Origin of the sequence: Sphingobium sp. CR2-8 (genome assembly GCF_035818615.1) — a bacterium.
Taxonomy (GTDB): domain Bacteria; phylum Pseudomonadota; class Alphaproteobacteria; order Sphingomonadales; family Sphingomonadaceae; genus Sphingobium.
In genome coordinates this window covers 2,676,322-2,731,979 of sequence record NZ_JAYKZY010000002.1, presented here as the reverse complement: position 1 = coordinate 2,731,979, position 55,658 = coordinate 2,676,322, and the positions used below count along the sequence as shown (strand labels likewise).

At 64.7% G+C, this 55,658-nt stretch carries 59 protein-coding genes, 1 tRNA gene and 1 pseudogene (1 of these 61 running past the window's edge); 43 read left to right on the top strand and 18 right to left on the bottom strand.

The window, feature by feature from the left end; translation table 11 throughout:
* The 4 genes in view from U5A82_RS17220 to flgB are tightly spaced (at most 48 nt apart) and all read right to left on the bottom strand, a layout consistent with a single transcriptional unit that may run on beyond the window.
* Nucleotides 1-827, bottom strand: the 5' portion of a protein-coding gene (locus U5A82_RS17220) for a flagellar hook-basal body complex protein (protein WP_326292074.1). It extends 16 nt beyond the left edge of the window; the window shows 827 of its 843 coding nt (coding positions 1-827); its start codon is at nt 825-827; its stop codon lies off the left edge, out of view.
* Nucleotides 828-875: 48 nt separating this feature from the next.
* Nucleotides 876-1,535: a flagellar hook assembly protein FlgD gene (locus U5A82_RS17215; protein ID WP_326292073.1), complete on the bottom strand. Its 660-nt coding sequence runs from the start codon at nt 1,533-1,535 to the stop codon at nt 876-878.
* Nucleotides 1,532-1,924: a flagellar basal body rod protein FlgC gene (gene flgC / locus U5A82_RS17210; protein ID WP_326292978.1), complete on the bottom strand. Its 393-nt coding sequence runs from the start codon at nt 1,922-1,924 to the stop codon at nt 1,532-1,534. Before flgC ends, U5A82_RS17215 begins: the two co-directional genes overlap by 4 nt.
* Before the next feature lie 32 nt (nt 1,925-1,956).
* Complete coding sequence (flgB, locus tag U5A82_RS17205; protein WP_326292071.1) at nt 1,957-2,325, bottom strand: flagellar basal body rod protein FlgB; 369 nt, start codon at nt 2,323-2,325, stop codon at nt 1,957-1,959.
* Between the two features lie 243 nt (nt 2,326-2,568).
* Here flgB and U5A82_RS17200 point away from each other — a divergent pair, with 243 nt between their 5' ends.
* From U5A82_RS17200 to U5A82_RS17165, 8 genes are all read left to right on the top strand, one after another.
* Nucleotides 2,569-3,237 (top strand): MotA/TolQ/ExbB proton channel family protein, encoded by a 669-nt coding sequence (locus tag U5A82_RS17200; protein ID WP_326292070.1) that lies wholly within the window; start codon nt 2,569-2,571, stop codon nt 3,235-3,237.
* Complete coding sequence (locus tag U5A82_RS17195; RefSeq protein WP_326292069.1) at nt 3,234-3,743, top strand: flagellar motor protein MotB; 510 nt, start codon at nt 3,234-3,236, stop codon at nt 3,741-3,743. The genes U5A82_RS17200 and U5A82_RS17195 overlap by 4 nt, the downstream gene beginning before the upstream one ends.
* A 63-nt stretch (nt 3,744-3,806) precedes the next feature.
* Nucleotides 3,807-4,391, top strand: a complete 585-nt coding sequence (locus U5A82_RS17190; RefSeq protein ID WP_326292068.1) for a flagella basal body P-ring formation protein FlgA — start codon at nt 3,807-3,809, stop codon at nt 4,389-4,391.
* A gap of 44 nt (nt 4,392-4,435) precedes the next feature.
* On the top strand, nt 4,436-4,711 hold the full coding sequence (gene flgM, locus U5A82_RS17185; protein ID WP_326292067.1) for a flagellar biosynthesis anti-sigma factor FlgM: 276 nt from the start codon (nt 4,436-4,438) through the stop codon (nt 4,709-4,711).
* Between the two features lie 15 nt (nt 4,712-4,726).
* Nucleotides 4,727-5,035, top strand: a complete 309-nt coding sequence (locus U5A82_RS17180) for a hypothetical protein (RefSeq protein WP_326292066.1) — start codon at nt 4,727-4,729, stop codon at nt 5,033-5,035.
* Nucleotides 5,036-5,191: 156 nt separating this feature from the next.
* A complete protein-coding gene (locus tag U5A82_RS17175; protein ID WP_326292064.1) occupies nt 5,192-6,007 on the top strand; it encodes a lysozyme family protein in 816 nt (271 codons plus the stop codon).
* Between the two features lie 9 nt (nt 6,008-6,016).
* Nucleotides 6,017-8,155 (top strand): flagellar biosynthesis protein FlhA, encoded by a 2,139-nt coding sequence (gene flhA / locus U5A82_RS17170; RefSeq protein ID WP_326292063.1) that lies wholly within the window; start codon nt 6,017-6,019, stop codon nt 8,153-8,155.
* Nucleotides 8,156-8,169: 14 nt separating this feature from the next.
* Nucleotides 8,170-8,901, top strand: coding sequence for a sigma-70 family RNA polymerase sigma factor (locus tag U5A82_RS17165; RefSeq protein WP_326292062.1), 732 nt, complete (start codon nt 8,170-8,172; stop codon nt 8,899-8,901).
* Between the two features lie 221 nt (nt 8,902-9,122).
* Here the strand turns inward: U5A82_RS17165 and mdoH are convergent, their stop codons facing one another.
* From mdoH to U5A82_RS17150, 3 genes are all read right to left on the bottom strand, one after another.
* Nucleotides 9,123-11,012: a glucans biosynthesis glucosyltransferase MdoH gene (mdoH, locus tag U5A82_RS17160; RefSeq protein WP_326292060.1), complete on the bottom strand. Its 1,890-nt coding sequence runs from the start codon at nt 11,010-11,012 to the stop codon at nt 9,123-9,125.
* Nucleotides 11,013-11,074: 62 nt separating this feature from the next.
* Entirely contained in the window at nt 11,075-12,562 is a 1,488-nt protein-coding gene (locus U5A82_RS17155; protein WP_326292058.1) for an OpgD/OpgG family glucan biosynthesis protein, read from the bottom strand.
* A 210-nt stretch (nt 12,563-12,772) separates the two neighbouring features.
* Nucleotides 12,773-13,573: a flagellin N-terminal helical domain-containing protein gene (locus tag U5A82_RS17150; RefSeq protein WP_326292057.1), complete on the bottom strand. Its 801-nt coding sequence runs from the start codon at nt 13,571-13,573 to the stop codon at nt 12,773-12,775.
* Nucleotides 13,574-13,917: 344 nt separating this feature from the next.
* On the opposite strand from U5A82_RS17150, the gene U5A82_RS17145 reads away from it, so the two are divergent.
* The 26 genes from U5A82_RS17145 (at nt 13,918) to queE (ending at nt 38,204) form a co-directional block, all read left to right on the top strand.
* Nucleotides 13,918-15,207: a sigma-54 interaction domain-containing protein gene (locus tag U5A82_RS17145; RefSeq protein WP_326292055.1), complete on the top strand. Its 1,290-nt coding sequence runs from the start codon at nt 13,918-13,920 to the stop codon at nt 15,205-15,207.
* Between the two features lie 20 nt (nt 15,208-15,227).
* Nucleotides 15,228-15,587, top strand: a complete 360-nt coding sequence (fliE, locus tag U5A82_RS17140) for a flagellar hook-basal body complex protein FliE (protein ID WP_326292977.1) — start codon at nt 15,228-15,230, stop codon at nt 15,585-15,587.
* Nucleotides 15,588-15,590: 3 nt separating this feature from the next.
* Nucleotides 15,591-17,348 carry a flagellar basal-body MS-ring/collar protein FliF gene (gene fliF, locus U5A82_RS17135; RefSeq protein ID WP_326292054.1) on the top strand — a complete coding sequence of 586 codons (1,758 nt, stop codon included), beginning with the start codon at nt 15,591-15,593 and terminating at the stop codon, nt 17,346-17,348.
* Complete coding sequence (fliG, locus tag U5A82_RS17130) at nt 17,341-18,357, top strand: flagellar motor switch protein FliG (protein WP_326292053.1); 1,017 nt, start codon at nt 17,341-17,343, stop codon at nt 18,355-18,357. Before fliF ends, fliG begins: the two co-directional genes overlap by 8 nt.
* Nucleotides 18,350-18,991: a FliH/SctL family protein gene (locus tag U5A82_RS17125; protein ID WP_442802184.1), complete on the top strand. Its 642-nt coding sequence runs from the start codon at nt 18,350-18,352 to the stop codon at nt 18,989-18,991. The genes fliG and U5A82_RS17125 overlap by 8 nt, the downstream gene beginning before the upstream one ends.
* Complete coding sequence (locus tag U5A82_RS17120; RefSeq protein ID WP_326292052.1) at nt 18,988-20,316, top strand: FliI/YscN family ATPase; 1,329 nt, start codon at nt 18,988-18,990, stop codon at nt 20,314-20,316. The genes U5A82_RS17125 and U5A82_RS17120 overlap by 4 nt, the downstream gene beginning before the upstream one ends.
* Nucleotides 20,313-20,738 carry a hypothetical protein gene (locus U5A82_RS17115; RefSeq protein ID WP_326292051.1) on the top strand — a complete coding sequence of 142 codons (426 nt, stop codon included), beginning with the start codon at nt 20,313-20,315 and terminating at the stop codon, nt 20,736-20,738. Before U5A82_RS17120 ends, U5A82_RS17115 begins: the two co-directional genes overlap by 4 nt.
* Before the next feature lie 2 nt (nt 20,739-20,740).
* Complete coding sequence (locus U5A82_RS17110) at nt 20,741-23,584, top strand: hypothetical protein (protein ID WP_326292049.1); 2,844 nt, start codon at nt 20,741-20,743, stop codon at nt 23,582-23,584.
* Between the two features lie 28 nt (nt 23,585-23,612).
* On the top strand, nt 23,613-24,281 hold the full coding sequence (locus U5A82_RS17105; RefSeq protein ID WP_326292048.1) for a flagellar basal body-associated FliL family protein: 669 nt from the start codon (nt 23,613-23,615) through the stop codon (nt 24,279-24,281).
* 156 nt (nt 24,282-24,437) lie between these two features.
* A complete protein-coding gene (locus tag U5A82_RS17100) occupies nt 24,438-25,322 on the top strand; it encodes a flagellar motor switch protein FliM (RefSeq protein WP_326292047.1) in 885 nt (294 codons plus the stop codon).
* Entirely contained in the window at nt 25,319-25,654 is a 336-nt protein-coding gene (gene fliN, locus U5A82_RS17095; RefSeq protein WP_326292046.1) for a flagellar motor switch protein FliN, read from the top strand. Before U5A82_RS17100 ends, fliN begins: the two co-directional genes overlap by 4 nt.
* A gap of 86 nt (nt 25,655-25,740) precedes the next feature.
* Nucleotides 25,741-26,004 (top strand): FliO/MopB family protein, encoded by a 264-nt coding sequence (locus tag U5A82_RS17090; RefSeq protein WP_326292044.1) that lies wholly within the window; start codon nt 25,741-25,743, stop codon nt 26,002-26,004.
* Nucleotides 26,005-26,101: 97 nt separating this feature from the next.
* Nucleotides 26,102-26,869, top strand: coding sequence for a flagellar type III secretion system pore protein FliP (gene fliP, locus U5A82_RS17085; RefSeq protein ID WP_326292043.1), 768 nt, complete (start codon nt 26,102-26,104; stop codon nt 26,867-26,869).
* 105 nt (nt 26,870-26,974) lie between these two features.
* Complete coding sequence (gene fliQ / locus U5A82_RS17080; RefSeq protein WP_326292042.1) at nt 26,975-27,247, top strand: flagellar biosynthesis protein FliQ; 273 nt, start codon at nt 26,975-26,977, stop codon at nt 27,245-27,247.
* Between the two features lie 13 nt (nt 27,248-27,260).
* Nucleotides 27,261-28,043, top strand: coding sequence for a flagellar biosynthetic protein FliR (gene fliR / locus U5A82_RS17075; protein WP_326292040.1), 783 nt, complete (start codon nt 27,261-27,263; stop codon nt 28,041-28,043).
* A 3-nt stretch (nt 28,044-28,046) separates the two neighbouring features.
* On the top strand, nt 28,047-29,183 hold the full coding sequence (locus U5A82_RS17070) for an EscU/YscU/HrcU family type III secretion system export apparatus switch protein (RefSeq protein WP_326292039.1): 1,137 nt from the start codon (nt 28,047-28,049) through the stop codon (nt 29,181-29,183).
* Between the two features lie 5 nt (nt 29,184-29,188).
* Nucleotides 29,189-30,376, top strand: a complete 1,188-nt coding sequence (locus U5A82_RS17065) for a glycosyltransferase family 87 protein (protein WP_326292038.1) — start codon at nt 29,189-29,191, stop codon at nt 30,374-30,376.
* 35 nt (nt 30,377-30,411) lie between these two features.
* Nucleotides 30,412-30,900 (top strand): hypothetical protein, encoded by a 489-nt coding sequence (locus tag U5A82_RS17060; RefSeq protein ID WP_326292037.1) that lies wholly within the window; start codon nt 30,412-30,414, stop codon nt 30,898-30,900.
* Nucleotides 30,901-30,984: 84 nt separating this feature from the next.
* Nucleotides 30,985-32,373: a flagellar filament capping protein FliD gene (gene fliD / locus U5A82_RS17055; RefSeq protein ID WP_326292036.1), complete on the top strand. Its 1,389-nt coding sequence runs from the start codon at nt 30,985-30,987 to the stop codon at nt 32,371-32,373.
* A gap of 15 nt (nt 32,374-32,388) precedes the next feature.
* On the top strand, nt 32,389-32,787 hold the full coding sequence (locus U5A82_RS17050) for a flagellar export chaperone FliS (RefSeq protein WP_326292035.1): 399 nt from the start codon (nt 32,389-32,391) through the stop codon (nt 32,785-32,787).
* A 212-nt stretch (nt 32,788-32,999) separates the two neighbouring features.
* Nucleotides 33,000-34,196 (top strand): aspartate aminotransferase family protein, encoded by a 1,197-nt coding sequence (locus tag U5A82_RS17045; protein WP_326292034.1) that lies wholly within the window; start codon nt 33,000-33,002, stop codon nt 34,194-34,196.
* Nucleotides 34,197-34,314: 118 nt separating this feature from the next.
* Entirely contained in the window at nt 34,315-35,241 is a 927-nt protein-coding gene (gene argF, locus U5A82_RS17040) for an ornithine carbamoyltransferase (protein ID WP_326292032.1), read from the top strand.
* A 124-nt stretch (nt 35,242-35,365) separates the two neighbouring features.
* Nucleotides 35,366-36,274 (top strand): Hsp33 family molecular chaperone HslO, encoded by a 909-nt coding sequence (gene hslO, locus U5A82_RS17035; RefSeq protein ID WP_326292031.1) that lies wholly within the window; start codon nt 35,366-35,368, stop codon nt 36,272-36,274.
* 119 nt (nt 36,275-36,393) lie between these two features.
* Nucleotides 36,394-36,804, top strand: coding sequence for a DUF3617 domain-containing protein (locus U5A82_RS17030; RefSeq protein ID WP_326292030.1), 411 nt, complete (start codon nt 36,394-36,396; stop codon nt 36,802-36,804).
* Between the two features lie 46 nt (nt 36,805-36,850).
* The gene (gene queC / locus U5A82_RS17025) at nt 36,851-37,543 is read left to right on the top strand and encodes a 7-cyano-7-deazaguanine synthase QueC (protein ID WP_326292028.1); all 693 of its coding nucleotides are present in this window, start codon (nt 36,851-36,853) and stop codon (nt 37,541-37,543) included.
* 13 nt (nt 37,544-37,556) lie between these two features.
* Nucleotides 37,557-38,204: a 7-carboxy-7-deazaguanine synthase gene (queE, locus tag U5A82_RS17020; RefSeq protein WP_326292026.1), complete on the top strand. Its 648-nt coding sequence runs from the start codon at nt 37,557-37,559 to the stop codon at nt 38,202-38,204.
* A gap of 12 nt (nt 38,205-38,216) precedes the next feature.
* Here queE and U5A82_RS17015 read toward each other — a convergent pair whose 3' ends face one another.
* The 3 genes from U5A82_RS17015 to lipB all read right to left on the bottom strand — a co-directional run bounded on the left by U5A82_RS17015 (nt 38,217) and on the right by lipB (nt 40,041).
* The gene (locus U5A82_RS17015) at nt 38,217-38,909 is read right to left on the bottom strand and encodes a hypothetical protein (protein ID WP_326292025.1); all 693 of its coding nucleotides are present in this window, start codon (nt 38,907-38,909) and stop codon (nt 38,217-38,219) included.
* An 86-nt stretch (nt 38,910-38,995) separates the two neighbouring features.
* Nucleotides 38,996-39,271, bottom strand: a complete 276-nt coding sequence (locus U5A82_RS17010; protein ID WP_326292024.1) for a hypothetical protein — start codon at nt 39,269-39,271, stop codon at nt 38,996-38,998.
* Between the two features lie 62 nt (nt 39,272-39,333).
* On the bottom strand, nt 39,334-40,041 hold the full coding sequence (gene lipB, locus U5A82_RS17005; RefSeq protein ID WP_326292975.1) for a lipoyl(octanoyl) transferase LipB: 708 nt from the start codon (nt 40,039-40,041) through the stop codon (nt 39,334-39,336).
* Between the two features lie 95 nt (nt 40,042-40,136).
* On the opposite strand from lipB, the gene U5A82_RS17000 reads away from it, so the two are divergent.
* Nucleotides 40,137-40,952 carry a DUF7847 domain-containing protein gene (locus tag U5A82_RS17000; RefSeq protein WP_326292023.1) on the top strand — a complete coding sequence of 272 codons (816 nt, stop codon included), beginning with the start codon at nt 40,137-40,139 and terminating at the stop codon, nt 40,950-40,952.
* Here U5A82_RS17000 and U5A82_RS16995 read toward each other — a convergent pair.
* The 3 genes and pseudogenes from U5A82_RS16995 to U5A82_RS16985 all read right to left on the bottom strand — a co-directional run bounded on the left by U5A82_RS16995 (nt 40,949) and on the right by U5A82_RS16985 (nt 42,888).
* Complete coding sequence (locus U5A82_RS16995) at nt 40,949-41,539, bottom strand: GNAT family N-acetyltransferase (RefSeq protein WP_326292022.1); 591 nt, start codon at nt 41,537-41,539, stop codon at nt 40,949-40,951. The two genes, U5A82_RS17000 and U5A82_RS16995, sit on opposite strands and share 4 nt — an antisense overlap.
* 4 nt (nt 41,540-41,543) lie before the next feature.
* Nucleotides 41,544-42,319: pseudogene (hemF, locus tag U5A82_RS16990) on the bottom strand (oxygen-dependent coproporphyrinogen oxidase).
* A gap of 110 nt (nt 42,320-42,429) precedes the next feature.
* Nucleotides 42,430-42,888, bottom strand: a complete 459-nt coding sequence (locus tag U5A82_RS16985; RefSeq protein ID WP_326292021.1) for a tRNA (cytidine(34)-2'-O)-methyltransferase — start codon at nt 42,886-42,888, stop codon at nt 42,430-42,432.
* Nucleotides 42,889-43,097: 209 nt separating this feature from the next.
* Between U5A82_RS16985 and petA the strand changes: the two genes are divergently transcribed.
* The 5 genes from petA to U5A82_RS16960 all read left to right on the top strand — a co-directional run bounded on the left by petA (nt 43,098) and on the right by U5A82_RS16960 (nt 47,535).
* Complete coding sequence (petA, locus tag U5A82_RS16980) at nt 43,098-43,664, top strand: ubiquinol-cytochrome c reductase iron-sulfur subunit (protein ID WP_326292020.1); 567 nt, start codon at nt 43,098-43,100, stop codon at nt 43,662-43,664.
* Nucleotides 43,665-43,675: 11 nt separating this feature from the next.
* Nucleotides 43,676-44,968 carry a cytochrome b gene (locus U5A82_RS16975; RefSeq protein WP_326292019.1) on the top strand — a complete coding sequence of 431 codons (1,293 nt, stop codon included), beginning with the start codon at nt 43,676-43,678 and terminating at the stop codon, nt 44,966-44,968.
* 15 nt (nt 44,969-44,983) lie between these two features.
* Nucleotides 44,984-45,832, top strand: a complete 849-nt coding sequence (locus U5A82_RS16970) for a cytochrome c1 (protein WP_326292018.1) — start codon at nt 44,984-44,986, stop codon at nt 45,830-45,832.
* Between the two features lie 78 nt (nt 45,833-45,910).
* Nucleotides 45,911-46,447 (top strand): adenine phosphoribosyltransferase, encoded by a 537-nt coding sequence (locus tag U5A82_RS16965; protein ID WP_326292017.1) that lies wholly within the window; start codon nt 45,911-45,913, stop codon nt 46,445-46,447.
* 17 nt (nt 46,448-46,464) lie between these two features.
* Nucleotides 46,465-47,535: an endonuclease/exonuclease/phosphatase family protein gene (locus tag U5A82_RS16960; RefSeq protein ID WP_326292016.1), complete on the top strand. Its 1,071-nt coding sequence runs from the start codon at nt 46,465-46,467 to the stop codon at nt 47,533-47,535.
* Here U5A82_RS16960 and U5A82_RS16955 read toward each other — a convergent pair.
* Nucleotides 47,487-48,164 (bottom strand): 5'-methylthioadenosine/S-adenosylhomocysteine nucleosidase, encoded by a 678-nt coding sequence (locus U5A82_RS16955; protein ID WP_326292014.1) that lies wholly within the window; start codon nt 48,162-48,164, stop codon nt 47,487-47,489. The two genes, U5A82_RS16960 and U5A82_RS16955, sit on opposite strands and share 49 nt — an antisense overlap.
* A gap of 99 nt (nt 48,165-48,263) precedes the next feature.
* Nucleotides 48,264-48,338 (bottom strand) — tRNA-Val (locus U5A82_RS16950).
* Between the two features lie 144 nt (nt 48,339-48,482).
* On the opposite strand from U5A82_RS16950, the gene U5A82_RS16945 reads away from it, so the two are divergent.
* Nucleotides 48,483-49,814 carry a dicarboxylate/amino acid:cation symporter gene (locus tag U5A82_RS16945; RefSeq protein WP_326292012.1) on the top strand — a complete coding sequence of 444 codons (1,332 nt, stop codon included), beginning with the start codon at nt 48,483-48,485 and terminating at the stop codon, nt 49,812-49,814.
* Between the two features lie 35 nt (nt 49,815-49,849).
* Here U5A82_RS16945 and cpdR read toward each other — a convergent pair whose 3' ends face one another.
* A complete protein-coding gene (gene cpdR / locus U5A82_RS16940) occupies nt 49,850-50,236 on the bottom strand; it encodes a cell cycle two-component system response regulator CpdR (RefSeq protein ID WP_326292011.1) in 387 nt (128 codons plus the stop codon).
* A gap of 143 nt (nt 50,237-50,379) precedes the next feature.
* On the opposite strand from cpdR, the gene U5A82_RS16935 reads away from it, so the two are divergent.
* Nucleotides 50,380-51,270: an N-formylglutamate amidohydrolase gene (locus U5A82_RS16935; RefSeq protein WP_326292010.1), complete on the top strand. Its 891-nt coding sequence runs from the start codon at nt 50,380-50,382 to the stop codon at nt 51,268-51,270.
* Nucleotides 51,271-51,272: 2 nt separating this feature from the next.
* Here the strand turns inward: U5A82_RS16935 and U5A82_RS16930 are convergent, their stop codons facing one another.
* Entirely contained in the window at nt 51,273-53,159 is a 1,887-nt protein-coding gene (locus U5A82_RS16930) for an acyltransferase family protein (protein ID WP_326292009.1), read from the bottom strand.
* A gap of 345 nt (nt 53,160-53,504) precedes the next feature.
* Complete coding sequence (locus U5A82_RS16925) at nt 53,505-54,521, bottom strand: class 1 fructose-bisphosphatase (RefSeq protein WP_326292007.1); 1,017 nt, start codon at nt 54,519-54,521, stop codon at nt 53,505-53,507.
* Between the two features lie 220 nt (nt 54,522-54,741).
* Here U5A82_RS16925 and U5A82_RS16920 point away from each other — a divergent pair, with 220 nt between their 5' ends.
* Complete coding sequence (locus U5A82_RS16920; protein ID WP_326292006.1) at nt 54,742-55,527, top strand: TerC family protein; 786 nt, start codon at nt 54,742-54,744, stop codon at nt 55,525-55,527.
* Nucleotides 55,528-55,658 lie beyond the last annotated feature (131 nt).

Genomic DNA, 55,658 nt, shown 5'->3' with positions numbered 1-55,658 from the left:
ACGATGGTCGTGGTCAGCGTGTTGGCCGCCTCGATCGCCTTGCTGTTCGCCTGGAAGTTACGCTGCGCCGCAATCAGCGCGACCAGTTCGTCGGTGATGTCGACGTTGGAGCGTTCCAGCATGCCCGAATTGATCGCACCGAACAGGCCCTGATTGGCCGTGCCCAGCGTCGGCGCACCGCTCGCGACGGTTGATGTCCAGTGGGCGTCGCCCTCCTGCCGCAAACCTTCCTGGCTATTGAAGGACGCCATGGCGACCTTGCCCAGATAGACGGTGCTGCCATCGGCATAGACGGCAGAAACCAGACCGTCCTTGCCGACCGCGACGCTGTTGAGCTGCGCCCCGGCGGGATCGTTGTTCAGCGTGGTGGGGATCTGGAGATCGACCAGATTGGCCGGGGTGGCGCCGGCCGCTGGCGTCGTGGGGGTGCCGGTCGCCGGATCGACGGCGAAAATCTGCATCTTCGCGCCGGTCGTGTCGACGGCAAAACGATCCTGATCAACGGAAAAGGCGCCGTTGCGGGTGTAGCTGACCGTGCCATCTTCGCCCTTGACGGTGAAATAGCCTTCACCTGCAATGCCCAGGTCCAGCGTCTTGGCGGTGCTTTCCAGTGTGCCTTGCGTGAACTGCTGGGTCACGCCCTGCACGCGCACGCCCTGGCCAGCGACCTGGTTGGTCGTCTGCATCGGCGCGGCGGCAAAGATATCGCCGAATTCCGCCTTGCTCTTTTTGAAGCCGGTGCTGCTGACGTTGGCGACGTTGTTCGAAATGGTCGACAGGTCGGTCTGGGAGGCCTTGAGGCCCGACAGGGAGATGTAGAAGGACATGGCGTTGCTCCTTGGGTGAAAAGGATTTGGGGTGAGAAAAGGTTGGAATTACATCAGGCTGATCGCGTCGGACGGGCTGTAGCTGCCGAGCGCGGTGATGAGTTTGGAGGATGAACCGTCAGCGGGTGACTGGACGGCGGCGATGGTGGCCCAGGTCGCGACCTTGGTCGGCGTTGCGCCATTGACCTTCACCTGCAGGGCGGACGTGGCGACGGTGTCGCCCGCGTCATTCTTGCCATCCCAATAGAAGGTGACGGCGCCCGCAGGCTGCGATCCCATGTCGATGGTCTTGACCACATTGCCGCTGGCATCGACCAGGTCGATGGTCGCGCCCTGGGTCGCGGCGGGCAGGGTGATCTGGCCGGCATAGGTGCCGCTTGCGTCGGGCGCGGCGATATTGCTCTGCACCAGCATCGATTTGCCGATCCAGCTGGCCGCATCGCCCAGGCGGGTGCCCGTCATTTCTTTCGCCAGACCTTTCAGCGTCTGGTTCATTTCCGCGATGCCCGACGAATTGGTGATCGTCGCCATCTGCGACACCATCTGGGCGTTGTCGACTGGCTCGAACGGGTCCTGATACTGCATCTGTGCGGTCAGCAGCGTCAGGAAGCTGGCCTGGCCCAGTTCCCCGCTGCCGGTGCCGATCTTGGGCGTGGCGTTGTAGACCGAAAGGCCCGCGCTATCGGTGACGGTGGAGGTCGTCGTCATTTGCCGATCCTTATGGTTTCCAGCATCAGGGACTTGGCCGTGTTCAAGACCTGGACGTTATTCTGGTACATGCGCGCCGTTTCGATCATGTCGACCAGCTCGGCATTGCCGTCCACGGCGGCTTCCCACACATCGCCGTTCGCATCGGCCAGCGGATGATTGGGGTCGTGCCGCTTGGTCGGCTGCGCGTTGGTCGTAACGACATTCTTGACCTTCACGGTCGACACGCCGGGCGTGTCGGTGACGGATTCGAACACCGGCTTGATCGCCCGATAGGCTTCCGCCGCGCTGCCGGTGACGTTGCCCGCATTGGCCATGTTGGACGCCGTGGCGTTCAGGCGCACCAGCTGCGCGCTCATGGCGCGACCCGCGATGTCAAAGACGTTCATGGGGCCAGAACCAGAGAGACCATTGCTCATGCTTATTCTCCCTTCAGCGCACGGTTGATGGTGTTGATGCGGCCCTCCAGGAAAGAGAGGGTCGTGCGATATTTGACCGCATTTTCGGCGAACAGCGTCTGTTCGGTGCTCAGTTCCACGGTGTTGCCGTCCAGGCTCGGCTGTAACGGCGTGCGATAGCCCATGGCGTCGTCGGCGGCCTTCGACACATCGGTTGCGCTGCTGCCCGCCCGGGTCGTGGCGTCCTTCAACGCGGCCTCGAAATCGATGTCGCGCGCTTTGTAGCCGGGCGTGGAGGCGTTCGCGATGTTGGACGCGAGCAGGGACAGGCGTTGCGAGCGAAGCGCCAGCGCCTTTCCATGTATCCCGAACAGATTGTCTTCCACCGACATGATCAAAATCGCTCTAAAAGTTTTGCGTCCCCCGCCGTTCTGACACCTGATGGCGTCTCCTGCGGGTGATCCAGCCTGAGATCAGCAAGAGCCGTGCCAAATTGCGTGGGTGACGCACCGGCAGCACGGATAATCCCCGGGATCGGGGCTTTTGCGAGGGCAGGCGGCAAGGGCGGCAAATTTTTGCCGGTCGGCGGCAGGGCGTTGCCGCCGTGGGATGAACGGACAAGGAACCGACGGGTCATGATCGCGATAATCAGCCATTTGTTCGATCCGCTGACGCTGGCGGCGATGCTTGCCGGGATCGCGCTCGTCGCCCTGTTCCAAAATGGCGCCGGGGCGCTGGGCCGTGCGATGGCTGCGCTGAAACCGCTCCTGACCGCCGATCCAGCACGGGACCGGGACGCGGCGCGGGCGACGATGCTGAAGATCGATCAGGTGGCGCAACTGCGTGGCCTGTCCTGCACCGATCGGGTGAAGACCGCCGATCCCTTCCTGACCGACGCCGCGCGCAAGCTCGCCAATAGCGATCGCGCCGACATGTTCGAAACATGGGCGGCGCAGGCGCTGGCCGACCGGGCCCAGCGCCATGGCGCGGTGCACAAGGCATGGCTGTCGATCGCCGATGCCGCGCCCGCGTTGGGCATGGCGGGCACGATCATCGGCCTGGTCGGCATGTTCGCCGCCATGGACGACCCCGCCGCGCTCGGCCCCGCCATGGCGCTGGCGCTGCTAACCACCTTCTACGGCGTCGTCATCGCCAATATCATCGCCGCGCCGGTCGCCGCCCGCCTGTCCGACCTGTCGGAACGCGAACTGGCCTGGCAACGCGAAGTGGCGGACCGGATGCTGACGATCGCGCGGCGTGAAAATGCGCCGCTGCGCCGCGCCGCCATCCGCGAAGTCGCATGACACCGCTTCCGTCCATGGCGGCCTCTGCATCCGCCCGGCGCAATCGCTGGGCGGTCAGCTTCGCCGATCTTCTCCTGCTGCTGCTCGCTTTCTTCGTGCTGTTGCAAGCCAGCGGGTCGCGCCGCGACGCGATGCTGGCGCAGGTCAGCCAGCAATTTGGCGGACGGGCCATGCGGCAGGGCATCGAAATACGCGCCGCCGAACTGTTCGTGCCGGGTGAGGCATTGCTCAGCGACGCAGGGCGCACACGGCTTTCCAGCGTGGCCCGGCGCTTCGTGCGCGAACCGGGCGGGCTGGAGATACGCAGCGACGGGTCGGACCATGGGCGCCAGCGCTTCGACGATTGGGATCTGGCCGCCGCCCGGCTGGGCGCAGTCGCCCGCGCCTTGCGCATGCAGGGCATCGCGCAGGATCGACTGCACATTCGCGGGCTGGATCAGGGTGGCGGTCGGCCAAGGCGAGAGCAAGCGCAGGGGCAGGTCATCCACATCGCGCCAGGTCGTTAACCCTATCTGGCACGAAAATTGCTGAAATCCTGACAAGACCGTTCTTCCGTCAGGAGACAAGCCGTGTTGCGATTTTCGTCCATCCTTCTCGCCGCCGCCACGCTGACCAGCGTGCAACCCGCGCAGGCGCAAGGGGCCCAGAAATTCGAGAATCTCGACCGGATCGACAGCCTGGTGGCGATGACCGTGGGGGCCAATCTCGGCGAACCGGGCGGCCCCGCCGCGCCGGTCGACCGCCGTCTGCGTCTGGCCGCTTGCCCCGCAACCCCCAGCATCGAAGGGCCGGTATTCGGCGCGGCGATGGTGAAGTGCGACGCGCTGGGCTGGCGCATCCGCGTGCCGCTGGTGGCAGGCGCGTCCGCTGCTGCCTCCGGGCCGGTGCCGCGCGCTGCCCCGGCCTATGGTGCTGCCAATCGCTTCACCCGCGCCGCGCCGGTCGCATCGAAGGAAGCGGTCGTGCGCAAGGGCGATCCGGTGCAGTTGATGGCCGGCAACGCCGTATTCAGCGTGTCGCGCATGATGGTCGCTGACGAGGATGGCGCCCTGGGCGAGACGATCCGGGTGCGCGAAGACAAGAAAAGTTCGCCGATTTTCGCACAAGTGGTAGAAATGGGTGTCGTGCGCATTCCGGGATTTAATAATTTTTGAACTTGTCCGTTATAGTCAGTAGGGACGAGTGAAGGATTTACCCAATGATCAAGTCTGTGGGCCAGAATATCAGCGCCGCCATCGAGGCTTCCCGCCTGCGGGAAGGGACCAAGACGCGCGCGTCGGCCACCACCGGATCGACCACCGCGTCCGCCAGCGCCGCGTCCAGCAGCCCCGCCGCCCGCATGGCGGCTGAAGGCGCGCCGGTGGACATGGACCGGATCGCTGCGATCAAATCGGCCATCGCATCGGGCAACTACCCGGTCGATCCCGCCGCCATTGCCGAACGCATGGTCGCGCTCGACCTGTCGGCCGCCTGATAAGGGACAAACGTCATGCCGCTGGGTCTTGCCGCGCTGGATGATCTCTTCGACGCGTTCGAGGATCTTCGGGACGTGCTGGACGGCCATGACGCCGCCGCCATCGAACTTGCCAGTCATCGCGTCAGCCGCGCGGCCTCGTCCGTTCGCGCGATCGGCGCCTGGCGCTCCGACCCGGCGGTGATCGAACGGCTGAGCGTCATGGTGCCGCTGCTCGACAGCGCGCGTCTGCGCGTCAAGCTGCTGGCCGATCATGCGCAACAGCGCCTTGCCATCCTCGCCGCCCATGGCGCGCAGACCGCGCCGCTGACCTACGGGCGGTAAATCGGCGGCAGTCTAAAATATTTTTCGGTTTCGACTAAAGCGGCGCCCTTCGGCGCCGTTTTTCGTTGTAGGTGCAATTTCCTGCGTCCGCGTTAACCAATTCTTGGCACAAACATTGCTCTAATGTCCTCGCTAGCTAGTGAGGAATGTGAGTCAGTGTCGGCCTTCGCAGACATATCAGCAACCGGGACTTCGTCGGGCAATCGCGTCACCAATGCGATTGCGATGGCGAGCCGTCGTACGGGTGTCGACTTCTCCTATCTGCTGGGTCAGGCCAAGATCGAATCCAGCCTGAACCCCACGGCCCGCGCCACGACATCGTCCGCCACCGGCCTCTATCAGTTCATCGACCAGAGCTGGCTCGCCGTCGTGGACAAGCATGGCAGCGAATATGGCCTGGGCTGGGCGTCCGACGCGATCCAGCAGAGCGGCGGCCGCTATTATGTGGCCGACCCCGAATTGCGCCAGCAGATCCTTGACCTGCGCAAGCATCCCGAAACGGCGTCCGTCATGGCGGCGGAACATGCCGCCGACAACAAGGCCTATCTGGAATCGAAGCTCGGCCGCGAAGCCGAACCGGTCGATCTGTACCTCGCCCATTTCCTGGGCGTCGGCGGCGCATCCAAATTCCTGTCGGTCCACGACCGCGCGCCCGACGCCACCGCAGCCTCCATGTTCCCGTCGGCCGCACGCGCCAACCGCTCGATCTTCTACGATCGTGCCGGCAACGCCCGCAGCTTCGCGGAAATCCGCGACCGCTTCTCGTCCAAGCTGCAAAAGGGCGTCGATAGCCTGGGCGGCGACATTCAATATGCGTCCGCTTCGCTGCCCGCCGGTGCGAAGACGGTTCAGCCCGCCGATTATGTGCGGATCGAAACCCAGCGCCTGAGCGAACAGCCTGACATCATGGTCAAGCCGCAGCCGCAGACCGCACGCCTCGCCTATCTCATGCTCGCCACCCTCGGAAGGTAACGGCCCCTTATGTCTCCCGCCCAAGTCAAAGCGAAGATCTGGATGAGCGCCGTGAAGGGCGCGGTGCTGCCGTTCGCCACGCTGATGGTCGTGCTGTTCATGATGGTCCCGGTTCCGGCGATCATGCTGGACATCGGTTTCATCACCAACATCATGATCTCGCTAGCCGTGCTGATGGTGGCGCTGAACGCGGCCAAGCCGCTCGATTTCTCCAGCTTCCCCACGGTATTGCTGTTCGCGACCCTGCTGCGCCTGGCGCTCAACGTCGCATCGACCCGCGTCGTGCTGGTGCAGGGGCATGAAGGGTCCGACGCGGCAGGGCAGGTGATCGAAGCGTTCGGCCATTTCCTGATCGGCGGCGACTATGTCGTGGGCATCTTCGTCTTCGCCATCCTGATGATCATCAACCTGGTCGTCATTACCAAGGGCGCGGGTCGCGTGTCCGAAGTGTCGGCGCGCTTCACCCTGGACGCCTTGCCCGGCAAGCAGATGGCGATCGACGCCGATCTGAACGCCGGTCTGATGACGCCCGAAGAAGCCAAGATCCGCCGCGTAGAAGTCGCGACCGAAGCGGACTTCTACGGCTCGATGGACGGCGCCAGCAAGTTCGTGAAGGGCGACGCGGTTGCGGGCATCCTGATCCTGGTCATCAACATCGTCGGTGGCATCATATTGGGCGTGGTCAGCCATGGCCTGGCCATCGGCGAAGCCGCGCAGACCTATATCGTCCTGGCGATCGGCGACGCGCTGGTCGCGCAGATCCCCGCGCTGCTGCTGTCGATCGCTGCGGCATCCATCGTCACCCGCGTCAAGAGCGAGCAGGATCTGGGCAGCCAGGTCGCGGGGCAATTCGGTTCGGGCAAGTCCTGGATACCGGTCGCCGCGATCCTGGGTTTCCTCGGCATCCTGCCCGGCATGCCGCATATGATCATCTTGCCTGCCGCAGCGATTGCAGGCGGCATCGCTTGGCAGTTGCGCAAGGCCGTCCAGAAAAAGGCCGCCGAACCCGCACCCGTCGCGCCGCCGCCCAATCCGGCCGTGATCGAATGGGACGATGTGTCGGACGGCGCGATCCTGGGTCTGGAAATCGGCTATGGCCTGATCGGGCTGGTCGACGAACGCAAGGGCGCACCGTTGATGGCCCGCATCACCGGCATCCGTCGCCAATTGTCCAAGGAACTGGGCTTCGTCGTGCCGATGGTCCGCGTGAAGGACAATCTGGCGCTGGAGCCGAACCAGTATCGCATCACCATCGCGGGCGTGGTCGTCGGCGAAGACGAAATCTGGCCCGACGATCTGCTGGCGCTGGACAGCGGCGCGCTGGAGGGCACGGTCGCCGGCCGCCCGGCCAAAGACCCGACCTTCGGCCTCGACGCCGTATGGATATCGCAGGCCAAGCGCAGCGAAGCGGTCGTCGCGGGCTATACCGTGGTCGATCCGCCGACGGTCGTCGCCACGCACCTCAACCAGTTGATCGCGATGAACGCCGCTGAAATGTTCGGCTTGGACGAAGCGCGCAAGCTGCTCGACACGTTGAAGGACGCCGCGCCGCAACTGGTCGACGGGCTGACCCCCGGCACGCTCAGCCTGACCCAGATCAGCGCGCTCTGCCGCGCGCTCCTGTCCGAAGGCATCGCGCTCAAGGATTTCCGCCGCATTTGCGAAGCCATGGTCGACGCGGCCCGCCCCGACATGAGCCACGAGCAACTGGTTGAGGCGGTGCGCCAGCGTATCGGTGCGCTCATCATCCAGGGGCTTGTGCCGGTCAAGATGCCGCTGCCTGTCATCACGCTGGACGGCGATCTGGAAGGCTTGCTGGCGCAGGCGATGCGCGTCGCGGGCGACGCCAAGCATCCGATCGAACCCGCACTCGCCAACCGTATCGTCGAAGCGGTCGTGCATGCCGCCCGTCCGCTGATGGGGCAGGCGCGCAACTTCGCCATCGTCACCTCGCCGGTCGCGCGCCGCGCGCTCGCGCGCCTGTTCAAGCCGCATCTGCCCGAAACGCCTGTCCTGTCCTTCCTCGAAATTCCCGATGGCAAGGGTGTCGAAGTGGTCGCCGTCGTCGGCAATGAGCAGCAACAGCGCCCCATCCCTCGCCACGATCCCGCGCCGCGCCAGGAACAGATGCGCGAACGGGTCGCCTGAAAGGAGGCTGAGCCATGTATATGAACAAGATCGCGGCCGGCGCCCATACCTACGCCAAGCCCGGCGACAACAGCCCCGAACGGCTGGCGCGCCAATATATGCCGCTGGTGCGCAAGATCGCCTGGCACGTCCATGGCCGCGTATCGACGGCGATTGAGATCGAGGATCTGCTCCAGATCGGCATGGTCGCGCTGGTCGAGGCTGCCAATAGTTTCGAGGATCGGGGGTTGGGCTTCGCCGCCTATGCGCAGCTGCGCGTACGCGGCGCGATGATCGACCATCTGCGGCGGCAGGCAACGATTTGCCGGTCGGCCATGGCCAAGCGGAAAGAATTGGCCAAGGTGCGCAACCGGCTGGAGCAGAAGCTCGGCCGCCTGCCGACCGAAGCGGAAATGTCCGCCGACATGGACCTTGACCCCGCCGCCTATCGCGAGATCGCCGACAGCGTCGAAATGGTCCAGCACACCAGCATGGACGAGGTCTATTCGGACCAGTCCATGTGGTTCGCCGACGTGGAGGATCGCGCCGACGACGTCCTGGAACGCGAATCGCTCAAGAAAGCCGTGGCTGCCTGCATCGGTGAATTGCCGCAGCGTGAAGCAATGGTGCTGCAACTCTATTTCGTCGAGGAATTGAACCTGGAGGAAATCGGCCAGACGCTGGACATCGGCGCGGCACGGGTATGCCAGATCAAGAAGGCGGCGCTCGACAAGCTGCGCGTCAAACTGCGCGACTGGAACGATTGACAGTCTGTCCTACGATGGGGCTTTCATGCGACCATCGGTTCGACCACGTGCTTTGTCTCGCTCATGTAGGAAAGATAATGTCCGTCTCTCGACATGAAATGTCGAAACAAGCGGGAAATGTGCGAAGTTAAGCGATGAATTTCCTATTCTTCGTTCGGGCTGAGCCTGTCGAAGCCCTGTTCTTTTTAAGATGACGACAGTTTCGATACTCCGATCCGGCCTTATTCGTCATTCGCCGCCAAGGGACCGACCCGCCGCCCGTCGGTCGTCGGCCAGCGAAACCGCAGCGGGCGGTAGCTTTGCGTCCGCCACCATGGATCGGCGACCTGGAACAGGCCGCGCTCCTCCGCCTTGCGCCCCAGATCCTTGCGCGCGGTGACCGCCGCCAGAACCGGCGCGGCAAACAATCCCGCAACCACCGGCGACATCCAGCCCAGGCTGCCCGCCTTGACCGCCATCGTGGTCAACACGGCACCCAGAAGCAGATGCCATTTGAACAGCCAGATCGCGCTGGTGATCGCCATGCCGTCGCGATCACGGGTCTGCCCATTCCAGCTCGCCTTGCGGCCCATCAATATGCTGAACAGGTTGATCGTCTGGGTCAGCATCGCCACCGGCGCCATCAGGATCGACAGGATGATGTCGACCAGCACCCCGCGCGTCATCCGCGCCGCGCCGCCAAAGCCGATGCGCCGCGCCGGATCGGCCATCGCCCAGAAGATCGCGAGTATCTTGGGGCCGAACAGCAGCGCTGCCGTCAACGCCAGCAATCCGCCCGAGGGCAGCACGGCGGACGGAGGCCAAACGCCCGTCAGCGCCCCACCCAGCACCACCAGCATCAGCGCCAGCCACAGCGGCGACGTGCAATAGGCCGATGCGCCGACCAGCAACTGGAAGCGGCTGACCGGATGCAGACCTGCAATCTTAACCAGCAATGGCACATGTTGGATATTGCCCTGACACCAGCGGCGATCGCGGGTGAACAGATCGGGCATCGACGGCGGAAATTCCTCGAAACTGTCATCGGCCGTGACCATATGCACGTCCCAGCCGCGCCGCCGCAGCAGGGCAGCTTCCAGCATGTCGTGGCTCAATATATGCCCGCCAAAGGGCGCACGGCCCGGCAGTTCGGGCAGGCCGCAGCTTTCGGCAAAGGCGCTTACCCGCACGATGGCATTATGGCCCCAGAACATGCCTTCCGATCCCGCCCACCAGATCATACCGGCGGCGGAGGTCGGACCGAACAGGCGGCTGGCAAATTGCTGCCAACGCGCGAACAGCGTGGCCGCGCCCATCACTGTGGGCACGGTCTGGATCAGGCCGACATGCGGATGCCGCTCCATATCGGCAGCGAGGCGGGCCATGGTTTGCCCACTGACCACGCTGTCCGCATCCAGCACGACCATATAGTCATATCCGCCCCCGAAGCGCTGCACCCATTCGGCGATATTGCCCGGCTTGCGCCCGATGTTGAGCGCGCGGCGGCGATAATGAACGGGGCGGGAGAAAGAGGCGCGCATCTCCTGATAGGCGCGGCGCTCCACTTCACCGCTTTCGACATTGGAATCCGACAGGATGAAAAATTCGAACCGCTCGCCGCCCATAACCTGCGCCAGCGACCGCTCCATGATCGACAGGCGGCCCAGCACGCCCAGGAAATCTTCGTTGCACACCGGCAGCAATATGGCGGTCTTGCCCTTGAGCGGGGTCGCGGCGTTCAGCGGACGCGGCGTGACGCTGCGGCCCTTGCCCACGGTTAGCAGCAGGAAGCCGATCATCGCGGTGGCGAAGCCGAAGGCGATCCAGGCGAACAACGGAATGAACAGGGCGAGATAGACGCCTTCCCAAGCGGAAATGCCATCCAGACCGATGGATCGACGCATTTCATGCGCAGCGATGGCCGCCGGAAGCAGGGCCAGCAGTACCACCAGCAGACGCCGCGCCCAGATATCGATGTTAAGCGGGCGGCAGGCGGTCAGTTCCGGTCGGATGCCGAAATCCTGTTCCGGCATAGCCAGCGGGTTTTCCGCCGGCACCTGTTCAAAGGCGCGGGCCAGCGGCTTGCTCCCAGCGCCGATAGTCGGCGCTTGCACGCCTCCATTCCCCGTCATCCATCAGACCCATTGCGATTGACCCAAGGTTTCAGAACCGCCCGATCAACCGACGGTTCCCTTCACACACCCAATGGATAATGCACATATTCGCTCGAAGTGCGATTGCCATCGCGCAATTGCAGGCGGATATTCGCTGACTTGCCCCGCGCGCGCTGTATGTCGAGTATCACGCGGAACAGGCCATCACGCCCCAATATGGGGTAGCCCGCCTTCTTGACCAGGCTGCCACCGGCCACATCGGCCCAGATATCGGGCTTCGCATTGGCCGGTATGCCGGTAAAATCGATTACCAGCCGGTCGGCGTCGGGGCCGTCGCCCCGTCCGCGCCAGATATTGTCCACCGTGGCGATCCCGGTGGACGCAGGGGTCTGCGCCGCCGACCAGCCCAGCCGATAGGCCAGGTCTATCCGCGTGCCTGCGCGCGGCGCGGCCGCTGGGGTCCAATAAGCGGCGACATTGTCGGTATATTCGCTGTCGGTGGGAAAGGCGTAGAGGCGCACATCGCCCGCGCCCAGCGGCTTGGCCGGTGTCGCCCATAGCGACGGGCGCCGATCGTAGAACACGCCGTCATCCTGATAATGATCGAAATTCCGATCGCGTTGCAGCAGCCCGAACCCCTTGGGGTTTACCTCCTTGAAGGCGCTGAAATGCGGTGCCGACGGATTGACGATCGGGCGGGCATGGGCGGTGCCGTCGGCGCTGGCGATGGACAGCATGTCGCTATCGTGGATTTCCGGCCGCCAGTCGGTGCCCTGCGTGCGGTTCGCCTGATCGTACCAGAACATGCTCGTCATCGGCATCAGCCCGAGTTCCGGGATCGCCCGCCGGGGGAACAGCGCGGCGGTCACGTCCTGCTGCACCCCTTGCGGCCCCAGGCTGCTGACGAAGCGGAAAGCGCCGGTGATCGATGCGCCGTCCAGCAGCGCATAGATGGTGACGCTGCTATTGCCCGTCCGCTCCAGCCAGAAATGGGTAAAACGCGGAAATTCTTCCTTGCCCTGCAAGCTGGTGTTGATCGCGATGGCGCGAGCGGACAGGCCGAACTGTTTTTGCGGACTGGGCGCGCGAAAATAGCTTGCCCCAAGGAAGGATAGCCAGTCGCCATCGCGCTTGGCGTTCATGATACGGAAACCGGCAAAACCCGCATCCGGCCCCAGCGCCGCCACGGCATTGCCAGCCGGTGTCTCGAACATGGTCGGATCATAGCGCAACGGGGTCGCGCGCCCCTTCTCGATCGTGGCGATCGATACCGGCTGCGCGGCATTGGCGGACAGCGGAAAGAAGCGGATGCCGGTGTCGCCGGGCAGGTCGCCCCATAAGGTGCGCTCGTCGCGGAAGCGCGCCTTATGCAGCGCGTCATAATCCACCTTGGCCGCGCCGGGATGCAGCGGGGTGTCCTTGAACGGCGCGCGGGACAGGCGCTGCGCCTGAGCCACCAGCGCGGCCCAGGAGAAGGCCTCGCCGCTTTGCGCCAGCAGCGTGTCGGGACGGAGGAGGAGGGCGGCGCCGGTGGCGGCGATCATCGCGCGCCGATCTATCTGGGTCATGGACGTCATCATGGATGGGCAAAACGGCCAAGCCAAGCCTTGTATCCCCAATAGCATAAAGAAGCCTCCGCCCGGGGGGACGGAGGCTTCGAAAATCTGGTCGTTCGATCGAAGGGTGTGGCCCCGGCACGGTGGGGACTGTTGATGTGCCGGGGTCACCATGGGCGGCTGGCGGTGACCAATACCTCAGCCGACCAATCTTGTTGCGACTTAGCCGATCAGCTTCAGAACGCCCTGCTGGCTCTGGTTGGCCTGCGCCAGCATCGCGGTCGACGCCTGGCTCAGGATCTGCTGCTTGGCGAGCGCCGTCGTTTCGGCCGAGAAGTCGGCGTCTTCGATGCGGCTGCGGGCATCGGTCAGGTTGGTGATGTTGTTGGTCAGGTTGTTGACCGACGATTCCAGGCGGTTCTGCACGGCGCCGAGCGTGGCGCGGGCGGTGGCGACCGTCTGCAGCACGGTGTCGAAGTCACCCAGGTCTGCGGTGTCGACCGCTGCAGAGGCGCCGGCTACCGCTGAAACGCTGATGGCGCTCAGGCTGATGGAAACGGTGTCGGTGTCGTTGGCGCCGGCCTGGATCGTCACGGTCGAAGCCGTGGTCGGGAACAGCGCCTTGCCGTTGAATTCCGTCTTGGTCAGGATGTCGTTGATCTGGACCGACAGTTGATCCTTTTCGGCGTCGATGTTGGCGACCGCTTCGGTGCTGTTCGTGCCGTTGGTGCGCTGCACCGTCAGTTCACGCATGCGCTGCAGCATGTTGCTGACTTCGTTCAGCGCGCCTTCCGCCGTCTGCGCCAGGCTGATGCCGTCATTGGCGTTGCGGATGCCCTGGGTCATGCCCTTGATCTGCGCGGTCATGGTCGATGCGATGGCTAGGCCAGCGGCGTCGTCCTTCGCGCTGTTGATGCGCTTGCCGGTCGACAGGCGTTCCATCGCGGTGCCCAGCGCCTTGGTGGCGGCCGAAGAAGCGTTGGCCGAGCGCAGCGCTGCAGTGTTGGTTCCGATAACAGTCATGGTGTTCCCTTTCTATCCAATATCAGGTCGCTGCCATCCGTCGGAGCGTCTGCGGCCTCGAAGGGGGATAACGGCGGGGCGCGTCAGGCCTTTAGCGCCGGGGTCGTTTTTTTTGAAAAAGGTGCGATTCGTCCGGGCCAGAATCGCCCTTACGCGGGCGCGACGCGTGCGCTTCACACTAAAGTCGCATAAATTGCCGTTTTTGCCGGAAAAAAACTGCCGCCACGCGGCAAGCGGACCCACCGCGTTAACTATCTGATAACCACAGGCGCGGTATTTATTAACCATCGAAGGGGACTGGGGCGTACGGGGGTACTAGCCAGCCAAATATTGGGGTTTTGTTCATGTCGACACTAGACGTGAGCCGTGGCGTCTGCGCGCTTCTTCCGGGGCTGCAGCACTGGCTTGAAAATGCCTATTACACCGTACGAATAGTCGATGCCGCCAGCCCCCGTGAACGGGCCGATAGCCGCGAACAGGAAGGCAAGCGGATATTGCTGGCGACCGAAATCGGCCATGCCACCCATCGCGACATCCTGCTCAACGTGCGGGATGGCGCGCCTTCGCTGGTTCCGGCCGCAAACGGCCTGCCCGCGCGCGTCGCTTTCGGCATCGCGGACATGGGTTTTGCCTTTGCCCTGATCGCTGAACTCGTTCGCCCGGCATCGGTTCCCGCCGTCGGCGACGGCGGCAGCGCTCGTCTCATGACGCTGGCCAGCCGCGTCGCCCGGAGCGATGCCACCGTGCTGATCCAGGGCGACACCGGCACCGGCAAGGAAGGCATGGCGCGCTTCCTTCATGCCCAGTCGGGCCGCATCGCCCACGACTTCATCGCCGTCAACTGCGCCGCGCTGCCTGAAACCATGATGGAAGCGATGCTGTTCGGTCATAAAAAGGGCAGCTTCACCGGCGCGGCCAACGCCTCGGAAGGGCTGTTCCTGGCGGCGGATGGCGGCACGCTGTTTCTCGACGAAATCGCCGAACTGCCGCTTTCGCTTCAGTCCAAGCTGCTGCGCGCGTTGCAGGAAGGCGAAGTTCTGCCCGTCGGTGCGACCCATCCGGTGCCGGTCAACGTCCGCATCATCGCGGCCTGCAACCGCAACCTCGCGCAGGAAGTCGCCGCCGGCCGCTTCCGCGAAGATCTCTACTGGCGTTTGAACGTCATGCCGCTGGAACTGCGCCCGCTGGCCGAACGTCCCGGCGACGTGGCCGCGATCGCCGCAGCCATGCTGCTGCGCCACCAGGATATGGCGAAGGCCGGTTTCGTCTGGCCGACCGCCGATGCGATGGACAAGCTGACCGCTCACGCCTTTCCCGGCAATGCGCGCGAACTGGGCAATCTGCTCCAGCGCGCGCTGGTGCTGCGCGACGGCGACATGATCGAGGCGGACGACCTGCACCTCGCTCGTGCGCCGCAGCCGCTGCGCGTCGTCACGCCGATCGTCGCGCCCGCATCCATCGCGGTCGAGCCGACCCGCCTGCGCGACGTCGCGCATCACAGCAAGCTGGAAGCCATCCGCATCGCCTTGCGCGAAACCGATGGTCACCGTGCCGCCGCCGCCCGCAAGCTGGGCATTTCCGAACGCACGCTGCGCTATCGGCTCGCCGAAATGCGCGAGCTGGCAGCGGCTTGAAGGAGGGCTGAACCATGGCCATCAACGGCGTTTCACCCACCGACAGCGTCATGGCGATCCGCAACGCCATCCTGCAAAAGAACGCGGCCCTGCGCGATGTCGCGTCGACCGGGCCGGTCGGCGGCGCATCCGGTCCCGGCGGCACGCAGGGCACCGCGCCCGGCGGCTTTACCGAAGCGCTCAACAGCGCGCTGCAACAGGTCAACGGCCTGCAGAACCAGGCTGGCGAAGCCGCCGCCTCGTTCGAACGGGGCGAAACGACCGACATCGCCGCGGTCATGCTGGCCAAGCAGCAGGCTTCGGTCAGCTTCGAAGCGACCCTCCAGGTCCGCAACAAACTCCTGTCCGCCTATAAGGACATTATGAGCATGCCGGTTTAAACCATGAGCGAGAACGCACTCAGCACCAATGTCGGCGCATCGGCGCCCACTCTTGCCACCAGCCCTGCCTTCGGGACCGGGGCCAAGGGTGTGGACGCGCTCAAGGCGCGCTTCACCGGCTTCATCAAACAACCCGCCGTGGCAAAGAGCCTGCCGCTGCTCGGCCTGCTCGGCACCGTCGCGGTAGCGGGCGCGGCCTGGCTTGCGCTGCGCGAACCGCCGCAGCGCGACCTGTTCCGCGCCTTGCCCGACAGCGACAAGTCCGCCGTCGCGCAGGTGCTGGACCAGAGCGGCATCAAATATGGCTTCGACAATAGCGGCGGCATGACCGTCGGGCAGGACGATTATTTCAAGGCGAAGATGATGCTCGCCGCCCAGGGCCTGCCCAAGAGCGCGCCCGACGGCAACAGCATGATCGACAGCCTGCCGATGGGCGCATCGCGTGCCGTCGAAGGCGAAAAGCTGCGCTCCGCCCGCGAAATGGATCTCGCCCGCACGATCGAGGCGATCGATAGCGTCGAAACCGCCAAGGTGCATCTGGCCGTCGAACCGCCCAGCGTCTTCCTGCGCGAACGGTCCAAACCCTCCGCCTCGGTGATGCTGCGCCTCGCCAATGGCCGCACGCTCACCGATGCGCAGGTCAGCGCGATCGTCCATCTCGTCGCCTCCTCGATCCCGGAACTCAACCCGGACGATATTTCGGTTGTCGACCAGAATGGCCGCCTGCTCAGCAACAACGACGGCAACGCCGCCGACGATCGCCAGCTTGCCGTGCAGGGCAAGATCGAGGATCGCTATCGCCAGTCGGTGATCGCGCTGCTGACGCCCATCCTGGGTCAGGGCAATTTCTCGACCGAGGTGCATGCCGAACTGAACTTCGCGGAGCGTCAGGCTACCCGCGAAACCTATCCGCAGGACGAAGCGCGCCTGCGCAACGAAACGGGCACCTGGGCGTCCGATCCGCGCGGCCAGGGTACGGGTGAAGCATCGGGCATCCCCGGCGCGCTCAGCAACCAGGCCCCGGTCAACCCGACCGTGACCCAGACCAATCCCAACGGTCAGGCGGTGACGCAGGGGCAAACGGCGCAGGGTGCGCAGGCGGGCCAGCCCGGCACGCCGCCCAACCCGCTGATGAAGACGGAAGAAACCTTCAACCGCAGCTTCGAACTGGGCCGGGAAGTTTCCGTCACCCGCGACGCCATCGGCACGGTCAAGCGCCTGTCGGTCGCCGTCGCGCTGGACACCGCGCCGGATGGCAAGGCGCGCACGCCGCAGGAAATCGCCGCGTTGGAAGCGCTGGTGAAGGGCGCGGTCGGTTTCGACCAGACCCGCGGCGACGTGGTAGCCCTGTCTTCACGCAGCTTCCTCAAGACCGAAGAAGCGACGACCCCCTGGTACGAAGCCGACTGGATGTCGCCACTGGTGCGCAACGTGTCGGCTTTGCTGGTCGCGCTGCTGGTGATCTTCGGCATCGGCCGTCCGCTGCTCAAGCGTCGTGCCGCCGCGCAGGACGCCCAGGTCGCGCAAACCGCCGAAACCGGCCAGGCCATCGGTCGCGAGATTTCGAGCGAGATCACCAAACAGGCGACCGTCCTGACGCCCGATGGCGCCGCGCCCAAGATCACGCTGGATATGATCTCGTCCACCTATGACTATGCGCAGCGCGCCGACCTCATCCGCAATTTCGTCAAGCAGGACCCCGATCGGGCCGCGCTCGTCGTCCGCGACCTCCTGAAGGAGGGGAAGAAAGAAAATGCCTGAGATCGTTCCCGGTCGTCCCGAGGCGCTGAAAGGCAGCGCCGCCGCCGCAGTCCTGCTCATGCTCTTTGACGAGGATGAAGCCGCCCAGATATTGTCCCGCCTGGAACCCGACGAAGTGCGCCAGCTTGGCTATGCCATGTATGACGTGCAGGATGTCGATCCCGAGGAAGTGAACGAGGCGCTCGACCATTTCGTCACCAAGGCCAAGAAGCGCACCACCATCGGCTATGGCGCGACCCGCCATATCCGCGGCGCGATGACCAAGGCGTTGGGCGAGGAGCGCGCGGAAACCATCCTGGCGCGCATCACCCCGCCGACCCGTTCCACCCAGCTGGAAATGCTGAAGTGGATGGATGCCAAGGAAATCGGCGTGCTGATCGAAATGGAGCATCCGCAGATCATGGCGATCGTGCTGGCCCATCTGGAGGCGCCGGTCGCGGCCGACGTGCTGCAACTGCTGCCGTCCGAATATCAGGAAGAGATCGTCTATCGCATCGCCACGCTCGGCCCCGTGTCTAATGAGGCGCTGGACGATCTGGAACAACTGCTGCTGCGCGGTCCTGTGAAAAAGCAGGGCGCGGCGTCGCAGCGCGGCGGCACGGTCGAAGCGGCCGCGATCATGAACAATGTCCGCAAGGACAATGAACAGCGGATCATGAAGGCTGTCGCCAAGCGCGACAAGATGATCGCCCAGACGATCGAGGAGGAGATGTTCGTCTTCGACAACCTCATCGACATGGACGACAAGAATCTGGGCACACTGATGCGCACCGTCGACAGCCAGGTGCTGGTCGTGGCGCTCAAGGGCGCGAACGACATTTTGAAGGCGAAGATCTTCAGTTGCATGTCAGCGCGCGCCGCGCAGGCGATCGCCGACGAGATCGAGGAACGCGGGCCGATTCGCCTCGCCGAAGTGATCGACGCGCAGAAGCTCATCATCGCCACCGCGCGCCGCATGGCCGACGCCGGCACCATCATGCTGGGCGGCAAGGGGAACGACTTTGTCTAACTTTTGGGGCAATGTTGCGGTTCAGGATGCGACACCGGTGGCGGTCGCCGGTTTTCGCCCGGTCGAAGGCGGCTTTCGCAGTCTCTATGCCGCTTTGCCCGGACAGACCGGACCCGCCACGATGCGCAACGGCGTGATCGAAGCGGAGCCGGAAATCGACCTGATGGAGGAGGCCCGGATGGAAGCCTTCACCATGGGGTTCGACGAAGGCTGCCGCGTCACCGCCCAGACCCATGGCGAGGAAGCCGACGCGCGCGAACGCCTGACGCAGGCGCTGGAAATGCTCGCGCCCGCGCCCAGCGGCATGTTGTCGACCATGTTGTCGGCCACCGTCGTCCGCCTGGTCGAACAGATTGTCGGTGAGGTCGAAATCGACATCGAACGGCTGGTGCAGCGCTGCGACACCGTCGCCGCCTTCATCGAAGATAATGAGGGCAAGAGCGCGCTGCACCTCCATCCCGACGACATCACCCTGCTGGAAGGCGAGACGATCGGCGTCAAGCTGGTCGGCGACAAGGCCATGCATCGCGGCTGTGTGCGGCTCGAAACCGCCGACGGCTGGGTCGAGGATGGCCCGGACGTGCGCCTGGCGCGGCTGCGCGCGCTGATGGACGATATGGAGGGCAAGCCTTGATCCGCGCCGCGCTGGCCCAGGCCGAAAGCCTGTTCGACCATCTCCAGGTCCAGAACCGCGCGCCCCGCCGCATCGGCCGACTGGTCAGCCATGATGCGGGCATGCTGGAAGTCACCGGCTTTCGTCGTCCGATCGGCTCTGGCGCGCGCGTCATGGCCAGCGACGGCTCCGTCTGTCGCGCCGAAGTCGTTGGCTTCCGCGGCGACCGCACCCTGCTGGTCCCGCTGGACGCCGACGCGCCGCTGGAAAACGGCATCCGCGTCGAACCCGACAGCCAGGCCAATATGGTGCAGGTCGGCGACGGCCTGATCGGTCGCGTCATAGACGCCATGGGCCAGCCGCTCGACCGCAAGGGGCCGATCATCGCGGGCGGCACCTGGCCCTTGAACGGCGTGAAGGGCAATGTCCTCGACCGGGGCCGCGTCACCGAAGCCTTCGACCTCGGCGTCCGCGCCGTCAACGCGCTGCTCACCGCCGGTCGCGGCCAGCGCATCGCCATCATCGCTGGCTCCGGCGTGGGTAAATCCGTGCTGATGGGCCAGATGATTGCCGGGGCCGAAGCCGACATCGTCGTCGTCGGCCTGATCGGCGAACGCGGCCGCGAAGTCAGCGACTTCTTGGAAACCAAGCTCAAGCACACGATGCACAAGAGCATCGTCGTCGCCGTCCCCGCCGATCATCCCCCGGTGCTGCGCCTGCGCGCCGCCGCGCGCGCCACCGCCATCGCCGAATATTATCGCGCCCGTGGCAAGAAGGTGCTGCTCCTCATCGACAGCCTCACCCGTTGCGCCCATGCGCAGCGGGAAATCGGTCTGGCGCTGGGCGAACCGCCCGCGATGAAGGGCTATCCGCCGTCCGCCCTGGCGCTCATTCCCCGCTTGGTCGAAAGGGCAGGGGTGGACGCCCGCACCGGCGGATCGATCACTGCGCTCTACACCGTGCTGGCCGATGGCGACGACACCGACGATCCGATCGTCGACGCCGCCCGCGCCATCGTGGACGGCCATTTCGTCCTGTCGCGGCACCTGTCCGAACAATCCATCTTTCCCGCCATCGACATCGGCAAGTCCTTGTCGCGCGTCATGGCCGATGTGGTGGATGACGACCATCGCGTGGCCGCCGCCAATTACCGCCGCCTCTGGGCCGCCTATGAGGAAAATCGCGACCTCATCCTGATGGGTGCCTATCGCCCCGGCAACGATCCCGTCATCGACGAAGCGGTCCGCCGCCGTCAGGAAATCCTCGACTTCATCCGTCAGGACCAGAAAAGCCGCATCGATCTCGGCACCAGCGCCGATGCGCTGATCGCAGGCTTTAGCGCATGAAGGGGCTGGTCGGCCGCCGCCAGCGCGTGTTGCGCGTCCGCCATGTCCAGCACGCCATGGCCGTGGCGGACACCGCGCGCGCGCGCGATGAAGCCGATGGCCTGGCCCGCAATATCGACCGCTTGCGCAAGGTGCGCAGCGAATTGTTCGAGACGGAAGGGATGGCGACCGGCGCCTCCTTTGCCGCGATGCAGGAACTGGCGACCCGTCTGGAACAGGCCGGGCGGCAGCTCGACGGCGCGCTTTATGATGCCAAGCGCAAGGTGGAAGCCAAAGAAGGCATGACTCTTGCAGCGAACCGCGAGAAGGAAATCGCCACCCGCCTCAAGGACCGCGCCCGCGCGAACCTGGAGGAGTGGCGAGAGAATAAGCTCGCGGCCTTGCCGCGCTATCGCCGCATGCAGCGGAACGGGGACGTTTGACGATGACCATGCTGACCAGCCTTAAGGCGCTGTTGTTCACCACGCCCCTGTCGGCGCCCCTATCGTTGAATGTGAAGGGGGATGCCGCGCCCGTGGATGGCACGCCCGATTTCGCGCAACTGCTGAACGTCGTCGGCAGCGCACCGGCCGGTCAGGCTGCGTCCGTGCCGCTTGGTAAGCCGCTCGCGCAGGCGCTCCTGGCGGAAGAGGATGTCGTAACGCGCGAAGAAGCCGCCGGGCCGCCCCGCTTCGCGCCTGTCGATATGCAGGTCTGGCGTGCGACCACGCTGCCAGATTCCGATCCCGTCGACATGCCCGACAGGGCGGGATATGACCTTCCTGTCATCCCCGTCGAAATAAGCGAACCCCAACCCGCTGTCATCGCAATGGTGACCAAGGAAGGGCACGATGCCTCCCGCCCTGCGTCGCTCGCCCCTGTCGCGACACCGCCCGCGCCGCCGATCGCTAAACCCTTAGCGCAGCCCGTCTTGACGCAGTCGGCGCAACCAGTTGTGACACCGCTTGCCGAAGCGCCGGTCCCAACGATGCCGCCCCAGGCTGCCGATATCGAACCAACAGTGCCAGCTCTGCCGCATACAGGAATGCAAATCGACGCCAGCGCGAGCCCAAAGGGCGTCGTCACACCGCCGCCCTTTGGGCTCGCGGTAGAATCACAACCCTCGATCGCGCAGCCGGTCGTGGCGCAGTCGGCGCAGCCAGTTGCGACACCGCTTGCCGAAGCACCCGTCCCCACGATGCCGCCACAGGCCGCCGATATTGAACCAGCAGTGCCAGCTCTGCCGCAGACACGCACGCAGGACGACGCCAGTCCGATCGTGGAAGGCGTCGTCACACCGCCGCCCTTTGCGCTTGCGGTAGAATCGCAGCCATCCATTGCGCCTGCCGCGCCTGCCGCGCCTGCCGCGCCTGCCGCGCCTGCCGCGCCTGCCGCGCCTGCCGCGCCTGCCGCGACCATCCCGCCTGCTGCCACCGTTCCCATGGCGCCAGTGGCGCATCATGCCCGGCCGCACGACGTCTCGTCGTCCACCCCCTTGGCCATCGCATCGTCAGACGTTGCGCGCGACACGCCGGACATGGAGGATGCTTCGCCGGCCGACGATACACCATCACCCGTCGTTCAGGACATCGGTCAGGATATGCCGATCCTTATCTCGCCCCTAGCACAGCCGGTGGTGGCCGGACCATTGCCGATGACTGCGCAGCCCGACGTCGGCGTCCCCGATGGCCCGCGCGCAGTTTCGATGCCTGCCGCCATAGCTACCAAGCCGTCTACCCCTGTCGCGGTGCAGGTGCCGACCAACTCTGCGGCGACCAGCAACGGCCCCATTGTCGCTGGTCCGGCTGGGATGCCCTCATCCTCGACACCGACAGCGGCGCAAGTTCCCACCATGCCCGCCGCGACAGCGGAGGTGCCAGTCCTCCCTGGTCCGGCAGCGACGCCATCGTCCTCGACGCCGATAGCGGCGCCAGTTCCCACCACGCCCACCGCAACAGCGGGCGCGCCCGTCATGCCCGGCGCCGACGCGGCTCCATCGACCTTGGTCGAGGTTGTCAGGCAAGCGCCTGACGGGTCGACCACCGACATCGCTGCGACCGTCGGCCAGGATATCGCGGAGAAGCCATCGTCTCCGATGCGTGTCGCGGCGCAAATCCCGGCGGCACCGGATCATGGCGACGCCGCTGCAATCCCCGACGGCCCTACGTCGTCCGCTTCATTCGCGCCCAGCGCAGCGCCGGTTGCGGGCGTCACGACCGATCCTGTCGACATCTCTGTGGTGGCTGCCTCGCCGACGGCCGTCCGTCCGCCCATCGATGCCGTGCCGTCCGACCCGACCATCGCATCCGTGCGTCCTGACGATACCGCGCGCCAGACGGCCGATCCTGCGCCCGTGATCGTGCGCGCCGTTCCGGTCGCGCCCGCCCCCATCCCGTCGTCATCAGCGCCGCAAACTGCTGTAGTATCGGAGGTGCAACCGGCCATCGCGCCCGAACTGCCGCCAACGGACGCTCCGGCCCCGCCAGCCAAGCCTGCGCGCGCGGAAGCCGTGTCCCTGCTGCAACTGGTCCGCGACCATATGAGCCTTCGTGCGCCTCGTCGCACCGAAGGCGCAGCGCCTGTATTGGCACCCGATCGGGATAGCAGGCCTGACGCGCCGCTTGCCATTCTGCCGCCAGCCATAAAAGACAGCGCTGTGCCGCTGGCCGCCACGACGCAACCGACCGTGCAGCCCACCGCGACCGCGCCTGCCATCCCGACCATAGACCTGTCCGCCAGCCTGGGCGCGCAGGTGGTGGATATGGGCGTGTCGGGCCAATGGATCGACGGGCTGGCCCGCGACATTGCGGGCCTGTCGGCCAATGGTGCGCAGGGCCGTTTTCAGATCAACGCGGATCAGCTTGGCCCGATCCAGGTCGATATCCGGCAGGGCGACGGCGGCGCGGCCGTCAGCCTGACCGTCGCGACGGAAGCGGCCGAACGCGTCTTGCGGCAGGAAGGCGACCGGCTGAAACTGGATGCGGGCCTGTCCGCCATCCGCATCAGCGACGTGAAGGTCGAACGGACGCCGCATGTCGCGGAACCCGCGCGCGCCGACAGCAGCGGCAATCAAAGCCCCTCGCAACAGCAGTCGGGCAACGCCAACCAGAATGCGCAGCAGGCGATGGGTCAGAATATGGGACAGTCCGGCCAGTCGCACATGCAGGGACGCGGGCAGCCACGCGAAAATATCGCCCTTGGGCATAAAGCCGGGAATGACGCGGCCGTTCTTAACCATATGGACGTCGGCGAAAGCGCCGGCGAGGCCGTTCGCGCGCGCTACGCGTGACCGGCGCTAATCCCAGGGGACCAGAACGATGAGCGACGAGCCGAAGGCCAAGAAGAAAAAAGGCGGGAGCATGAAGATGATCCTGCTGCTGGTCGTGGGTGTCGTCGTAGGTGGTGCAGGCGCGGCAGGCGGGCTGTACGCCGCAGGCTTTTTCAGCCCCAAGGCGGAAGGGCCGAAGGAAGATCCCAACAAGCCGGTGCTGGTCCTGGCCGGTGAGGACGCGCAGGCGGTCGCCACGGCCCATGGCTGGGCGGGCGAGGGCGGTGGCGGCGGCGAAGGCGGCGGTCATGCCGCTGGCGGCGGCGAAAGCCATGCCGCGTCAGCGGGTCACGCGCCGGGCAAGGGCATCGATCTGCCCACGCCGGTCAATCCGGCCGCCTATCAGGCCACCTATTTCCAGCTGCAACAGCCCTTCACATCCAACATGTCGGATACCGACGCCTTCGCCCAGATCAGCATCGCGGTGTCGAGCTATTATGATTATCGCGTGATCGCCGCGATCAAGCAGCATGAGATGCCGATCCGCAGCCAGGTGCTGATGATGTTGGCGCAGCAGCCGCAGGAAGTGCTCGACACGCCGCAGGGCAAGCAGGCGCTCCAGGGCAAGCTCAAGACCATCATCAACGATGTCCTGAAGCAGAAGACTGGCTATGGCGGCGTCGACAACGTCTATTTCACGAACTTCGTGATCCAGTAAGCCATTCGGCAACGCCCGCAGCGATCCTGTCCTTCGACGATCGTTGCGGGCACGGGTCGTCGCCCTATTAACCCCAATTTTACCATTTTCGTTATTAATGGCGCTGCACCAAAGGATCGGGACGGCCCCTGATCCGTCATGGTGCAGGGGACCAAGATGGACGACGTACAGACCTACGCCTTCGGGCGCGGGGATTCGCAAGCGCCGATCATGCTGTCGGGGCTGGACCGGCTGAGCGAGAAGCTCGGTCGGCGCATGCGCGCCTTGATAGAGCCGATCGCGGGCGTGCGCCCGCATATCACCGCGCAGGATACGCGCGTTCTGGACTTTGGCGCATGGACGGCGGAAGTACCCGCCTTTTGCAGCCTGTCCATCTATCGCCTGCTGCCCTTGAAGGGGCAGATGCTGCTGCGCATGGACGCGGCGATGATCTCCACCATGGTCGATTGCTTCTATGGCGGCATCGGCAACCGCGCGCTGCCCGCGCGCGGCGAATTCACACCGACCGAAGATCGGCTGATCGCCCGGCTGGCCGACACCATCGTCGCCCGGCTGGTCGAAACCTGGGCCGACATATTGCCGCTGGAACACGGCCTGGTCCTGCGCGAAAGCGCAGTGGGCTATGCCGCCGCCGCGCAGCCGGGCGACCAGATGGTGCTGCAACGCTTCACCGTCTCCCTCACCCGCGAACAGGAATGGCCGATCGACCTGGTCTTCCCGCTGTCGGCCCTGCGCGGCGTCGAAGCGCTGATGGGCAGCAACATGCCCACGGACGAAGAACATCGCGATCCCGTCTGGCAGACGCGCATCGCTCGCCGCATGCGCGACATCCGCATGCCAGCGCGTACCGTATTGGCACGTCCCAACCTCTCGCTGGCGGAGCTGATGCAGCTCAAGGTCGGCGACGTCATTCCCGTCACCATCGGCCGATCGCTGCCGCTGATCGTGGGAAACCGCATCGTCGCGCATGGCACGATCGGCGAACAGGACGGCCGCGCCGCCTTCCAGATTGAAAAGCTTGCACAGGAACCCGATCAATGAGCGACATGAGCGAAGCCCCCCGCATGGACCGGGGCGAAGATCCGTTGGCCAAGATGACCAACAATCGTCAGTTCAAGCTGCTGGCCGATATCCCCGTGCGCATGTCTGTGGAGGTCGGCTCGACCTCGTTGCGCCTGGCCGAAGTCATGGATCTGGCCGAGGGCAGCATCGTGGAACTGGACCGCCAGGCCGACGATCTGCTCGACATCATGGTCAATGGCGCGCTGATCGCCAAGGGCGAGGTGGTGACGGTCAACGGCCGCTATGGCATCCGCATCGTGGATATCGCGGCCACCGAAAACCGCCTGGCCGGTATCGAACGGCGCGGTTGACGGGCAACCATCACTTTGCGCTTGCCTTCGGCCGCGAAACTGCGGATCGCAGGCGCTGTTAACCATAGCTGCGGGCAGGCCATTTCATGTTCTGGTATTTCGTCAAACTGCTGATCATGCTCCCGCTGGTGGGCGGCATGGCCTTTGGCGCGCTGTGGCTGTGGCGCAAATATCAGCCCGGCATGCTGGCGGGGCAGGGGGACCGCTCCTTAAAGCTGCTCGAAGCGCTGCCGATGGGCGCCTTCGGCAAGCTCGCCGTGGTCGAGTTCGAAGGCAAAAAGATATTGCTGTCTGTCACCCGCAGCAAGATCGAGAAGATCGCGGAAGGCGATCATGTCCGCCTGCGCTGATCTTTCAAGCTGCAGTGTTCCCGCGCAGGCAGGAACCCGGTCCCCAGCTTTGCATTCCAAAGACACGCTGTGGAAATGGACTCCCGCTCTAGCTGGGATGACGATTTTAGCGTTCGCAGCCCTCATCCTCTTCACCGTCCCCGCCTTCGCGCAGGCCGCGCCCGCCGCCGCCCCGCCGGTCGACAATGGCGGCGCGCTGAGCCGTGCCATGGGGCAGATTTCGGGCGACGGCCGATCGCTCTCGCTCAGCCTGCAAATCCTCGTCCTGATGAGCCTGCTGACGGTGCTGCCGTCGCTCGTGCTCATGATGACCAGCTTCACCCGCATCATCATAGTCCTGTCGCTGCTGCGTCAGGCGCTGGGCCTGCAACAGACCCCGCCTAACCAGGTGCTGGTCGGCCTCACCCTCTTCCTCTCCCTGTTCGTGATGCGCCCCGCGATCGACGCGATCAACGCCCAGGCCTTCGACCCTTATGGCAAGGGTCAGATCAGCATCGAGGAAGCGGTTGGCCGGTCTGGCAAGGTGCTGCACGGCTTCATGGCCAAGCAGACCCGCGAAAGCGACCTCAAGCTGTTCCAGAACCTCGCCAAGGCGCCGGCTTTCCGCACGCCCGACGACATCCCTTTCACGATCCTGCTGCCCGCCTTCGTCACCAGCGAATTGAAGACGGCGTTCCAGATCGGCTTCATGATCTTCCTGCCCTTCCTCATCATCGATCTGGTCGTCGCGTCCACGCTGATGGCGCTCGGCATGATGATGCTGTCGCCCACCATCATATCCATGCCGTTCAAACTGCTGCTGTTCGTGCTAGTGGACGGCTGGGCGCTGACCATGGGGTCGCTGGCGGGGTCTTTCGCGACATGAGCCGCCACCTGCTCCCACATCCGTTCAGTTCGAGCTTGTCGAGAACCATGCACCAGGCTGCGTTCTCGACAGGCTCGAACCGAACGGAATGGGAAATATAGTCCCATGGAAAATGCCGATTTCTTCCTAGGATTGGCGCAGCAGGCGCTGTGGATCACGGCGCTTGCCGCCGCGCCCGTGCTGATCCCGGCGCTGATCGCGGGCCTCATCATCGGCATGGTGCAGGCGGCGACCTCGATCAACGAACAGACGTTGAGCTTCATTCCCAAGATCATCGTCGTAGGCGGCATGCTGGCGCTGTTCGGCGGATCGATCATGGTGCTGATCGCCGACTTCACCCGCGAAATCTTCGAACGCATCCCGGACCTGCTCCAGTGAGCATGAGGCGGCCATGATCGCGCCGGGCTTCGCCGGGGTCGAAAACCAGCTTTGGATCTGGCTGATCGCCATGATCCGGCCGGGCGCGGCCTTCATCGCCGCACCGGTCTTCGGCGCGCCCGCCGTGCCGCTGCAACTGCGCCTGATCCTCAGCCTGGCGCTGGGCCTCGCCGCGCTCAACAGCGTGACCATCACCCTGCCGCAGGACGGCGTCGCCAGTTTCGAAGGCGTGATGATGGTCGCGGGCGAAGTCATGGCGGGCCTGGCGCTCGGCTTCGCAGTCCAGATCGGCTACGCCGCCGCCTTCGTCGCGGGGGAGACGATCGGCACCGCGATGGGCCTCAACTTCGCGGCGATGGTCGATCCCTCGTCGGGCCAGTCGACCCAGGTGGTGGGCACCTTCCTGTCCATCCTCGCCACCTTCCTGTTGCTGGGCATGGACGGCCATCTGCTGCTCGCCAGCTTCGTCGTGCAAAGTTACCAGGCGATCCCGCCGGGCGCGGGCATCCTGTCCAACGATACGATCTGGCGGCTGATATCGTTCGGCGGATCGCTGCTGGGGGCGGGCGTCACCGTTGCGCTGCCGGTCGCTTTCGCGTTGGTGCTGGTGCAGATCGTCATGGGCATGCTGGCGCGCGCCGCGCCCTCGCTCAACCTGTTTGCGGTCGGCATCCCCGTCGCGATGATGGCGGGTCTCGTCCTGCTCGCGATCGCCGCGCCGATCATGGCCGAGGGCATGACGGCCTCGCTCAAGGCGGGCCTGGAGCAGGCCCAGATGATCGCGGAAGGACGCTGAGCCATGGCGGACAGTCCCGGCGGCGGCGAAAAGACCGAAAAACCGACCCAGAAGAAGCTGGATGACGCCGCCAAGAAGGGCGACATCCTCCAGTCGCGCGAACTGGGCACGGCGCTGGTGGTGATGGCAGGCATCGCCTGGCTGGCGATCACCGGCCCGTCGCTGATCGACGCGCTCTCCGACATGCTGAGCGATGCGCTGCGCTTCCGGCGGGAGGACATTATCGACTTCTCGCCTGCTGCGCGCGGGGCCGAACTGCTGGGCACGATCGCCATACCCGCTGCGGGCGTGATGCTGGCGACCTTCATCGCCGCGATTGCCGCCCCGGCGTTGCTGGGCTCGCTCGGCTTTCGCCCCGGCGCCTTCGCGCCCAAGGCGTCGAAGATGAACCCCGCCGCCGGTCTCAAGAAGATTTTCGGGACGCAGGGCCTGGTCGAACTGGTGAAATCCATCGCCAAGATCGGCCTGCTCGGCAGCATCGGCATCTGGTTCATCTGGGATCGGCTGACGCAGATCACGGCGCTGGGGAAGATGGGCGTCGCGCCCGCCATGGCGGACCTGGGCAACCTCTTCATCCTGACCTGCCTCATCATGGCGGGCGGCCTGTTCCTGATCGCGGGCATCGACGTGCCCGCACAGATCATGCAGCGCGCCAAACGGCTGGGCATGAGCAAGCAGGAGATCAAGGACGAGCATAAGGAAAGCGAAGGATCGCCCGAGGTGAAGGGCCAGATCCGCCGCCGCCAGTTCGAGGTGCTGAACGGCTCGACGCGGCAGGCGGTGGCCGAAGCCAGCGTCATCATCACCAACCCCACCCATTTCGCGGTCGCGCTGCGCTACAAGCCCGGCGTGGACGCCGCACCGGTCGTGGTCGCGCGCGGGTGCGATGCGATCGCCGCGTCGATCCGCGAACTGGCGGACCAGAATAGCGTGCCCGTCCTCCAATATCCCGAATTGGCGCGCGCCGTCTATTTCACGTCCCGCCCCGGCCAGATCGTCAACGAAGGGCTATATATGGCGGTGGCGACGGTCCTCGCCTTCGTATTCCGGGTGGAAAACAAGATGGCGAGCGAAATGGATCGCCCCTTCATCACCGTGCCCGACGACCTGCGCTTCGACGCCGACGGGCGGAAGCAATAGGCGGCATGGCCGACCGGCTGCGTATCCTGTGGGTCGGGGCGGGCCTGCTGCTGCTGGTCTTTGTTCCCGCCTATCTGTTCACGCTGACGCCGGGGCAGGGGATGCCGCGCGACGGCACGTCTCTGGTGGTAGGGCGCGACTTCCTCAACATCTGGATGTACGGCCGCGCGGCGTGGGAAGCGAACCCCGAAAGATACTACGAGTTAGACACCTATATCGCGGCGCTGGGGCCGATCGTGGGGGCCGGTTATCCGGGGCAGCTCTGGTCCTATCCGCCGGTCGCGATGCTGGTCGCCGCGCCCTTTGGCCTGCTGCCCTATCTACCCGCGCTGGCGCTGTGGACTATGTGTGGAACTGTCGCTTTCGCTGTTGCGCTGCGCCCCTGGACGGCATCGCTGACCGACGCAAAGTGGCGGATTACGGCGCTTCTGCTGGCCTCGCCCGCCGCGCTGCTGGGCGTCATGTCCGGCCAGTTCGCCCTGTTCGCCGCCGCGATCATCCTGTCCGTGCTGCGCTGGCGCGACAGCCGTCCCTGGCTGGCGGGCGCACTGGTCGGCCTGTTGCTGGTCAAGCCGCAACTGGGCCTGCTCTTTCCCGTCCTGTTCCTGTCCACGCGCAACTGGCGCGCCTTTGCCGCCGCCGCCCTTTCCAGCCTGACGCTGGCGGCGATCGTTGCGCTGATCTGGGGCGTCGATATCTGGCGCATCTATGGGGAAACGGGCATCGCCAACCAGTCGCTGGTGTTGAGCGACCCGGATCATCTGGCAGGCCCGTTCATGGCGACCCTGTTCATGAACCTGCGCGTCGTCGGCGTCGCCGTGCCGCTGGCGAGCGGGTTGCAGATGGTGCTCGCGCTGTTCGCAGCGACGCTCGTCTGGTGGCGTTTCCGCCAGCGCCCCGCAGCGACCGATCTGTCGGCCAACCTACTGTTCCTGGCCTGCGCCATGTCGGCCACACCCTATATGCTGTCCTACGACACGCTGTCCTTCGCCTCGATGGCGGTGCTGGCGCTGGCGGTGGGGCAGGAGAGGATAATGCCGCTTCTCGTCTTCTTTCTGCCGCTGCTGCAGCTGGTTGCAGGCATGGTGGGCGTGCCGGGGCCGGGCCTGATCCCCATCATCGTGGCGGTGCATCTGGCTGCCCGTAAAAAAAAATTGCGGCGTCGCCTAAAGTTTATCTGCGCCCGGCCGTAATCCTGTCATTGGGGATGCATTATGATGGTGCGTCAATGAACGATTATGTATCGAGAAGCGAACTGACGCCGGTCGACAGGACCGCCGTGCGTGCCGCATCGCCCGTCCAGGCCGTGCAGCCCGTGGCGGCCAGCCGTTCCACCCAGGCGCCCGTGCAGCAGTCGGCGCAGGCGCCTGCGCAAGGCGTGGTCGTGGACGAAGACGTTGCCAGCGTCGCGGAATATGCCGAAATCCATGCCCAGATCGCGGATATTCTGGCTGGCCTGCAATCCGCAACCAGCAGCGTGGACGATGCGGCGGGCGCGATCCAGGCCATGATCCCGCGCCCCATGGTGCTGGTGCCGCTCCCCCGCCAGCAAGGAAGCGGTCGAACATGCCGCCGTGCTGGCCAGGCGCATCGTGGAACGGGCGTCCTACGCCCACGCCGCGCATGCGCGGGTCGCGCGCGGCACGGTGGATCAGGTCGTCACGCCCGTCCGCTGATCGCAGCCATGGTCCGACATTGCCGGGGCGTCCGTCGATAGGGCTGGCGCACAAAGGCGGCCGCAAAAAATCATTCCTAAAGGTCTTGTCGCTAGCGCCGTTCTATCCCCTTGAAAGGAAGGCGAATGACCACCGTAGGCAACAGCGTATTGAAGGCACTCAACGCAGGGTCGGGTATCGACACCCAGGCGTTGGTGACCAACCTGGTGGCCGCGACCCGCGAGCCGAAACAGGCCGCCATCACCGGTCGTCAATCGCTCAACACCTCGCGCGTTTCCGCGTTGGCTTCCGCCATGAGTTCGCTCAACACCTTTGCCGACGCCCTGACCGAAGTGCTCTCCGGCGCGGCCTATACCGGCACGGCATCGTCCAACGATCCCAGCATCGCATCAGTGACGCTGCTGAGCGGCGGCAGCCCCAAGGGCCTGCCGGCCCAGCTCACCGTGGAGCAGCTCGCCACCGCCCGCGTCTATTCGTCCGGTGCCACAAGTGGTGCGACGGGCAGCACGGTGATCGGCAACGGCAGCTTCACCATCACCAATGCGGCGGGCGTAGCGACCACCATCACGCTCAATTCGACCAACAACACATTCGCCGGCCTGGCCGCCGCCATCAATGCCGGCGACACCGGCGTGACGGCGCGGGTCGTCACCGATACGCAGGGCACCCGGCTCGTCTTCAAGGGCGAAACCGGCGCGGCCAAGGATTTCACGATCAGCACCAGCGCCAACGACAGCGGCAGCATCCTGGGCGGCATGAACTTTGCCAGCACGTCGAGCGCGCAGAATGCCAAGATCACGCTGGACGGCGTCGCCTATGAATATGCCAGCAACACGGTGGATGACGCGATCCCCTATCTGCGGATCGACCTGAACAAGGCGTCGCCGGGTACAAACGTCAACCTGTCCATGAGCCAGCCCACAGCCGGTCTGTCCGATCTGCTCAAGGAATTTGTCGACGCCTACAACACGCTGATGAAGGCGCTGAACACCGCGACGGCGACCGGCGCGGACTCGTCCAGCGCGGGCGTGCTGAACGGGGAAGCAGGCGTGCGCGACATGAAGCGTCAGCTGGCCGCGATCACATCGACTCAGCTGTCGGCGACCGGCACATACCGGACGCTGGCCGACATCGGCGTCGCGACCAACCGCGACGGTACGCTGAAGCTGGATACGGCACGCCTGGCGTCGGCGATGGAAGCGGACCCGGAAGGCATCGCCAACATGGTGAACCCGACGGCGTCCACGACCAGCCTCGGCCTGTCCAAGCTGATGGACAGCGTCCGCGACAATATCGAAAAGGACGACGGTCCGCTCAAATCCGCCCAGAAGCGCTACGAGGCGCTGTCCAGCGACTTTGCCAAGCAGCTGGAGGATCTGGACGAGAAGATGACCAATTACGAAGATCATCTGACCAAAATCTACTCGGCGATGGAAACGCGGCTGTCCGCGCTGAACGCGACGAAAAGTTACCTCGAACAGCAGATCAAGGTCTGGAACAACAGCAACAATTAATCTGGGACGCAAACGATGTTCTATAATCAGGGTTATGCAGGCGCCAGCGCGGCACGCCGCTACGCAGCGGTCCATTCGGGCAGCCGTACCGAAGGCGCGACGCCGCACGCATTGGTTAAGATCCTGTTCGACGAACTGCTCCAGGCGCTGGAAGCGGCGGCGCTGGCCGAACGCCATGGCGACCGGGTCAAGGTGTCGGACAAGCAGGCGCGGGCCATGTCGATCCTGTTCGCGCTCGAATCGAGCCTGGATTTCGACAAGGGCGGCGATATTGCGGTCGGTCTGGCGCAAATCTATCGTGAAGCCCGTCGCCTGTTGCTGGTCGGTGCCAAGGAACGGTCGGCAGAGCCGGTCGATCAGGCGCATGCCATCGTCGCGGAGATCGCCGAAGCCTGGACCCAGATCGGGCGTTAAGGAACGGCGCGACCGCCCGTTCGGGCGGGGTTGCGCCCCAAACATGCCCCCTGTATAGGCGGCACTCGCATAAGGGCGGCCCGGCGGGGGCCGCCTTTTTTGCGTTCTACACTTAAGTTTCGCATTCTGCGAGCCATCGGCTGTTTCAGCCGGCTTCAGAATGTTTTCCAATGCGCACAGGACGCGCAGCATCACCCAGAAAGGGAAGGCCCATGTCGATTACGCCGCTCATGCCCGTTTACCCCCGGTGCGATGTCCGTCCGGTGCGAGGCGAGGGCTGTTATCTGATCGGCGAGCGCGGCGAGCGTTATCTCGACTTTGCCAGCGGCATTGCGGTCAATCTGCTCGGCCATGGCCATCCCAAGCTGGTCAAGGCGATCGCCGATCAGGCCGCGACGCTGATGCATGTGTCGAACCTCTACGGCATGCCACTGGGCGAGCAGTTCGCGCAGAAGCTGGTCGACAATACGTTCGCCGACACCGTCTTCTTCACCAATTCGGGTGCGGAAGCGGTCGAGTGCGCGATCAAGACCGCGCGCCGCTATCATTATGCCAATGGCAATGCCCATCGGCACAAGATCATCAGCTTCGACAACGCCTTCCATGGGCGGACGCTGGGGACGATTTCGGCCACCAGCCAGCCCAAGATGCGCGATGGCTTCGAACCGCTGCTGCCCGGCTTCACCGTGGTGCCGTTCAACGACCTCGACGCCGCGCTGGCGCAGATCGACGACAACACCGCCGGTTTCCTGCTGGAACCGGTGCAGGGTGAGGGGGGTGTCACCCCCGCGACGGCCGCGTTCCTGACCGGTCTGCGCAAGGCGTGCGACGAACGGGGCCTGCTGCTGATCCTGGACGAGGTCCAGTGCGGCTACGCCCGCACCGGCACCTTCTTCGCGCATGAGCAATATGGCATCACGCCCGACATCATGGCAGTGGCCAAGGGCATCGGCGCAGGCTTCCCGCTGGGCGCCTGCCTCGCGACCGAGGAAGCGGCCAAGGGCATGGTCTTCGGTACGCACGGCACCACCTATGGCGGCAACCCGCTCGCCATGGCCGTGGGCCTGACGGTGATCGAGGAAGTGCTGGCCGAGGGCTTCCTGGAGCGCGTAACGGCGATGGGTGCGCGCCTGCGCGCGGCGCTGGAACAGCTGATCCCCAATCATGACGACATGTTCGAGGATGTGCGCGGCATGGGGCTGATGCTGGGCGTCAAGATGAAGGACGGCTATGACGCCCGCACCTTCGTCGGCCATCTGCGCGACCATCATGGCCTGCTGGCCGTGTCGGCCGGGCAGAATGTGCTGCGCATCCTGCCGCCCCTCGTCATCGAGGAAAGCCATATCGCCGAATGCATCGAGAAGATTTCCGCGGGCGCGCGGACCTTCGCCGAGGCCAAGGCGGCCTGACACTATATCTCCAACACCCGTTCGGTTCGAGCTTGTCGAGAACTGTTCTCGATACGCCTTCTCGACAAGCTCGAAGGCTACTCGAACCGAACAGGCGTGGGAGATGGAGGGGGAACCCATGACCAAGCATTTCTTAAATCTAACCGACGCGGGCGGCGACGCGATCGCCGCGATGATCGCCGACGCCATCGACCGGAAGGCCGCACGGGCGGGCAAGCCCAAGGGCGCGGTGGACGCTGACGCGCCGCTGGCCGGCCACACGCTGGCGATGATCTTCGAAAAGAACAGCACGCGGACCCGCGTCAGTTTCGACATGGCGATCCGCCAGCTGGGCGGCACGTCGCTGATCCTGGAAGGGGCCACCAGCCAGATCGGCCGGGGCGAAACGATCGCCGATACCGCGCGCGTCCTCAGCCGGATGTGCGATGCGATCATGATCCGTACGGACGATCATGCCAAGATCGAGGAAATGGCGCAGTACGCCACAGTTCCGGTCGTCAACGGCCTGACCGACCTGTCGCATCCGTGCCAGATCGTCGCCGACCTGCTGACCGTGGTGGAACATGGGCTGGCGCTGCCGGGCAGCCAATGGGCCTGGCTGGGCGATGGCAACAATGTTCTCCACTCGATCGTGGAGGCGGCGGGGTTGCTCAAGTTCGACGTGCGCATGGGCATTCCCGACGGCTATGATCCCGACCCGGCCTTTGCCGACGCGGCCCGCGCTGCCGGGTCGATCATCACCCTGACCCGCGACGCGGCGGAGGCGGTGGCGAACGCGGACGTGGTCGTCACCGACACCTGGATCTCCATGGGGCAGGCCCATGCGGACGCCAAGCTGGCGGCGATGATGCCCTATCAGGTGACGCCGGAACTGATGGCCGGGGCCAAGCGCCAAGCCAAATTCCTGCACTGCCTGCCCGCCCATCGTGGCGAGGAAGTCGTGGCGGAGGTGATAGACGGCCCGCAATCGCTGATCTGGGACGAGGCGGAAAACCGCATCTATGCCCAGAAATCGGTTCTGCTCTGGGCGCTTGGAAAGCTGTAGCCCGACCCTATATGGTCGGTTCCCCTGCCGCGTGTGGGAGGGGGTATGGGAGGGGCCAGCTCCCTCCCATTGCATAACAGACCGTTCCCCAATTCCTCCCGTACAGGGGAGAAGAAAGCATAGCATGTCCGCCTCCGCCCATATCGATCAGGCCCTTGGCTTCACCATCCCCTCGCGCCATGCGCGCGGTCGCCTCGTGCGGCTGGGTCCGGTGCTGGATCAGGTGCTGGCCGCTCATGCCTATCCGCCTGCGATCGAGCGGTTGCTCGCCTCCGCGCTGGTGCTGGCGGCTCTGCTCGGCAGCACGCTCAAGCAGGCGAACGGTCAGCTGACCTTGCAGGCGCAGACGGAAAATGGCGTCGTCAGCCTGCTGGTCGCCGATTACAAGGATGGCGACGTGCGCGGGTACGCCAAATTCGATGCGGACCGCCTGGCCGAACAGGGCGCGGACCCGACCCTGTTCGGGCTGTTCGGCAAGGGCTATCTGGCGATCACCTTCGACCAGTCGGTGTCGGGCGAGCGGTATCAGGGCATCGTCCCGCTGGAAGGGCAATCGCTGGCCGAGGCGGCCGAACATTATTTCTTCCAGTCCGAACAGATCCCTAGCATCATCCAGATCGCGACCCGGCATGAGAAGGGCGCGGGTTGCCTTGCAGGCGGCCTTCTGCTCCAGCATCTGCCCGAAGGCGAAGTGGGGCGCGAGCGGCTGCATGTCCGGCACGACCATCCCGAATGGGAACATGTCCAAGCGCTGGCCCAGACATTGAAGGCGGACGAGCTGACCGACGAAGCGCTGCCGCTGACCGACATCGTGTGGCGGTTGTTCCATGAAGAGGAGGAGGTGCGGGCCACCGACCCCACGCCCCTGGCCAAGGGATGCCGATGCGACCTGGATCATATCCGCGACGTCATCGGGCGCTTCCCTGCCAGCGAACGGGCGGAAATGGCGGATGAAAAGGGCATTATCGGGGTGGATTGCGCCTTTTGCTCGCGCCTCTTTCCGCTCGCGCTCGATAGTTTTGTCGCGCACTGATCCCAAAGGGCCTTGGCCGGGATATTTGCGATTGGGGCAGGTGCGGTCGTGGGCGCTATCAAAATGCCGTAATTATATGGCATGGCCCTTATGGCTTTCTGGAAGAAACGGGCGGGATCATGACGGTAGCGGGATTGCGTGCGTTCGGCGCACTGGCGATAGTGACGGCAATGACGGGTTCGGCCTGGGCGGCGGCAAATGCGCCCGCGCCGCAGGCCTTGCGCGGGTTGGAGACCGGCGAATGGGAGTTGCGTGGTCGCGGGGAAGGCGCCGAAACGCGCAAGCTCTGCATCAGCGACCTGCGCCAACTGTTGCAGGTCCAGCATGGTCGTACCATGTGCCGCAGCTTCATCGTCAGCGACGACGCGCATGCGGTCACGGTCACCTATGATTGCGCCGCAGCGGGCAATGGCCGCACCGACCTGCGCGTGGAGACCAACCGGCTGGTGCAGATCCGTTCGCAGGGCATAGCGAACGGCGCGCCCTTCTCTTTCTCGGCGGAAGGACGGCGCATTGGCGAATGCCCCTGATCGTCCGACGCTTGCACCGCGCCGCGGTGAAGGGTAGCGCGGGACCATGGTTGCCAATAACGGAAAATTCGCCGTCGTGCTGCTGTCTGGCGGGCTCGACTCAATGGTTGCGGGCGGTCTGGCGCGCGAGGCCGGCTATCGCATCCTCGCTTTGTCGATTGACTATAATCAGCGGCATCGTGTCGAGCTGCGCGCCGCCGCGCGCGTCGCCGAAGCGCTCAACGCGATCCGGCACATCGTCCTGCCGCTGGACTTGACGGCCTTTGGCGGATCGGCCCTGACCGCCGACATCGCCGTGCCGAAGGGCGGGGTGGGCGATGCAATTCCGGTGACCTATGTCCCGGCGCGCAACACCATCTTCCTGTCCCTGACGCTGGGCCTGGCCGAAGTGGCGGGTGCGAGCGACATCTTCATCGGTGTCAACGCGCTCGATTATTCGGGCTATCCCGACTGTCGTCCCGAATTTATCGACGCCTTCCAGAAGATGGCCACGCTGGCGACGAAGGCGGGGGTGGAAGGCCATCCGATCCGTATCCAGACGCCGCTGCAATTTATGAGCAAGGCGGACATCGCGCGCGAAGCCGATCGGCTGGGGCTGGACGCGGGCATCAGTTGGTCCTGCTATGATCCGACGCCCGACGGCAAGCATTGCGGCCTGTGCGACAGTTGCCGCCTGCGGTCCAAGGGTTATCAGGAAGCAGGCCTGCCCGATCCCACCATCTACGCCGCGCAGCCCTGAAAGGCGGACGGCGATGAGCTATGCGGTCAAGGAAATGTTCCTGACGCTTCAGGGGGAGGGGGTGCAGGCCGGACGGCGCGCCGTCTTCCTACGTTTTGCCGGCTGCAATCTGTGGAGCGGGCGGGAGCAGGACAGGCGCGATGCCGTCTGCCGCTTCTGCGACACCGATTTCGTCGGCACCGACGGCCTGGGCGGCGGCAAGTTCGCGCATGCCGATGCGCTGACCGATGCGGCGCTTGGCTTTTGGGGCGAGAGGGCGGAGGGGCGTTATATCGTCCTGACCGGTGGCGAGCCGATGTTGCAGGTCGACGACGCGCTGGTCGACGCGCTGCATGCGCGCGGTTTTACCATCGCGATCGAGAGCAACGGCACCTTGCCCGTCCATCCCGGCATCGACTGGATCTGCATCAGTCCCAAGGCGGGCAGCGCCGTCGTGCAGCGGTCGGGCAACGAATTGAAGCTGGTCTGGCCGCAGCCCGATGGCGGCCATGCCCTGGCGGACGTGGCGGCGATGGAGGGGTGGGCGTTCGACCATCACCTGCTCCAGCCGCTGGACGATGCCCATGCCGCCGACAACGCCCGTGCCGCCATCGCGCTAGTCATGGACCGGCCGCAATGGCGACTAACGGTGCAGGCCCATAAATATCTGGGCCTGCGTTAACCGATCAGGCGATCAGGGCTTCAGCCCGATTTTGTCGTTCCAGGCCTGCTGGCACAGGGGCAGGAGGACGCCCTTCTTCCAGCATTTGGGGTCGAATGAGGGGAGGGCGACGACATAGTCATAACCGGGCGACCCATAAAATTGCTCGCCTGCCGCAACCAGCGATTTCTTGATCGATCCCAACCCCGCGCGGCCCACTTCGTGCAGGGTGCCGCGGTCGGCAAAGATGGCCTGCCGTCCGACTTCCGCAGTCGCGAGGCAGAAACCCTTCTGCGCCTGAACGGTGGAATAGCCCGAATAGATACGGGTATTATACATGTCGGACGCCGACTGGCCCGCCTTGCCCTTGCCTGCGGTCCGCTGGAAATAGGCGAGCAAGGCGGCCTGCGCAGCGTCCAGTTCCGCGTCATGATGCGCGATCATCGCGTTGTAATTGCTGATAGACAGCAAGGTCGGTTCGAACTGGCATTGCAGCGCGCCGACGTTGAGCGCCGCGCGCAAATTCCAGGCGAGGCCTGCCTTGATCTCCGCCGCCGTCGCGCCGGGCAGACCCATGGCGGTCGCAGCCGCCTCGTCAGTCAGCGGCGGTGCGCTCAGATCGGGGGGCGACCAGAAAAACTGGGCCGATGCCGGTTGCGCGATCATCGGCGCGACAGCCAGGGTCAAACCGGCGATCGCGCGGCGCAACGGGGAACGCAATGTCATTGATTCTGCCTCTCTGGAAGCGCGCCATATCAGCGTCTTCATTCTATTTTCGCGACTGTATCGGTCCTGAACGATGCAAGCCTGCTTTATTGGTCGGACAGGACTTCCGCTTCCTGCGCCGGTGCCTTTTCAGGGTCGGCCTTTGCGGGCGCGCTGCCATTGGCCGCGGCGTTGCCTTCCGGCAGGGCAATCGCCGTGCCCTCGCTTTGGACGCCGTCCAGGTCGGTCATGGCGTCGGTCGCGGTGCCGTCCACCACTTCCATATCCTTCATCTGCACCTTGTTGCCGCCTTCTTCCTTGCCACCGCAGGCGGCCAGCGACAGGCAGCCGACGATCAGCGTGGCGGTAACGATATGGCGCATCCCTGTCTCCTTGCGGCGGTCCATGCCCGGCAGGCGTCCACCCGGCAACAGAAGGCGCGACCCTAGCTTCCCATTTCGCATTGCTCAACCCCTGTGCCGCAACGGCGCAAGCGGCTGAGAAACGCCGGGAAATGCGTCTTGAGCGCCTCGTCCAGCGCCGCCATGGAGGCGTTGCCGCCCAGTGCCGCGATGCTGGTGACCGGATATTCGGCGATGCCACACGGTATGATGCCACCGAAATGGGACAGGTCGGGATCGACGTTGATCGAAAAGCCGTGGAGCGTGACCCAGCGTCGCACACGGATGCCCAATGCGCCGATCTTCGCTTCGCCCTGTTGCGGATCGTCTGCCCAGATGCCGATACGCCCTTCCTCGCGCCGCGCCAAAACGCCCATTTCGCCCAGTGCTGCGATCATCCAGCCTTCGAGATGATGGACGAAGTTGCGAACATCCTTGCCGCGCTTGCCCAGATCGATGTTGAGATAGCCGATCCGCTGCCCCGGCCCATGATAGGTGTAGCGCCCGCCGCGCCCGGCATCATGGACAGGAAAGCGCGAGTCGAGCAGTTCGGCGGGGTCCGCGCTGGTCCCGGCAGTGTAGAGCGGCGGATGCTCCAGCAACCACACCCGTTCCGGCGCTTCCCCGGCGGCAATGGCCGCCGCGCGCGCCTCCATATCGGCCAGCGCGGTCGGATAGTCGCGCAGGCCCAGATCGATTCGCCATTCGACGTCTTGGGCGGGGGGCGGGGCAGGGGATGAATTGGGAGGCATGTCGGACATGGGGCGCTTCCTTGACTTGGGCGAGCCGAACGATCAAGTCTCGCGCCGCATTTGAGCTTTAGCATCACAGGGCAGGCAGCATAGATATGACGACAATGTCGATCGGCAAGGCGTGGGAGGAGGCGGTCGTCTTCGTCGCGCGCGAAGCGACGCTGCTGTTCCCGGTGGCTTTGTTGTTCGTGGCGCTGCCTGGCCTGATCCTGCAGGAAATGACGCCGCCCGAATTGCAGGCCTGGTTCGCCGCGCCCAAGCCGGACACGATTCCGGCCATGCCGCCCGGCTTCGCGCTGGCGATGCTGTTGACCATCATCCTCATCTGGTTCGGATCGCTCGCCCTGTTCGCCCTGGCGCTGCGCCCCGGCATCAGCGTCGGGGAAGCGCTGCGCATGAGCTTTGCGCGATTGCCGGTCCTGATCGGGACGGCGCTGGTCGTGGTCGGCCTGGTCGCTGGCATCTTCACGGTGGCGGTGCTGGTCGGCGTGGTCTTTTCGCTCGCGTCCAAGCAACTGGCCGCCGCGATCGGTCTGCTGCTGGGCTTCGCTGCGGTCGGCGCAGTGTTTTTCGCCAGCATCCGGCTGGTCCTGCTCAACCCGGTCGTGATCGACAGCCGGGCGGGCGTGATGGACTCGCTGCGCCGCGCCTGGGCGCTGACGCGCGGCCATTTCTGGCGGCTTTTCGGCTTCCTCGTCCTCGTGATGCTGCTGTCGACCATCGCCGCATCGGTGGCGCAGCTGATCGTGGGTCTGCTCGGCGGCATGATCGCCGGGCCGGACGGTGCGCGCCTGGCCGGTGGGATTGCGGGGGCGGCCGTGTCGAGCATCGTTCAGGTCTATATGCTGGTGATGCTGGCGCGGCTCTATCGTCAGGCGCAGCCGCAGGACGTGGCCGACACCTTTCGCTAGAGGCGTCCCAATATCGGCACATGCGGCGCGGCGTCGCGCGGCAGTATGCCGACGAGGCGTGGATCGGCGAACGTCTCGATCTCCCGGCCATAGGGGACGAAGCCGGATTTGACGTAGAATCCCAGCGCGACCGGGCTGTCGAGCGTGCAGGTGTGGACCCAGAACCGCTCCACGCCCTTGCGCCAGGCCAGCGATTTGGCCTGCGCCATCAGCCAGCCGCCCAGCCCCTTGCCATTCAATTCCGGCACCAGCCCGAAAAAGCCCAGTTCACAATCGGGCAGGGACCGGAAATCGAGTTCCAGCAAGCCGACTTCGGTGCTGCGCGGATCGGTGACGGCATAGACCTCCACCGCCGGGTCGTGGACGATCGCGGCCAGCTCCGAATCCTGCATGACCAGCCGCGAAAACCACAGCCACGGCGCGCCGACCCGGCGGAACAGCGTGCGATAGGCGTCCAGATCCGCCGTCTTCCAAGGCACGAGGCGCAAGGGGGCAGGCGGGATCGGCGCGGGCCTTGGTCGTTCGCGCATTTCCAGATGGGTGACGATCGTCGCCACCATCCCCGGCTCGACCGGCGTCAGCGCCACGATGTCAGCTCCAGCTCGCCATCGGTGGCAGGCTCATCAAAATGGCGTCGATATTGCCGCCGGTCTTGAGGCCGAACAGGGTGCCGCGATCATGCACCAGGTTGAATTCGGCGTAGCGCCCGCGCCATTCCAGCATGGTGCGATAGTCCGCCTCGCTCCATGGGTCGTCCATACGCCGCCGCACGATCGGGGGAACGCGTTTAGAAAGGCGTCGCCCACCGCGCGGGTGAAGGCGAAATTCGCATCGAACGCCACATCGTCCGCGCATTCGAGATGATCGTAGAAGATGCCGCCGACACCGCGATGGACACCGCGATGGGGGATGAAGAAATATTCGTCCGCCCATGCTTTGAATCGGGGATAATGGTCCGGGTCATGCGCGTCGCAGGCGGCCTTGAACATGGCGTGGAAATGATCCGTATCCTCGGGCCTGGGCAGGGGCGGATTGAGGTCGGCGCCGCCGCCGAACCAGCTTTTGGTCGTGACCAGATAGCGGGTGTTCATATGCACGGCCGGGACGTGGGGATTGGCCATATGCGCGACCAGGCTGATCCCGGTGGCGAAGAAGGCGGGGTTGTCGGCCGCGCCATGAATTGTCTGGGCGAAGCCGGGGGCGAATTCGCCGCCCACGGTCGACACGTTGACGCCGACCTTTTCGAAGACCTTGCCCTTCATCACGCCGCGCACGCCACCGCCGCCTTCGCCCGGCGCCTGGCCTTCGGCTTCCCGGTCCCAGGCGGTATAGCCGAAGCGCGCGTCGCTGCCCGCTTCGCGCTCGATCGCCTCGAACGCCGCGCAGATACGGTCGCGCAGCGATTCGAACCAACTGCGCGCCGCCTGCTGTCGGGCGTCCAGGGGGAAGGGGACGGTGGGAATCGGATTGCTGTCGGTCATTCAGGAAACTTTCCGGTCTGGCGAAGGGCTTCGGCGACGGCGATGCCGGTCGAAACGGCGATGTTCAGCGATCGAAAGCCGGGCGCCATCGGGATGCGGATGCGAACATCGGCCAGATCGCGCACGTCGGTCGGCACGCCTGCGCTTTCCGATCCCATCAACAGGACGTCGTCGGCCTGAAACTGAACATCCGGCAGTTTCTGGGAGGCGTGGGCGCTCATCAGCATCAGGCGGCGGCCCTGCGCGCGACGCGCGGCGTCGAAATCGGCGAAATTGGCGTGGCGGGTGACATCGGCGGCCTCCCCATAATCCATCGCCGCGCGTTTGAGCCGTGTGTCGGAGAAAGCGAATCCGGTCGGCATGATGATGTCCACAGGCACGGCGAAGCAGGCCGCCAGACGCAGGATCGCGCCGACATTGCCGGCGATTTCGGGTTGATAAAGGGCAATACGCATGCCCCGCGCCTTAATGCACTGCGGCAAATTGTCATAGGGCTGGCGAGTTTGCTGTTGGCAAAGAGCCGCCAGTCCGGTTATCAGGCCCCGAACCACGCCAGGGGGTAGGCGGGGGCCGTATCTATATGGCACCGTAAATCCCTTGATAAACAGGGTCGATCACGGCATTGCGGCGGGATCAGGGAACGTTATTGCAAGGGTAGAGGTGCATGGCGAGCGTTGAACATATAGACGGCACGGGTCCATCCGGCGAAGATGGCGTGCGCCGCCGCGATTTTATCAACATCGCCGCGGTGAGCTTTGCGGGAGTCGGCGCGGTCGCCGTGGTCCTGCCGCTCATCGACCAGATGAACCCCAGCGCCGACGTGCTGGCCCTCGCGTCGACCGAAGTCGACTTGTCCGCGATCCAGCCGGGCCAGGCGATCAAGACCACCTTCCGCAGCCAGCCGCTCTTCGTGCGCCAGCTGACCCCCAAGGAAATCGCCGAAGCCGACAAGGTCGACGCCTCCACCCTGCGCGACCCGCAGACGCTGGAAGAGCGCACCGTCGACGGCAAGAAGGAGTGGCTGGTGACGATGGGCGTCTGCACCCATCTGGGCTGCGTGCCGCTGGGCGCGGGCGAAGGTGAAAATCGCGGCGAATTTGGCGGCTATTTCTGCCCTTGCCACGGGTCGTCCTACGACACCGCTGCGCGCATCCGCAAAGGCCCCGCGCCCAAGAACCTGGAAGTGCCGAAGTTCAGCTTCACTTCCGACACCGCCATTCTCGTAGGCTGAGGTAAGAAACGATGAGCTTTCCCTGGGCTGAGCATTATACGCCGAAGCATCCCGTGATGCAGTGGGTCGACGAGAAGCTGCCTGTGCCGCGCCTCGTCTACAATGCGATCGGCGCTGGCTATCCGGTGCCGCGCAACCTCAACTATTTCTGGAACTTCGGTGTTCTCGCCGGCTTGGCGCTGGTGATCCAGATCGTGACCGGCATCATCATGGCGATGCATTATGGCGCCAATGACCTGGTCGCTTTCGGCACCGTCGAACAGACGATGCGCGACGTCAATGCCGGCTGGCTGATGCGCTATGCGCACGCCAACGGCGCCAGCTTCTTCTTCATCGTGGTCTATCTCCACATCTTCCGCGGCCTCTATTTCGGCTCCTACAAGGCGCCTCGCGAAATGGTGTGGCTGCTCGGCCTCGTCATCTTCCTGCTGATGATGGCGACAGCCTTCATGGGCTATGTGTTGCCCTGGGGGCAGATGAGCTATTGGGGTGCGAAGGTCATCACCGGCCTGTTCGGCGCGATCCCGGTCGTGGGCGAGCCGATCCAGACCTGGCTTCTGGGCGGCTTTGCCCCCGGCAACGCCTCGCTCAACCGCTTCTTCTCGCTGCACTTCCTGCTGCCCTTCGTGATTGCGGGCGTCATCATCCTGCACATCTGGGCGCTGCATATTCCGGGGTCCTCGAACCCGACCGGCGTGGAAGTGAAGGGGCCGCAGGACACTGTGCCCTTCCATCCCTATTACACCGCCAAGGATGGTTTCGGCGCGGGCGTCTTCCTGATCGCCTTCTCGATCCTGCTGTTCTTCGCGCCCAACTTCCTGGGCCATCCGGATAACTATATCGAGGCGAACCCGCTCTCGACCCCCGCTCACATCGTGCCGGAATGGTATTTCTGGCCCTTCTACGCCATCCTGCGCGCCTTCACGGTGGACTTCTTCTTCGTCCCCGCCAAGCTGCTGGGCGTGCTGGCGATGTTCGCGTCGATCCTGCTGCTCTTCTTCCTGCCCTGGCTCGACACCTCGCCGGTGCGGTCGGGCAAATATCGGCCGACCTTCAACAAGTTCTTCTGGATACTCGTCATTGACGTGCTGATACTGGGCTGGTTGGGCGGCGCGCCGGCGGAAGAACCCTATGTCATGATGAGCCAGGTCGCGGCGGCCTATTATTTCGCCCACTTCCTGATCATCCTTCCGCTGATCTCGCGCTTTGAAAAGCCGCTGCCGCTGCCCGGCTCGATCACTGAGGCGGTGCTGGCGAAATATGGCAAGACCGACGGCGCAACCGTCGCGGTCCCGGCCGAATAAGGGGTAGATAAGACCATGGTTCGCATTGGCGCATTCCTCGTCGGCCTCTTCTTTGCAGGCTGGCTGTTCATTTCCTTCCTGATCGGCGCGGTGGCTTATGTCTCCGAGCCGCCAGTCCCCACGGTGGAACATGAATTCCACCTGGCGCCCAAGCATGTGGCTTTCTCGTTCGACGGGCCGCTCGGCAAATATGACCAGGCGCAGTTGCAGCGCGGCTTTCAGGTGTTCAAGGAGGTCTGCTCGGCCTGCCACAGCCTGAAGTTCGTCGCGTTCCGTGATCTTGCGGCGCTTGGCTATAACGAAGCCGAAGTGAAGGCGATCGCCAAGCAGTGGGCGATCAAGACGCCGTCGGTCGACCCGGCCACCGGCGAGGCTTCCAGCCGCGAACCGGTTCCGGCCGATCACTTCCCCAAGCCCTTCGCGAACAATGTCGCGGCGGCGGCGGCGAACAACAATGCGATCCCGCCAGACCTGTCGCTGATGACCAAGGCCCGCCACCATGGCAGCGCCTATGTCTATTCGCTGCTGACCGGCTTCCAGGCGCAGCCTGCGGAACTGCTCAAGGAATTCCCGGACGCCAAGACGCCGGAAGGGCTGCACTACAACCCTTATTTCCCGAACCTCAACCTTGCCATGGCACCGCCGCTGACGGCCGAGGGCCAGGTCACTTACGGCGACGGCACCAAGCCGACCGTAGACCAGATGGCGAAGGACGTAGCGGCCTTCCTGACCTGGACCGCCGAACCCAAGCTGGAAAACCGCCGTCGTGCAGGTCTGGCGACGATCTTCTTCCTGCTGATCGCCACGGGCCTGGCTTACATGTCCTATCAGAATATCTGGGCGGACAAGAAAAAGGCGGCCTGACCGCCCGACGCTATAGGGCGAAAGTTATAAGGGCGCGGTTTCTTGAGGAAGCCGCGCCCTTTCTCTATGGAGCAGCCCATGAGCATCGACAGCCTGACGGCCCTGATCCGCACCATCCCGGATTTTCCAAAGCCGGGCATCCAGTTCCGCGACGTGACGACCCTGTTGGCCGATGGTCCGGGTTTTGCCGAACTGGTGGATCGCCTGACCGCAGTCGCCCGGCCGCTGGACCCCGACCTGATCGTGGGGATCGAGGCGCGGGGGTTCATTTTGGGCGCAGCGCTGGCGGTCGCATTGGGCAAGGGCTTCGTGCCGGTGCGCAAAAAGGGCAAGCTGCCCGGCAAGACTGTCGGCATCGACTATGTGCTGGAATATGGCACCGACCGACTGGAACTGCATGAAGGGCAGGTGCCACGAGGTGCGCGGGTCATCTTGGTCGACGATCTCATCGCCACGGGCGGCACCGCGCTCGCCGCTGCGCAGTTGTTGCGCGAACAGGGGGCAAGCGTGCTGATGGCCCTGTTCGCGGTCGACCTGCCCGATCTGGGCGGCAAGGCGGCGTTGGAGGCCGATGGGGTCGCGTCGCAGGCGCTGATCCTGTTCGAAGGCGACTGATCGGCCCGGGCGCATATATGATGACGGGCAATCTCCAGATCCGGTGCGCGATAATCGCCGTGCTGTTGCTGGCATCGGGCTGCGCGACGCCGCTGCCTCACCGGGCCATGACCTGTGCGCAGGCTACACCGCCGACCGTCGCGGTAGAGGCGGACGGTAAGATCGCGACCACCACTCTGACGGTGCTGACCTATAATATCGAAGGTCTGGGGTGGCCCGCACGCGCAGGACGCGCGCCTTCGCTCCACGCCATCGGGGAACGTCTGGCAGCCCTGCGCAGGGAGGGCCGCGCGCCCGATGTCGTCCTGTTCCAGGAAATGTTCAGCGGCGCTGCGAAGCGGGCCGTTACCGCCACCGGCTATCCCGCCATCGTCACCGGCCCGCGCCGCACGACCCGCGCGCGCAATGCGACGAAGGAGGTGCTGCCGGGGCGTTCCCATATCAAGCGTGGCGAAATCGGCCTGCATCTGACGGGTGGCGGGCTGGCCATCGCATCGCGCTATGCGATCATCCACGGCGATAGGCATGCCTATGGTCGCCGCTCCTGCGCCGGCCTCGACTGCCTCGCCAACAAGGGCATCGTCCTGGCGCGGGTCGCGATTCCCGGCGTCCCGACGCCAGTCGACATCTATAATACCCATATGAACAGCCGCGGCGCATCCCGCGCACCCGACCACCGCAATCTCGCCGCGCATGATCGCCAGTCGCTTGAAGCTTCGGCGTTCATCGACCGCTCTCATGACGACGCCTATCCGTTGATCTTCGGCGGCGATTTCAACATGCGGCACTCCGAACCGAGGTGGGAGAATTTCTCGCGCTATCAATCGCTCGACCTGGTGCATCGCGTCTGCGCGGATCGCTCATCCGGTTGCGACGTGCGCCTGTCCTGGGATGGACAGCAGCCCTGGATGGATACGCAGGATCTGCAATTTTTCTGGACGGGCGACCATGTTGCGATCCGGCCCGTGCGGGTCGAAGCGATGTTCGATGGCGGCGCCGACGGCCCCCAGCTTTCCGATCATGACGGCCTGCTCGTAACCTATCGGCTTTCCTGGCCTAAAGACATGGTCGTGCAGAACGGTTGCTGAGACGCTTTCGCTTGGCTCAGCGCGTCCGGCAGCAGGTCCACCGCTGCCGCCAGACGTTCGTCCAGCAGGCCAAGCAGTTCCATCCAGCCATGGATATGATCCAGCTCGCCCGGCCCGTCCGACACGCCGCGCAGGCCCATCAGCGGCACGTCGAAGCGCGCGCAGGCCCGCGCCACCGCAAAGGTTTCCATGTCGACCATGTCGGCGTCGATCGCGGCATAGTCTTCGCCACCCACGATGTTCGCGCCCGTGGATAGTCGCGCTGTCGGGATGGCGAGGGGTGTGACCAGCGGCAGGTCGACCGGATGATCGATGAAAGGCGTCACCCCTTTTGTAAAGCCCAGCCGCGACGCGTCCATGTCACGCCACGATACGCTGGACATCTGGAAGACATCACCCAGCGGGCAGATACGCGATCCCGCCGATCCCAGGCAAACCACCAGATCGGGCAGTGCCTTAAGTCGCGCCATGTCATGCAGGGCGATGCCCGTCGCCAGCGCAGCCTCCACGGGGCCGACACCGGTCATCACAGGTGTGAAACGCGCGCGCAGATGCGGACCATATTCGGCTTCCACCGCCATGACGAACAATATGCGTTTATTGGCAATCGTTTCGTAGCCCGGCGTCATGTCCAGCCTCCTGGTTGATCGTCCGGCCTGTAGCGCGGCATGCGCACCGCCGCAAAAGAGAAAGCCCGCCGCCTCGAAAAGAAGCGACGGGCTTTGTCATGGTGGGCGTGGCAAGGATTGAACTTGCGACCCCTGCGATGTCAACACAGTGCTCTACCACTGAGCTACACGCCCGCCGTGGAGGGGGCCAATAACGGGGGTATGCGAACCGCGCAAGCAGGAAATTGAAACGCGACGATATTCTTCCGGCCGATATTGTTCTGGACAGGGCAGGGGCCGCTCATATGCTGCACGGCAAATAGGGGGACGCCAGGACATATGTTGCCATCGCCATCTTCGCCGGTCCAGGCTGCGCCGCGACTGCCCTTCTATCGCCAGCTGTACGTTCAGGTGCTCGTCGCGATCGCGCTCGGTGTCCTGATCGGGCATGTCTGGCCCGACACGGGCAAGCAGCTCAAGCCGCTCGGCGAGGCATTCATCAAGCTGGTGAAGATGATCATCGCGCCCGTCATCTTCCTGACCATCGTCACCGGCATCGCGGGCATGAAGGAACTGGGCGCGATCGGCCGGGTCGCGGCCAAGGCGTTCGGCTATTTCCTGACCTTCTCCACGCTGGCGCTGGTCGTGGGCCTGATCGTCGCCAATGTCGTGCAGCCGGGCGCGGGCCTCAACATCGATCCCGCCACGCTGGATGCGGGCAAGGTAGCCGACTATGCGCATCAGGCGCATGAGCGGACCCTGACGGGCTTCCTGATGAGTATCATCCCGTCGACCATGGTGTCGGCCGTGGCGGACGGCAACATCCTCCAGGTGCTGTTCGTCGCCATCCTGTTCGGCATCGCGCTCACCATGATCGGGGACAAGGCGAAGCCGCTGTTGATCGTGCTGGAATCCGCCAGCCATGCGGTGTTCAAGCTGGTGGGTTTCCTGATGAAGGCCGCGCCGATCGGGGCCTTCGGCGCAATGGCCTTCACCATTGCGGAATATGGCGTCGGCACCTTGGCCAATCTCGCGGGACTGGTGGCGACTTTCTACCTGACCTCGCTGCTGTTCGTGCTGGGGGTGCTGGGGACGGTGGGCTGGTTCGCGGGCTTCAACATCCTGCACCTGATCCGTTACCTAAAAGCGGAGTTGCTGCTGGTGCTGGGGACGTCCTCCTCCGAAGCCGCATTGCCCAGCCTGATCGAGAAGATGGAGCGCGCCGGTTGCCGCAAGTCCGTGGTCGGGCTGGTGGTGCCCACCGGCTACAGCTTCAACCTCGATGGCACGAATATCTACATGACGCTGGCGGCGCTGTTCATCGCGCAGGCGTGCAATGTCGACCTCAGTCTGGAACAGCAGATATTGCTGCTGCTGGTCGCGATGATATCCTCCAAGGGCGCGGCGGGCGTCACCGGCGCGGGCTTCATTACCCTGGCCGCGACCTTGTCGATCGTGCCGTCCGTGCCGGTTGCGGGCATGACGCTGATCCTGGGGGTCGATCGCTTCATGAGCGAATGTCGCAGCCTGACCAACTTCATCGGCAACGCGGTGGCGACCGTGGTGGTGTCGGTGTGGGAAAAGGGGCTGGACCGCGACCGGTTCAATGCCGCGATGGCGGGCCAGCCGTTGGACCCCACGCCCGATATGCAGGAAGTGGTGCCCGATTGACCTTCCCGACGCTGGAGCATCCAGCGCCCGAAGTGTCACGGATTGTCTGTGGTCGCCGGTACGCTTTCGCTGCCGAACATCCGTTCGACCTCCAGCACCAGGTCGCGCAGGTGGAAGGGCTTGGACAGCACCTTGGCCTGCGGCACCGCCTTGCCGGCCTTCAGCGTGACGGCGGCAAAGCCGGTGATGAACATGATCCGCATGTCCGGCGCGACCGATGCGGCATGTTGCGCCAGTTCGATGCCGTCCATTTCGGGCATCACGATGTCGGTCAACAGCAGGTCGAACCGATCCGATTCGATATGGGGCAACGCCTCCATACCGGTTCCCACCGATACGACGTCATATCCCGACCGTTCCAGCGCACGGGCCAGATAGGTCCGCATGCTTTCATCATCTTCCGCCAATAAAATGCGAACCATTGCCCCCAACATTCCTGCTCGGCCGTCCCACGGCGCTTGGCGTCCGACCCGGCAGGGTGGCGCTCAGCCCGCTTATATGCGACAAGGTGTAAATATTTGCCAGCCGGGTTACCTTTTTTGGCGCGCCGGTGAAAGGAGCCGCATTGGATCACCCCGCGCCGCATTCCCCGATCCCTGGCGAGACGGCGTTCGACCTCCACGGACCGATCATTCCCGACCGACCCATCATTCTGTCCGTTCCCCATGCCGGTCGCGCCTATGGGGCAGATCTGCTGGCGTCTGCCCGTGTTCCGGTATCGATTTTGCGTCGTCTGGAGGATCGCCGGGTCGATATTCTGGTTGAGCCCCTGATCGCGCGCGGCTTTTCCATCATCGTCGCGCGAACGCCCCGGGCCATGATCGACCTCAATCGCCATGAGCGCGAGATCGACCCGGGCATGATTGCCGATCTGCCGCGCGACGCGACGCTACAAAGCAGTGCGAAGCTGCGGGGTGGCCTCGGCCTTTTTCCCCGCCGCATGCCGGGGGCGCATGAACTGTGGCGCGGCCCGATGTCCTGGGCCGAAGCGCGCCGCCGCATCGACACCGTGCATCGTCCCTATCACGCCGCGCTGGGCCATATGATGGCCGCCGCGCGGGAGGCGCATGGGCATGCGATCTTGATCGACCTGCATTCCATGCCGCCGCTCGGCGCTGCCGCCGGCCAGGCCGCCCCCGATATGGTGCTGGGCGATCGTTTCGGGCGGAGCGCATCGACGCGGCTGATGATGCTGGCGGCCGACGTCGCGGCCAGTCATGGCCTGACCGTCGCTCAAAATCACCCCTATGCAGGCGACCATATGGTCGATCGGCACGGCCGACCGGAGCAGGGGCTGCATGCGATCCAGCTGGAGATTGATCGGACGCTCTATCTGGACGGTGCGCTCGATCAGCCCGGGCCGGGCGTGGCGCGGATGCAGGCGATCATCGCGGGGATGGTAGAGGCGCTGGCGGTGGAGTTGCCGCGCGCCGGTTATGCGCTGGCGGCGGAATAGGATCAGCGTTCAGCGCCGACAACCAGGCGCGCGCCGGCGACGCTCAGATGATGCGAATCGAAGTAGAGCGGTTTGCCGTCGCGTTCGATAAGGCATGTGCCGCTGGAACAGAGCGAAGCGATCGGATCGATCAGCGTGACGCCGCGTCCCTTCCAGCGTCGGAACAGCGTGCGCAGGTGGCGCGTCCGTCCCTCGACCCAGGCGCGATCGACGCCCCTCGCATCGGCCGCTGCGCCGCGTTGCGCCAGATGGGCAAGGCGGCGCGGCACGTCGAAGGGCTGAGGCGGTATGGGACCGATCAGCACGACCTCTCGCCCCGCCGCGCGGATTGCCGCGATGGTGCGATCCAGTTTGGCGACGAAGGCGGGATCGTCGAAATCGCCATTGGCCCAGAAGGCGGCCAGATAGATGCGCTTCAGCCGCGGATCGGCGCGAATCGCGTCGAAGGCGGATCGGTTGGAGGCGGCGCAGCGCGGGTCTTTTGCGTCATAGCCCAGCACCGGCGGGCAACTCGATGTCGTCCATTCGATAAGCGACCGGTCTTGTGCCCTGGCCTTGAGCGACAGCGCATAGGCGAGTTCCACACCATGGCTGTCGCCCCACAGCATTGCGTCCGGCGGCGTCGCAGCGCCCAGCGTACAGGGCGTGGCGTGGCGCATGAAATTGTCATGGCAGCGTTTGCGGGTCGGCGCGAAGTCCGTCTGTCCCGCCATCTGCGCCAGCACCCGTGGTGCAAATCGCGATGGCCAGCCACCCATGGCCATCAACGCCAGCGACACCGCGCAGAGCAGGGCCATGGCGGCGGCGGTGAACAGGAAGATGGCGCGCGCCGGCACATGCCGCGAATCGCGGAAGGGGCGCTCCACGAAGCGCCAGGACAGGGTTCCGGCCAGCAGCGATGCGCCTATGACTATAAGCTGTATCCCGCCCGCCAGCGGTCTGTCGGTCGCATATTCGGTGAACACGATCAGCGGCCAGTGCCACAGATAGAGCGAGTAGGAGATAAGGCCGATGCCGACGAAAGGCCGCCAGCCCAGCAATGCGCCGACGCGCGTCCCCGGTGCGGCATGGATCAGCGCCGCCGCGCCCAGCACCGGGGCGAGGGCGCTAACGCCGGGGAAGACCGTATTGCGATCATAGACCGCTACGGCAAAAACAATGGCGGCCAGTCCGCATGCTGCGACCAACTCGCGCAGCCAGGGCGATCGCAACATGGGTATTGCGCCCAGCGCCAACAATGCGCCGGCGAATAATTCCCAGGCCCGGGTAGGCAGAAGATAGAAGGTAAAGCCGCTGGTATCGCGCTGCATCGCGATGGCGAGCGCCAGCGATCCCGCCGCGATGATAGCGACCGTTATCGTCCGCCAGCGCGGGGCGCAGCGCGCCAGCAGCATCAGCAGGATCGGGAAGCCGATATAATATTGCTCCTCGACCGCTAGCGACCATGTGTGCAGCAGGGGTTTTACGTCTGCACCGCCCGCGAAATAGCCGGTGTCGGTGAAGAACCAGAGGTTGGATGCGAACAGGGTCGCGGCCAGCGCGGAGCGTGGCACGCCTTCCAGGTCGCCCGGCAGATAGAGCCAGGCGGCGGCCCCCAGCACGGCCAGGATCATCAGCGCCAGGGCGGGCATGATCCGGCGGAAGCGGCGTTCGTAGAAGCGTGGCAGGGAAAAGCGGCCCTCGTCTACCTCTCGCGCGATGATGCCGGTGATCAGATAGCCGGAAATGACGAAGAAGATGTCGACCCCGACATAGCCGCCCGAGAAACCCGGCACATGGGCGTGGAAGAGCAGGACCGGCAGGATGGCGAGCGCGCGCAGGCCGTCGATGTCGCGGCGATAGCGAATCGCGTTGGCCGATGCGCCGATGGGGCTGGACGATCCGTGCATCGGGACGGGTTAGCGGCAAAGCCCTGCTATTTGCTTTACCGGGCGGCGTTCTCAAACGATTGCGTTTGATGCAACCATGGTTTCGTCCTTCGCATTTGCGTAAATTCAGCCCGCAGGACAAAAGGACTGTGCCTTTCAGGCATCCTCTCCTAAAACTTTCGGCCGGTCTTGCGATCGGCCTTTTTTTTGTCATCCGCTTGGGCTAGGGCTTCGTTGCTGCTCGGCGCGCCAACTATAACAAGTTTCTGGAGAGGAGCCGCCGGTCAGACCGGCAAGGCGAGCCGAAGCAAGGGGGATCGAGCGTTACCGCTCTCCCCCTTTTTTCGTTTTCGGCCCTTTACCCCCTCACGCGTCCGCCATGTCCTTGCCATAGGCGACGACCGCCGCGACTTCGGCCTTGTCGCCCAGCACGACGCCGACACGCTGGTGCAGGCCGGTCGCGGGCACGTCCATGATCGGAATGAAGCCATCGCTCGACGCGCCGCCTGCCTGTTCGATCAGGTAGCTCATCGGATTGGCTTCATACATCAGGCGCAGCTTGGCCTTGCCCGGATTGCGATGGTCGTAAGGGTACATGAAGATGCCCCCGCGCTTGAGGATGCGATGCACGTCGGCGACCATCGAAGCGGTCCAGCGCATATTGTAATCCTTGCCGCACGGCCCTGCGCCGCCTTCGACCCGCTCGTCCACATAGCGGCGAATCGCCGGCGACCATTGGCGGCGGTTGGACATGTTGATCGCGAACTCGCACTTGCCCTGCGGCATCTGCATGTCCGCGTCGGTCAGCACCCAGCTGCCGACTTCGCGATCGAGCGTGAATTCATAGACGCCGGTGCCGACGCTGAGCACCAGCAGCGATTGCGGCCCGTAGATGGCGTAGCCCGCGGCGACCTGTTGGCGGCCGTCCTGGAGGAAATCCTCCTCCGTCACTTCGCGCCCGGCGCAGGCTTCGGGGGCTTTGAGTACCGAAAAGATCGTGCCGACCGACAGGTCGACATCGATATTGCTGGACCCGTCGATCGGATCGAACAGCAGCAGATATTCGCCCTTGGGATAGCGATTGGGGATGAGGTGGATCGTCTCCATCTCCTCCGACGCCATCGCCGCCAGATGGCCGCCCCATTCATTGGCGTCGAGCAGCAGTTCGTTGGCGATCACGTCCAGCTTCTTCTGGATTTCGCCCTGCACATTTTCGCTGTCCAGGCTGCCGAGCACTTCGCCCAGCGCGCCCTTGCTGACCGCATGGCTGATCGTCTTGCAGGCGCGGGCGACGGTTTCGATCAGCAGGCGCAATTCGCCCGGCAGGACATTGGCGTTGCGTTGCTGTTCGATCAGGAAACGGGTGAGCGTGGTTCGAGCCATGGAACGCCTTTCGCAAAGGGGCGGAAGATCGCGGCCGTGCGGCCGGACCGGGAAGAAAGCTGTGTCTGCATCGCTAGGGGAGAGAAAGCCCCTAGTCCAGCATGTGGCGTCATCCTTCCTGCCTTGTTAGCGCTGTCATGTGACAAAGCATGTCTATCGGAACCGACGCATGCGGCTGTCGTTGCGATGCCGTGCCAGATGGCACTGCAAAAGGAGCATCATGGACAGCCTGATCACCGTCTTCACCGACCCCACGGCCCTCGCCGCGCTGATCGCGCTGGTGGTGATGGAGGTGGTGCTGGGCATCGACAATCTGGTCTTCATTTCCATCCTGACGAACAAATTGCCCGAGACGCAGCGCCCCAAGGCGCGCAAGATCGGCATCGGCCTGGCGCTGGCGATGCGGCTCGTCCTGCTGTCGATGATCGCCTGGATCGTCGGGCTGACCCAGCCGGTGTTCGATCTGGGGATCAGCGGTCCGCTCGACAGTCGCGGCGCGCCGACCTTCGAAACCGATTTTTCCTGGCGCGACCTGATCCTGATCGCGGGCGGGCTGTTCCTGATCTGGAAGGCGACCAAGGAAATCCATCATAGCATGGACCCTGCGCCGACCGATGGCGTGCTGGACAAGAAGGCGGCGGCGACCATGACCTTCGGCGCGGCGATCGTGCAGATCATCCTGCTCGACATGATCTTCTCGCTCGATTCGATCCTGACGGCGGTGGGGATGACCGATAACCTGGCGGTCATGTATATCGCCGTGATCGTGGCGGTGACGGTGATGCTGATCGCGGCCGATCCGCTCGCCAACTTCATCGCGCGCAATCCGACCGTGGTGATGCTGGCGCTGGGCTTCCTGCTGATGATCGGTGCGGTGCTGATCGCCGATGGCTTCGGCGGGCATGTGCCCAAGGGCTATATCTATGCGGCGATGGCGTTCTCCACGCTGGTCGAATGCCTGAACATCTTCGCGCGGCGGGCGCAGCAGCGGAAAGCGGCGGAGTAGGGGTGGCCGAAGTTCACACCATTGTCGGGCGATATCGGCCCGATGCGCTCGTGAAGCGCCTGCGAAGCGTTCCCGACGCGTCACTTCCTACACCGGGATGGCAGGACGTGCGCACCAGGGACGCGATGCTT

Coding starts and splice junctions, on each gene's coding strand:
- U5A82_RS17215 (WP_326292073.1), bottom strand. CDS start 1,535: ATGACGACGACCTCCACCGTCACCGATAGCGCGGGCCTTTCGGTCTAC.
- flgC (WP_326292978.1), bottom strand. CDS start 1,924: ATGAACGTCTTTGACATCGCGGGTCGCGCCATGAGCGCGCAGCTGGTG.
- flgB (WP_326292071.1), bottom strand. CDS start 2,325: ATGTCGGTGGAAGACAATCTGTTCGGGATACATGGAAAGGCGCTGGCG.
- U5A82_RS17200 (WP_326292070.1), top strand. CDS start 2,569: ATGATCGCGATAATCAGCCATTTGTTCGATCCGCTGACGCTGGCGGCG.
- U5A82_RS17195 (WP_326292069.1), top strand. CDS start 3,234: ATGACACCGCTTCCGTCCATGGCGGCCTCTGCATCCGCCCGGCGCAAT.
- flgM (WP_326292067.1), top strand. CDS start 4,436: ATGATCAAGTCTGTGGGCCAGAATATCAGCGCCGCCATCGAGGCTTCC.
- U5A82_RS17180 (WP_326292066.1), top strand. CDS start 4,727: ATGCCGCTGGGTCTTGCCGCGCTGGATGATCTCTTCGACGCGTTCGAG.
- flhA (WP_326292063.1), top strand. CDS start 6,017: ATGTCTCCCGCCCAAGTCAAAGCGAAGATCTGGATGAGCGCCGTGAAG.
- U5A82_RS17165 (WP_326292062.1), top strand. CDS start 8,170: ATGTATATGAACAAGATCGCGGCCGGCGCCCATACCTACGCCAAGCCC.
- mdoH (WP_326292060.1), bottom strand. CDS start 11,012: ATGACGGGGAATGGAGGCGTGCAAGCGCCGACTATCGGCGCTGGGAGC.
- U5A82_RS17155 (WP_326292058.1), bottom strand. CDS start 12,562: ATGACCCAGATAGATCGGCGCGCGATGATCGCCGCCACCGGCGCCGCC.
- U5A82_RS17150 (WP_326292057.1), bottom strand. CDS start 13,573: ATGACTGTTATCGGAACCAACACTGCAGCGCTGCGCTCGGCCAACGCT.
- U5A82_RS17145 (WP_326292055.1), top strand. CDS start 13,918: ATGTCGACACTAGACGTGAGCCGTGGCGTCTGCGCGCTTCTTCCGGGG.
- fliF (WP_326292054.1), top strand. CDS start 15,591: ATGAGCGAGAACGCACTCAGCACCAATGTCGGCGCATCGGCGCCCACT.
- fliG (WP_326292053.1), top strand. CDS start 17,341: ATGCCTGAGATCGTTCCCGGTCGTCCCGAGGCGCTGAAAGGCAGCGCC.
- U5A82_RS17115 (WP_326292051.1), top strand. CDS start 20,313: ATGAAGGGGCTGGTCGGCCGCCGCCAGCGCGTGTTGCGCGTCCGCCAT.
- U5A82_RS17110 (WP_326292049.1), top strand. CDS start 20,741: ATGACCATGCTGACCAGCCTTAAGGCGCTGTTGTTCACCACGCCCCTG.
- U5A82_RS17105 (WP_326292048.1), top strand. CDS start 23,613: ATGAGCGACGAGCCGAAGGCCAAGAAGAAAAAAGGCGGGAGCATGAAG.
- U5A82_RS17100 (WP_326292047.1), top strand. CDS start 24,438: ATGGACGACGTACAGACCTACGCCTTCGGGCGCGGGGATTCGCAAGCG.
- fliN (WP_326292046.1), top strand. CDS start 25,319: ATGAGCGACATGAGCGAAGCCCCCCGCATGGACCGGGGCGAAGATCCG.
- U5A82_RS17090 (WP_326292044.1), top strand. CDS start 25,741: ATGTTCTGGTATTTCGTCAAACTGCTGATCATGCTCCCGCTGGTGGGC.
- fliP (WP_326292043.1), top strand. CDS start 26,102: ATGACGATTTTAGCGTTCGCAGCCCTCATCCTCTTCACCGTCCCCGCC.
- fliQ (WP_326292042.1), top strand. CDS start 26,975: ATGGAAAATGCCGATTTCTTCCTAGGATTGGCGCAGCAGGCGCTGTGG.
- fliR (WP_326292040.1), top strand. CDS start 27,261: ATGATCGCGCCGGGCTTCGCCGGGGTCGAAAACCAGCTTTGGATCTGG.
- U5A82_RS17070 (WP_326292039.1), top strand. CDS start 28,047: ATGGCGGACAGTCCCGGCGGCGGCGAAAAGACCGAAAAACCGACCCAG.
- U5A82_RS17065 (WP_326292038.1), top strand. CDS start 29,189: ATGGCCGACCGGCTGCGTATCCTGTGGGTCGGGGCGGGCCTGCTGCTG.
- U5A82_RS17060 (WP_326292037.1), top strand. CDS start 30,412: ATGAACGATTATGTATCGAGAAGCGAACTGACGCCGGTCGACAGGACC.
- fliD (WP_326292036.1), top strand. CDS start 30,985: ATGACCACCGTAGGCAACAGCGTATTGAAGGCACTCAACGCAGGGTCG.
- U5A82_RS17050 (WP_326292035.1), top strand. CDS start 32,389: ATGTTCTATAATCAGGGTTATGCAGGCGCCAGCGCGGCACGCCGCTAC.
- U5A82_RS17045 (WP_326292034.1), top strand. CDS start 33,000: ATGTCGATTACGCCGCTCATGCCCGTTTACCCCCGGTGCGATGTCCGT.
- argF (WP_326292032.1), top strand. CDS start 34,315: ATGACCAAGCATTTCTTAAATCTAACCGACGCGGGCGGCGACGCGATC.
- hslO (WP_326292031.1), top strand. CDS start 35,366: ATGTCCGCCTCCGCCCATATCGATCAGGCCCTTGGCTTCACCATCCCC.
- U5A82_RS17030 (WP_326292030.1), top strand. CDS start 36,394: ATGACGGTAGCGGGATTGCGTGCGTTCGGCGCACTGGCGATAGTGACG.
- queC (WP_326292028.1), top strand. CDS start 36,851: ATGGTTGCCAATAACGGAAAATTCGCCGTCGTGCTGCTGTCTGGCGGG.
- queE (WP_326292026.1), top strand. CDS start 37,557: ATGAGCTATGCGGTCAAGGAAATGTTCCTGACGCTTCAGGGGGAGGGG.
- U5A82_RS17015 (WP_326292025.1), bottom strand. CDS start 38,909: ATGACATTGCGTTCCCCGTTGCGCCGCGCGATCGCCGGTTTGACCCTG.
- U5A82_RS17010 (WP_326292024.1), bottom strand. CDS start 39,271: ATGCGCCATATCGTTACCGCCACGCTGATCGTCGGCTGCCTGTCGCTG.
- lipB (WP_326292975.1), bottom strand. CDS start 40,041: ATGCCTCCCAATTCATCCCCTGCCCCGCCCCCCGCCCAAGACGTCGAA.
- U5A82_RS17000 (WP_326292023.1), top strand. CDS start 40,137: ATGACGACAATGTCGATCGGCAAGGCGTGGGAGGAGGCGGTCGTCTTC.
- U5A82_RS16985 (WP_326292021.1), bottom strand. CDS start 42,888: ATGCGTATTGCCCTTTATCAACCCGAAATCGCCGGCAATGTCGGCGCG.
- petA (WP_326292020.1), top strand. CDS start 43,098: ATGGCGAGCGTTGAACATATAGACGGCACGGGTCCATCCGGCGAAGAT.
- U5A82_RS16975 (WP_326292019.1), top strand. CDS start 43,676: ATGAGCTTTCCCTGGGCTGAGCATTATACGCCGAAGCATCCCGTGATG.
- U5A82_RS16970 (WP_326292018.1), top strand. CDS start 44,984: ATGGTTCGCATTGGCGCATTCCTCGTCGGCCTCTTCTTTGCAGGCTGG.
- U5A82_RS16965 (WP_326292017.1), top strand. CDS start 45,911: ATGAGCATCGACAGCCTGACGGCCCTGATCCGCACCATCCCGGATTTT.
- U5A82_RS16960 (WP_326292016.1), top strand. CDS start 46,465: ATGATGACGGGCAATCTCCAGATCCGGTGCGCGATAATCGCCGTGCTG.
- U5A82_RS16955 (WP_326292014.1), bottom strand. CDS start 48,164: ATGACGCCGGGCTACGAAACGATTGCCAATAAACGCATATTGTTCGTC.
- U5A82_RS16945 (WP_326292012.1), top strand. CDS start 48,483: ATGTTGCCATCGCCATCTTCGCCGGTCCAGGCTGCGCCGCGACTGCCC.
- cpdR (WP_326292011.1), bottom strand. CDS start 50,236: ATGGTTCGCATTTTATTGGCGGAAGATGATGAAAGCATGCGGACCTAT.
- U5A82_RS16930 (WP_326292009.1), bottom strand. CDS start 53,159: ATGCACGGATCGTCCAGCCCCATCGGCGCATCGGCCAACGCGATTCGC.
- U5A82_RS16925 (WP_326292007.1), bottom strand. CDS start 54,521: ATGGCTCGAACCACGCTCACCCGTTTCCTGATCGAACAGCAACGCAAC.
- U5A82_RS16920 (WP_326292006.1), top strand. CDS start 54,742: ATGGACAGCCTGATCACCGTCTTCACCGACCCCACGGCCCTCGCCGCG.